Raw genomic sequence first — 57,671 nt, 5'->3', positions numbered from 1 at the left:
GAATCTGCCCTCTTTGTGAATCCGCTTCACAACCGTGGCCAATCCGTTTCATTTTGTGGCGCTGCAGCGCAAGGCTAGAATGGTTCGTTCGCCCTCGCGCTGCCGCTCGCCGTTTCCGATACAACAAGACTAGAGCGCCCCGGCATTCCCGCGCGATGCTGGCGGGCTCCCACAATAATTGCAGTGCACTCTCCAAGGACGGGAATCATGAAACTGGTCATCGGCAACAAGAACTATTCGTCGTGGTCGCTACGCCCGTGGCTGCTCGCCAAGCAGGCCGGCATTCCGTTCGAAGAGATTCGCGTGCGCCTGCTGAGCGAGACCTTTGCCGCCGACGTGGCGCGTCATTCGCCCGCCGGCCGCGTGCCGGTGCTGGTGGACGGCGACATGAACGTGTGGGATTCGCTCGCCATCTGCGAGACGCTGGCCGAGCGCTTTCCGCGCGCGCAACTGTGGCCACAAGATCCGAAGGCCCGCGCGCACGCCCGCTCGATCTGCGCGGAAATGCACAGCGGCTTCACCAACCTGCGCAACAACATGCCGATGAACGTGACGGCCGTGTTGCCCGGCATGGGCTGGAACGTGGCCGTGCAGCGCGACATCGACCGCATTGCCGCCATGTGGACCGAGCTGCGCCAGAAGTACGCGGCAGAAGGTCCGTTCCTGTTCGGCCACTTCACGGTGGCCGACGCGTTCTACGCGCCGGTGGTCAGCCGCTTCGCCACGTACGGCGTGCGTCTGCCGGAGGCCGCCAAGACCTACGCCGATTACATCCTCAATCTGCCCGCCATGCAGGAATGGATCGATGGCGCACGTGCTGAGCATGACTTCCTGGCCGACGACGAGCCGTACCGCACCGCGCCGGACGAAGACACGCTGGTCGCGGCCAATCAATGACGGAACGCGCAGCACAGACGGAAGCCATCGTCGATCCGGCCACGCACGGACTGGATGTATATGCCGTAGGCGGCGCCATTCGCGACGCGCTGCTTGGGCTGCCGGTGCAGGACCGGGATTACGTTGTGGTCGGGGCCACGCCGGAAGCCATGGAGGCACGTGGCTTTCGAGCGGTCGGCAAGGATTTCCCGGTGTTCCTGCATCCCGCGACGCATGCCGAATACGCACTCGCCCGCACCGAGCGCAAGACGGCTGCCGGCTACAAGGGTTTCTCGGTCTACTACGCGCCGGACGTCACGCTCGAAGACGACCTGATCCGCCGCGACCTGACCATCAACGCGATGGCGCAGCGCGTGGCGGAAGACGGCGCGCTGGTCGGCCCGGTGGTCGATCCGTACGGGGGACAGGCCGATTTGGCGTCGCGCACGTTTCGGCATGTGTCCGATGCGTTCATGGAAGACCCGGTGCGCATCCTGCGCCTGGCGCGGTTTGCTGCGCGGTTTGCCGATTTTCATGTCGCATCCGAAACCAACGCGCTGATGCAGCGCATGGTGCAGGCCGGCGAAGTCGATGCGCTGGTGCCCGAGCGTGTGTGGCAGGAGATTGCACGCGGCCTGATGGAAGCCCACCCGCAGCGCATGTTTGCCGTGCTGCGGGATTGCGGTGCGCTGGTGCGCCTGCTGCCGGAACTTGACCGGCTGTGGGGCGTGCCGCAACGCGCCGACTATCACCCCGAAGTCGATACCGGCGTGCACACCATGATGGTGATCGAAACGGCCGCAGCGATGGCGACGTCGCTGCCGGTACGCTTTGCTGCGCTGGTGCATGACCTCGGCAAGGGCACCACGCCCGACGACATCCTGCCGCGCCACATCGGCCACGAAGAGCGCAGCGTGCCGCTCATCGAAGCGGTGTGCCAGCGCCTGCGCGTGCCGACCGACTGCCGCGAACTGGCACTGGTGGTTGCGCGCGAGCACGGCAACATCCATCGCTGCGACGGCTTTGATGCGGCGGCGCTGGTGCGTCTGCTCGAGCGTTGCGATGCGCTGCGCAAGCCGGACCGTTTCCGTCAGGCGCTGCAGGCGTGCGAGGCCGACGCACGTGGCCGGCTCGGGTTTGAAGACCGCAGCTATCCGCAGACGGAACGCCTGCTGAGCGCGCTGGCGGCTGCATCGTCCATCGACGCGGGCGCTGTCGCCAAGCGTTATGCCGAGAACCCGGCGCACATCAAGCAAGCCGTGCATCAGGCCCGCATTGAGGCCGTCGCGCAGGCCGGCGTCTAGGTCCGACAACTAGGCTGGCACGGCCAGCCGCTGCGACATCGCAAACAACTTGAGGAAGAACGCCCGGAACGCCTCGGGGTCGGGGCGCGCCGTGGTCTGCTGCGTGCCGATGAAGCATAGATGCGCGATGCGGCCCCAGAACGCGGCGTCGTCGGGCACACCTCCGTGCAAGCCGCACAGTTGTGTGGCGAAGGCCAGCCGCTGCGAATCCACGCGTTCGAGGTATTCCGCCACCAGTGGCTCGCGCATGGCCCACGCGCGGATGGCAACTTCGCGCCCCGGATGCATCGATGCGGCCACGTCGAGGTAGCGCATGAGCAGTGTCTCTGCGGTGTCGTCGGGTTTGACGAGCGAAAGGATGCTGCCGGTATAAGCGCGTTCCCACTCGGCCAGGAGGCTGCGCACGTAGTCGTTGCGACTGCTGAAGTGGTGATAGAACGCGCCGCGCGTCACGTTCAGGCGGCGCGCCAGGCGCTCGGCCGAGACTCCATCCGCGCCATACATGTCGAGCAGTTCAAAACCGGCTTCGATCCAGCGCGTGCGGGTGGTTCTGGGCATGGCGGTGTCCTCGTGCAGAAACTGACAGGCTGTGTATGGTGCGCGGCCGGCCGGTATTGTAAGTGGCGTCACCATTCACCTTTTGGCCATGCGACATTTCATCGTAGTTGGTGCGGGCATTGCGGGGCTGAACGCCGCACGGCATCTGCAGCGTGCAGGTTGCGCCGTCACAGTATTCGAGGCGGCGCGCGCTCCTGGCGGCCGCATCCTCAGCGTGCCGTTTCACGGGCGCACCATTGAATGCGGCGCGCAATTTGTGTCGTCGCGATATCGCTACGTGCTGCCGTTGCTGCAGGAGGCAGGGTTGTCCTCACGGCTGCGCAAGACTTCGGCCGTGGCGGCGCTGCAGCGGGAGCAGGACTTCCATGCCGTGCATTCCAAGCGGCCATGGACGCTCGCCACCGCGGGCCAGCTAACCTGGAGCGAGACATGGCAGATGCTGCGAGGCGGGTTTGCCTCAGCGCGCGACGCTCGTGGCATTGACCCCAGTCACTACGCCAGTCTGGCGGCACTCGACGAGGCCGACGCGCAGGACTGGGCCGCACGCGTGTTCGGCGGCGCTGCCACGCGGTACGTCTTTGAACCCATGGTGCATGGCTTGTACTTCCATCGGCTGAAAGGCACTTCGCGGGCGTTGCTGGCTGCCCTCAGCGCATTCCGCGGTGCAGATACGCTGACCGTCGAAGGCGGCTGGCAGGCGCTGCCGCGCGCAATGGCCGCATCGCTCGATGTGCGTTACGGCGCCAACGTCGAACAGGTTGCTGAAACACTCGATGGCGTGCGCCTGTGCGTCAACGGAGAGTGGATCAGTGCCGACGGCGCGGTGCTCGCCACGCCTGCACATGCAACACGGGCGTGGTTGCCCCGTCCGACGCTGGGCGAGGCCGCGGTCCTCGACGCGACCTACGCGCCGAGCATCCACGTGGCCCTGGGCCTCTCCCCTTCATGGTCGGCACCGAAGGTATTCGCGCAGGCGTACGGCGCGCTGTTTTCGCCTGTGGAGGGCGGCCCTTTGGCGGCACTGACGTTTCAACCCGGTGCAGGGCGTGGCGATGGCCCCATCGTCTGTGCGATGTTCGGCGAGCAGGCCGCGATGCGCGCCATGCCGCAAAGCAATGACATGCTGATCCGCCTTGCCATTGAGGCAATGGCAGCGCATTTGCCGGGGGTGGAGCGCGCCGTGGTGTCGGCGCATGCGCAACGCTGGGCCGCGGCCGAGCCGCGATCGCCCGTCGGCCGCGCACGTGCCATTGCGGCATACCGTGCCACGCTTGGCCGTGATCGTCGGATCGTGCTGGCGGGCGATTATCTCGGCAGCCCGTGGACGGACGGCGCCGCCGAGTCCGGGCATTGGGCCGCCGGCCATCTGCTTGCTGTGCGCCTCCCACGGGCGGAGCGCGCCACGCTGGCCCGGACCGTGGCGTGACGCTGCCGCTGCGCTTACTCGAACGGCGTGTCGTTCGGATTGGCGTACAGCGCCTTCAACTGATCGTTCATCGGGAAGTTGAAGTTCAGGTTCTTGGGCGGCACGGGCTTTTCGAACCACTTGGCGTAAAGCGTTTTGATCTCGCCGCTCTTCATCACACCGACCATGGTGTCGTCCACGAGTTTCTTGAACTGCGGATCGTCCTTGCGCAGCATGAAGCCGTAGGCTTCGAACGATTGCGGCGTGCCGGTCACGACCCAGTCGTCGGGCTTTTGTGCCAGCGTGCGTGCGCCGGCCAGCAGCACGTCATCCATCATGAACGCCGCCACGCGGCCGCTTTGCAGCGTGAGGAACGATTCACCGTAATCCTTGCCGCTGATCACGTTCATGTTCATCTTCTTCTCGTCGTTCATCTTGCGCAGGATGCGTTCTGACGTCGTGCCCGCGTTGGTGATGACCGACTTGCCCGCCAGGTCGGGGAAGTCCTTCACACCCGATTTCACGTTGGTCAGCAGGCGCGTGCCGGCGATGAAAAAGGTGGTCGAAAACGCGGTCTGCTGCTCGCGCGATTTCAGGTGCGTGGTGACCCCGCACTCCAGATCCACCGAGCCGTTCTGCACCAGCGATGTCCGGTTCTGCGACGTCACCGGAATCTGCTTGATGTCCAGATTGGGCTTGCCAGTCTTTTTCTTGACGGCGTCGATCACGCGCGAGCAGAGGTCGGCCGAGAAACCGACGATCTCGTTCTTGCTGTCACGGTAAGAAAACGGAATGGACGATTCGCGCACGCCGATCAGGATCGTGTTGCTGTCCTGGATTTGCTTGAGCGTGCCGTCCAGTGCCTGGGCGTGCGCGCTGATCGCGAGCAGGCTGGCCAGCGCCAGCGGGATGAATCGGATACAGCGGGTGGTCAAACGCATACTTCCTCCAATGGTTGTGGTGCGCGGCCTGTTGTGTTGCGGCCGTCTGTGCTTTGGCTTCGTGGTGATGAGTGCGGAGAGTCTTAGCGGCCGAACCAGCTGCGCAGCGCTGCGGCACTGGCCACCGGCCGATGCAGCGCGTCGAGATGCCGTCGCAGGTTGGTGACGAGCGCCGCGTTGTCGGGCGCCGTGCTGCCGTCGGGCAGCGCCATGTTGTTTTCGAACCCCAGGCGCGCGTGGCCGCCAAGCAGCGCTGCGCTGAGCGCGCATTCGGCTTCGCGCGGTCCGAATGCGCACATCGCCCATGGCACGTCAGCGGTGATGTCACCGCCGTCAGCCCACGCCTGCAGGAAAGGCAACAGATCCGACGGATCGGAGCGCTGGCCTGCGCTGTAGCGGCCGAGTACGAACAGCACCCAATGCGGTGTGTCGGGCAGCACGCCCCGCGCACGCAGGTCGCGGTAGCGCACCACGTCGTCGGCGGAATAGAGGATGTACTGGATGGCCGTGCGCGCAGCGGCAAGCTCGCCAAAGAAACGCGCGGCTTGCGCTTCGTGCGCGGCCTCGGGCGCCAGCTCGCGCAGCGCGGCGGAAATCGCTTCTGGTTGCAGCGCACGCACCGATGCCATCTGCTGTTCGGGCGTGTAGATGCCAACGGCCTCGGTGGTGATCTGAATCACCAGCGCATCGCCCACGGCGCGTTGCACGGCGGCGATGGCCGGGCGGTAGTCCTCAGGCTCCAGGCTATGCGTGCCGTCTGGGCGGCGCACATGCAGATGCAGCATCGCCGCGCCGGCATCCACGCATTGGCGCGCGCAAGCGGCCAGTTCGTCGGGCGTGATCGGCAGCGCGGGGTGATCGGCGTGCGTCTTGCGCGCGCCGTTGGGTGCCACGGCGATGGCGATAGGCCGGGTCACCATGCGGCCTCCTGAGCCCTGGCAGTGGCGGCGTCCACCGCATCGCCCAGGCGTTCGACGATCGCGTCGATGTCCTGCGCGGTGGCGATGAACGGCGGCGCCAGCAGGATGTGGTCGCCGCGCCGGCCGTCAATCGTCCCACCCATCGGATACACCATCAGTCCGCGCTGCATGGCTTCGGCTTTCACGCGTGCGTGCGTCTTGCATGCAGGTGCCAGCGGCGCCTTGGTCGCGCGATCCGCCACCAGCTCCACGCCAACAAACAAGCCGCGCCCGCGTACATCGCCCACGTGTGGGTGGTCGGCAAAGCGCGCGCGCAGCGCCGCACGCAGTTGTTCGCCACGCGCCTGCACGTTGGCGAGCAGGTTGTCTTCCTCGATCACCTTCTGCACTTCCAACGCGGCCGCGCACGCCGTTGCGTGACCAATATAAGTGTGGCCATGCTGGAAGAAGCCGCTGCCGTTCGTGATGGCGTCGTAAATGCGGCGATTCACCAGCGTCGCGCCGATCGGCTGATATCCGCCGCCCAGGCCCTTGGCAATGGCGACCATGTCGGGCACCACGCCATCTTCCTCGCATGCGAACAGGTAGCCCGTGCGGCCCATGCCGGACATCACCTCATCGAGCAACAGCAGCACGCCGTGGCGGTCGCACACCGCGCGGATCTTGCGGAAGTAGTCGGCCACCGGCGGCACCGCGCCGGCCGTGGCGCCCACCACCGTTTCAGCGACGAAGGCCGCGACATTTTCCGTGCCGAGTTCGACGATCTTTGCGTCCAGCTCATCGGCCAGGCGCTGCACGTATTGCGCGTCGGTCTCGCCATCCAGACGCTCGCGATACGCATAGCACGGCGATACGTGGTGAGCCGGCACCAGCAGCGGCAGGAACGGCTCGCGGCGCCACGCGTTACCGCCAATCGCCAGCGCGCCCAGCGTGTTGCCGTGATAGCTCTGACGCCGCGCGATGAAGTACTGGCGCTGCGGCTGCCCAATCTCGACAAAGTACTGGCGTGCCAGCTTGAGCGCCGCCTCAATCGCTTCGGAACCGCCCGAGACGAAATACACGTGATCAAGATCGCCCGGCGCGGCAGCGGTCAGGCGCGCGGCGAGTTCTTCCGCCACGTCCGTCGTGAAGAACGACGTGTGCGCATAGGCCAGCGCGCGCACCTGCTTGCAGATCGCGTCCACCACGCGCGGGTGGCCGTGGCCGAGACATGAGACGGCGGCTCCGCCGCACGCGTCGAGGTAGCGTTTGCCGTCGGAGTCGATGAGGGTCATGCCCTCGCCGCCGACAGCGGTGGGCAGCGTCTTGCGCGGGTCGCGGTGGAAGACGGAGGTGGTAGACGGTGTCATGAGCGGTCGGGAGGTCAACGTGGGGTGGGCGGCACAGCGACAGCCGCTTCACTGCGGCGGGCGCTGCGTACGTAGGCGGCTTGTTGCTTGAGCTGGGCGTCGCTGTCGGCGAGGTGCGCGAGCGCGATTGGGCCGGCGTGGCGGAACCACGTCATCAGCAGCGCATCGAGCAGCGCCATGGGCGCGGCCAACGAATGGAAGAACGACGGGATGGTGACGGGCGCGACGAGCTGTTGCCACGCCAGCTCGGCGCCGGGGGCGATGGCGCTGTCGGTCACATACACGAGGCGCGCCCCGCGCGCATGCGCGTATTGCATCGCCTCGATGACCTCGCGCGTGTACGGATCAAAGGTGACGGCCACGACGATGTCGCCCTCGCCGCAAAAGCGCAGCGGGTCGGCCAGCGTGTTGCCGCTGCCGACACACAGCGTGACCTTGTCGTCGAAAAGCTGGGCGGCATAACCGAACGCATGTGTCAGCGCCAGGCAACTGCGTGCGCCCAGCAGATAGACCCGGCGCGCCTTGCAGAGCGCGGCGGCCACGGTATCCAGCGCCACCAGGTTGACTGGCGAAAATGCCGCCTGCACATGCGCACCGATGGCCATACCGATGCGCTCAGCCTCTGATGCGCCTGCCCCATCGTCGCCCTGCAGTGCAGTGGCGCGGCCGGCAAAGCCGTCGGCCTGCTGGCGCAGGTGGGCCACGCAGATATCACGCAGCGCGGCAAAGTCATCAAAGCCCAGCGCGCGCGCCAAGCGCGAGAACGTGGCAGGTGGGAGGTCGCAGCGGCGCGCCAAGTCCCGCATCGAAAGCAGGGCGATGTCGTGCTGGTGCGTCTCAAGCAACATGGCAGCACGCTGCAGTTGCGGAGAGAGATCGCTGGCGCGGTCGCGCAGCGTTTGCATGAGCCCATCGAACGTCATGAGGTGACCGTTTTGATTCAACTGTTTCGTAAACTACGTAACTGAAACAGTTGAGTCAATATCGGATTCACCCTGGGGCCGCGCACGAAAACAAAACGGCCGCACCTCAAGCGTGCGGCCGCAATGGGCAAACAAAAACGGAGGCCGAAGCCTCCGTTAGCTATGCGTGATGCGCGCGTTTCAGGTTGCCGGGGCGTCGAGCTGTTCCATGCGGAACTGGAAGAAGCCGGCGCCGATGAGGCCAAGCAGGCTCAGCGCCATGCACGTGCAGGCCAGAATCATCACCGCGCCCAGCGACGAAACCCCGCTCATGAGCGGCGTATGCATCAACGCCGACAAATTGCCGCCAACCCACATGGCCGCGACGAGGGCCATCAAGCACGTCAGCGCTGCGGCATTGCGCAACCACGTCAACCGCGTCTTGCGGCTGATGCCGTCGAAAGCGTGGAAATGGAAGTGGTGGTGACCGGTGCCAACGAGTGCCATGGAGAATCTCCTTGTGCTTGCCGTTTGATAGCGTTGAGTCACTATACCGAGACCTGCGACAGTTTGGCGCAGTTTGCGTCGCTAGGTATACCCTGAGCTGCGCTGCGTCAAGAGGCTTGGGTACATTTTTTGTGAGTGCGACACTGCGCCGCAGATCGTAGGCTGGCGCGGCAAATCGGGAGATTGCGGGTGCGGGCGATTGGCGCCGCAGAAATGAAAAAAGACCTCGCGAGGAGGTCTTTTTTGTTGCCCTGCAAAATCGATTGATCTTGAAGAGCGAGGAATTTTGGTGGCCTGGGGCGGAATCGAACCACCGACACGCGGATTTTCAATCCGCTGCTCTACCAACTGAGCTACCGGGCCAAGCAAAGAAAGGCAAGTATGACAGGGGTTGGGCCTTGCCGTCAAGCATCTCTGAGCACTTTGATGATTACGCGGCCGGTTCGCCCTTGTTGCGCGAGAGTTCGACGCCCAGTTGCTTGAGCTTGCGGTACAGGTGGGTCCGCTCCAGGCCGGTCTTTTCTGCCACGCGCGTCATGCTGCCGCCTTCGCGCTGCAGGTGGTATTCAAAGTAGGCGCGTTCAAAGAGATCGCGCGCTTCGCGCAGCGGCATGTCGAACGAGAACTGCATGCCGCCACCTTCGGCTGCGCGGGTCGGTACGCCATTGATATCGGTGCGATCGAGCGCGGCAGGCGTACCTGCTGCTGCGGCGTTGGGCATGGCACCTGCGAGGCCTGCCGCCGGTGTGGCAGCCGGCGTTGCCGAGCGCGGCCTTTCCTTGCTGCGCGACAAGCCCTGCTCCACCGCCGTCAGCAGCTTCTGCAGTGCGATGGGCTTCTCCAGGAAATTCAGCGCGCCGATCTTGGTCGCCTCAACGGCGGTGTCGATGGTGGCGTGGCCCGACATCATGATGACGGGCATGGTCAGCAGACCTTGCGATGCCCATTCCTTGAGCAGCGTTACGCCGTCGGTATCCGGCATCCAGATATCGAGCAGGACGAGGTCGGGCGTTGCGTTCGCGCGGTATTCGCGCGCGCGCTGCGCGTTCTCGGCGACTTCAACAACGTGCCCTTCGTCTCCGAGGATTTCGGAGAGCAACTCCCGGATACCCATTTCGTCGTCGACAACGAGGATGGTGGCCATGCTTTTCCTCTATGTGCGGCGGGATTGCCGTCCGCGCTACGCGAGTTTTACGAACAGTATGGAAACCTGGGCGCCGACGGTGTCGGTACCCGATGTGCCCGATGTTGTGTTGGATTGGCGGTTGCGCAATTCGATACGCGCCCCATGCTCGTCCATGATTTTCTTCACCATGGCCAAGCCCAATCCTGTGCCCTTGGCTTTGGTCGTGACGTACGGCTCGAAGGCGCGGTTGAGGATGCGGGAAGAGAACCCGCCGCCGTTGTCCGCGATCGCAAGCCGCACGGCCTGCCGCCGCGCGCCCGAGGCGTCGTCGTATTCTACCGTGTCAGTTTGCAACATGACATGCGGAGCGGGTCGCCCTGCCGCTTCATTCTCCGCTACGGCGTCCTGCGCATTCTGCAGCAGGTTGTGGATGACCTGGCGCAGTTGCGTCGGGTCACCCTTGATGAGCGGCAGATTGGCGCCCAGCTTGGCCTCGATGACGGGGTGATCGCGGCGGTCAGGGTGATCGATGCCGTACAGGTGCAGCACTTCCGCGGCAAGCGCGTTGAGGTCCAGCTCCTGCAGCATGGCCGGCGGCGTGCGGGCGTAGTCGCGGAAGTCATCGACCATGCGCTTCATCGCCGACACTTGGTTGACGATGGTGGTGGCGCCGCGTCGCAACACCTCGGCGTCGGCGTCCGACAGCTTGGGTGAAAGCTTCATCTCCAGGCGCTCGGCCGAGAGCTGGATGGGCGTGAGCGGATTCTTGATCTCGTGCGCGAGGCGCCGCGCAACCTCGCCCCACGCCACCGAGCGCTGCGCGGAGATCACGTCGGAAATATCGTCGAACACGACCACATAGCCGCGCTCGGTGCCGTGCGCGCCCACCGACGGGCCGGGCAGGCGCGTGCCGCGCACCAGCAGCGTGAGGGGTTCGTCTTCGTCTTCGAGCGGAATTTCGACCTGCTTCTGCCAGTGGGCCACTGCGCCGCCGGCGGCTGTACTTGCGTCTTGTTCAGCGAAGGCCTGTTCGACCACTGGCGCGAAGGCTGCCACCGGCGTGATGCTGGTCAGCGCCTGGCCGACCCACGCGCCGAAGGGCTGTTTGAAGATGCGCTCGGCACCCGGGTTGGCAGTCAGCAGTACGAAGCGATGGTCGAACACGAAGACGCCCGCGGTCAGGTTGGTCAGCACGCTCTCAAGATAGGCTTTCGATTGCTCGAGTGCCGCCCGATTCTGCTCAACGGCGCGGCGCGCGTCGGCGAGCTGGCGCGTCATCTGGTTGAACTGCTGGGTGAGCACACCGAGTTCGTCACGCGTATGCAGTTCCCGCTTGGGCGAGAGATCGCCTTCGGCCACTTCGCGCGTGCCCTGGAGCAGCATTAGCAGCGGCCGTGCCAGCTGTGCGCCGAGCAGCAGGGCGAGCATCACCGCGATAAACACCGCCAGGAACAGCGTGAGCGTGAGCGTGCCGATGTACATCTTGCGCAGACCCGTGCGGCCGAGCGCTTTCTCCTGGTATTCCTGGTAGGCGCGCTGGACAGCGTCGGCATTGCGGGCGAGCGCCTGCGGCACCGGTTGTACGAGCTGCAGGAAGCGTTCATCGCGGCCGCTTTCGCCGATCAGGCCGAAGCCGCGCGAGGTGCTGCTGCCATCTTCCGGCCGGCGATCTGCCAGCAAACCGGTGCCGGCCCATTTGCGTGCCGGCGTGTTCAGTCCGATGCTCGGCTCGTCACGGGAAGACGTGCCCAGCGCCACCACCACATGCAACTGGTACAAATCGTTGCGGCGGCCGTTGTTGCGCGGCGTGGGTGCGGAGGCGGCCGGCGCGGAGGCGCTATCGGTTTCGGTATCGCTGCCGCCTTCCAGGCTGGCGTAGCCGCCCGGTGCGCGGGCCTGCTCGAGCACAGCCTGGTCGGGCAGGTTTGGGACGAGCGTGTCGTAGGTGTTTGACGCGGTGGCAATTACGCGGCCGCTGGCCGTGAAGATCGTCGCCTCCTGTACGCCGAACTGCTCGCGCAATCGATTGAGCGTGATGGCCGTGGCCGAGGCGGACCCATCGCCCACTTGCTCGGCGATCAGGCGGCCCTTGTTCTGCAGGTCGGCCAGCGCCGTGTCCATGGTCGAGCGGCCGAGGTTCAGACCTGCCTCGAGCGCCGATTCTACCTTCACGTCGAACCATGACTCGATACTGCGCGACACGAACTGCAGCGACACCAGATAGATCAGCACCCCCGGCAGAACGCCCACCACGCCGAAGAACACCGCCAGCTTGGTCATCAGCCGCGTGCCGAACTTGCCGCGCCGCGCGCGCAGCGCCAGCGCCAGCATCAGCCCGCCGATGATGACCACCAGCAGCACCCCGATGACGAGGTTGACCTTGTAGAGCAGCGTGAAATACCGGTCAAAGAACTCGGTGTTGGCCGATGCGGCAGCCAGCAGGCCCACCAGCACGATCGCCAGAAAGACGATGGTGCCTGCCACCACCTGATAGAGCAGCCGCTTGTAGCTGCGATCGAAGATCATTTGGCGGGCGCCAGCAGCGGGCCTGCGCTGGACGGGCCAGCGCTCATGCCCCAGCCCGGATTGGGCGACAGGCCAGACGAACCGGAAGCCGGCGGGGACGATGCTGGTGCGCTGGCCGGTGGCGCAGCAGGCGCGGGCGCCGGGGCTGGCGGCGGCTCATTCGGCACCAGCAGGTTGAAGCGCTTCCATTCGGAGCTGAGATTCCAGTCGCGCGTGTTGACTGCGTTGATCTGGAACGGCTTGGGCAACTGCGTTACGTCGAGGCGCATGCGCACTTCCGCCTGCACGGTTTCGCCGGCCTTGACGGCGCGCTGTTCGAACACGCGCCAGCCGCGTACATGCTGCATGAAGTCGACGGCGTCTTTCAGCCGTGAGAACGGAACCTGCAGGCCGCCGGTCGACACGCGATACTGGCGCGTGAGCGGGTGGTACGAGAGCCGCACCACGCGCGTGGCGCTGATGGCGTGGTCATCGAACCAATACCAGCGCGGGCGGATCAGCTCGAATTCGACGAGGAAATAGAGCGCGATGCCCTTGTTCACCGCGTCTTCGAGGTTGCTGGGCAGATCGAAATCGAAATCGGCGGAGAGGTTCCAGCCGCCGTCGGCGTATTCGAGCTGGGCCCGGTTGATTTCGATGGATTGTGCGGATGCCGTGACCGGGCACCATAGGAGCAGCATGCCCAATGCGACCAGCGCGACCAGCCGTTGCAGAATCTGCAGGAACCGGGATTGCAGCGACCGGATCGATGGGCGAAGGATGACAGTCACAACGGTCGGTGCATCAGGGCCGTTTCTGGAAAACCGCGTAAAAGAAGCCGTCGTGATCGAGCGGCAAGGGCGACGCGCCGGGGGCGAACCCGCTGGCCTGCGCCGCATCGGGCGAGACTGGCAGCAACTGGCCGGGCGCGTGCAATCGTATCGCATCTTCCAGATGGCGTTCAAACCATCGGGCCTGGTCCTCGCCTTCCGTCGGAAAAATCGAACAGGTGACATAAACCAGCTTGCCACCGGGCTTCAGGCATGCCCAGAGGGCGCGCACGATGTCACGTTGCAGCCCCGCCAGGGCCTTGAGGTCGGCTGGGCGGCGCAGCCACCGGATGTCCGGATGGCGCCGCACGATGCCGGCGGCCGAGCACGGCACATCGGCCAGGATGCGGTCGAACGGCCGGCCGTCCCACCAGGTGGCCGGTTTGGCCGCATCGCCGACGCAAATGGTGGCGGTCTGGTGCAAGCGCGCAAGGTTCTCGCTAATGCGCACGGCGCGCGCGGCATCCGACTCGAGCGCCGTCACGTCCAGGCGGTCAGCCAGTTCAAGCAGATGGCCGGTCTTGCCCCCAGGTGCGGCGCACGCATCGAGCACGCGCTGGCCGGGCGCTGCGTCGAGCAGCGTTGCCGCCAGTTGCGCCCCGGCGTCCTGCACCGAGACATCGCCATCTGCAAAACCCGGCAATTCGGCAACGGGGACGGCGCGCGCAAGGCGAACGGCTTGCTCGCCGATGCGCTCGGCGTCGATGCCGGCTTCCGCCAGGCGTGCGAGATACGCGTCGACGGCAATCCGGCGTGGGTTTACGCGCAGCACCATTGGCGGGCGGCGGTTGCCTGCGGCCAGGATGCCTTGCCACGCGTCGGGATACGCGCTGCGTACGGCGTCGATCCACCACGTTGGGTAGTTCGTGGCGGCCGACGGATCCGCCTGCATATCCGCGACCAGCGCATCTTGCTCACGCAGGAAGCGGCGTAGCACGCCGTTGACCATGCCCTTGCCGTGCGAAAGCTTCGGATCAGCCGAGGCCGCCGTCACGGTCTGGTCGACCACCGTAAACGGTGCATACGGCTGAGGATCGTCCAGCAATTGGGCAAGCGCTACGCGCAGCAGATTGGCGGCGCCTTCGGCGGGCGGGCGCGGGATCAGCGTGCGGATCAGCCAGTCGGTGCTGCCGAGCCAGCGCGTAGCGCGGTAGGCGAGATCCTGGACGGCACCCCGCACCGGGGCGGGCTGGCCCTGGCAGACGGCATCGATGGCCTGCGGCAATGCCGTGCCCTGCCGCAGCTTGCCCAGGGCGGCGGCGGCAAGCGACAAGGCGTGGGCGAGGGAATCGGGCGGCAGGCGCATTGGGCGGCAGGAAATCAGGCGGACAAAATGCAACGAGCCCGCGATGGGCGGGCTCGTGCGGACTGCGGAAGTATAAAGGAAGCGCCCCGTCGGGCTGCCGCTTTTACGCCGGATATTGCCCCGTCTGCGCCATCTGCATCAGGCGCGCAATGCGCTCTTCCGTGGCAGGGTGCGTGCTGAACAGGTTGGCCAAGCCGCCGCCGTGCAGGGGGTTCATGATCATCATCTGCGCGGTGGCGGGGTGGGCTTCAGCAGCGGCAAACGGAATGCCGGCGGCATAGCGGTGGATCTTGTCCAGCGCCGAAGCCAATGCCTGCGGGTCGCCGCTGATGGTCGCGCCCCCACGGTCGGCTTCGAACTCACGCGCGCGGGAAATCGCCATCTGGATCATCGCTGCCGCCAGCGGCGCGAGGATCGCCACCGCAATCCCGGCGATCGGGTTGGCGGGACGGCCTTCGCTGTCGCGGCCGCCGAAGAACACGGCAAAGTTGGCCAGCGCCGAGATCGCACCGGCCATCGTGGCCGAGATGGTCGAGATCAGGATGTCGCGGTGCTGCACGTGCGCTAGCTCGTGCGCCATCACGCCGCGCAGCTCGCGTTCCGACAAGATATTGAGGATGCCTGTGGTCGCGGCCACGGCGGCGTGCTCCGGGTTGCGGCCGGTGGCGAAGGCGTTGGGCTGGGCCTCGTCGATGAAATAGACGCGCGGCATGGGCAGGCCAGCGCGGCCGGCAAGCTCCTGCACCATCCGGTAGAACTGCGGCGCGCTGGTTTCGTTGACTTCCTGCGCGTTGTACATGCGCAGGACCATCTTGTCGGAGAACCAGTACGAGAAGAAATTCATGCCCAGCGCGAACAGCAGCGCCAGCATCATCCCGCTGCGTCCGCCGATCATGCCGCCGATGACGATGAACAGCGCGGTAATCGCTGCCATCAACATGAAGGTCTTGATCCAGTTGAACATGGGGGCGTGGCTCCTGTGGGTCTAGGGTTCGACGAGTTCGTTAGATCGCGATAATCGCTGAAAATTCAAGGGTTTGCGCGGGACTTGCGCGATATTTCGCCGCAGATGTCGCTTGACTCATCAACGGGTGGTGAACGCCAGTCGCGCACCAAGCCCAATGAATGCCGTGCCGACCACGCGATCGAGCCAGCGCTTGATGCCCGGCTTGCCTGCCACGCGGCGCGTGACGCTGGCGGCCACCCACGCCACGAGGCTATTCCAGATCGTCGACATGACAATGAACACCGCGCCCAACGTCAGGAACGCCAGCGCCTTGTGGCTGGCGTGCGGATCGACAAATTGCGGGAAGAACGACAGGAAGAACAGCACGACCTTCGGATTCAGCACATTGGTGAGAAAACCCTGCATGAAGAGCGACTTGAGCGGACGCGGGCGCTTGGCGGTGGACGTTTCCGCTTCTTCGACCGGGGCGTCCTCGCGTTCGGGCGGCGCCAGCAGCATGCGGCCACCCAGGTAGATCAGATACGCCGCGCCCACCACCTTGATGACCGTGAAGGCCACGGTGGACGCCGCCAGCAGTGCCGTCAGCCCGAACGCGACTGCCAGCACATGCACGCAGCAGCCCGCCGATACGCCCAGCGCCGACAGCAGCCCCGCCGCCCGTCCTTGCGAAACGCTGCGCCCGACGATGTAGGCCGTGTCGGGCCCAGGGGTCACATTCAGCAGAAACACCGCCAGCATGAAGAGCGGCAGATTGACAATGCCCAGCGCGGTCATGGCGAAATCCTCTTCTCTCTATATATAGATGGGGCGATTAGTCGCGCGACGCGAAGCGCTGGCCGGGCTGGATTGCCAGGCCTTGCAGGAATTCGCGTGCGGGCAGGCGTTTGCCGCCTGGCTTCTGCAACTGGGTCACGCGTAGCGCGCCGGCGCCGCAGGCGATGGTGACGCCCTCCGCGTTGGCGGCCAGGACGGTGCCGGGTTCTGCATCCGCCGGACGGTCGGCCAACGCTTGCGCTTGCCAGAACTTGATCGTCACGCCATCCAGCGCGGCAGATGCACCGGGAAACGGATTGAACGCATGCACCTGGCGCAGCAGCGCGGCGGCTTGGAGCGACCAGTCCAGCGTGGCTTCTTCCTTGGCGATTTTTTCCGCGTAGGTAATGCCTTCGGCGGGCTGCGGCGTGGCGTCCAGCTTGCCGTCTTGCGCCAGCTTGGCGAGCGCCTCCACCACCATGCGCCCGCCGAGCGCGGCCAGCGTGTCGTGCAGCGTGGCGGTCGTGTCGGTCAGGCCGATGGGCACGCGTTCCATGGCGATCATGTCGCCCGTGTCCAGGCCCGCATCCATCTGCATGAGCGTGATGCCCGATTCGGCGTCGCCCGCTTCGATCGCACGGTGGATGGGCGCGGCACCACGCCAGCGCGGCAGCAGCGACGCGTGGATGTTGATGCAGCCAAAGCGCGGCAGATCGAGCACTTCCTGTGGCAGGATCAGGCCGTAAGCGGCAACGACCATCACGTCAGGACGCTGGGCAGCCAGGGCGTCGATGGCTTCGGCGGCTTCCTGTGGATACTTGCCCGTGCGACGCAGCGACGGCGGCTGGAGGATCGGTGCGAACCCATGCGTCACGGCGTATTGCTTGACGGGACTCGCCTGCAATTGCATGCCGCGCCCGGCCGGGCGATCCGGCTGGCTCAGTACGGCAACGACGGGGAAGCCGGCCTGATGGATCGCCGCCAGGGCAATCTGCGCAAATTCAGGCGTGCCGGCAAACGCTACGCGAAGGGTGGACGTCATGGATGGAGAACCGAAAACGAGGGGAGGCGCGCTACACGACAGCGTAGCGCATTGGGCTTAGCGACGGCCGCGATGCGGGGTGTCGGTTAGCGGCACGATGGGCTCGGGCGACGGCAGCGCCTCGGACACGCCATTGCTGCGCCGCTGGAACAGCGAGAAGGTTTCGTTGGTGTCGCCGGGGCGGCTGCCGCGCCACACCATTTCCCAGTTGTTGCCGTGGGGGCGGCGTCGGGCATGTTCCGGGCGTTTTTCGAGCACCAGGATCAGGTCGCACGTGCGCGCGGTCGGGTTCGGGTGGTGATCGTCGCCGGCACCGCTGTGACCTAGCAGCCATTTGACGGGGCGCACGCCAGTTTCGTAGTGCATCAGTGCGCGTTCGCTTTCGCCCATGCCGCGCGTGGCCACGCAGATCTGCGCAGATTCGAGCACCGGCTTGATCGCCTGGAACAGCGGGCGGTAGCTGCGGGCGTCATCCACCCAAGGCATCAGCAGGGTGCCGAGCAGGCCCCACACCATGCCCAGGCCTGCCGCCCATGCGACCACGCCGGAGCGCGCTGGCCGCAGCCACACGCAGGCAGCCCACAGCGCTGTGATGCCGCCGGCCGCCAATACGGCGACCGGATGGATCAGCATGTCATATGGCAGCGGCAGCACGCGGCCCAACATCTTGGCCAGCCAGCCCGGCAGCAACTGCCCGCCGCTGGTCACGAGCGCGCCCCACACGGCCCAGACCACCAAGCCCAGCGCGCCAAACACCGCCACCGCCGCGCCCCATGCACGCGCGCGCCACGCGGGCGCAATCAAGAGCAGCATCGGCGCACCTAACAAAGCCAACGCGGGTTGCAGCGGCATCAGGTACACATCGCGCAGCACGGCCGAGCGCAGCACCACAGCAATCGTGGCCAGCACGAACAACGCAACGACGAGGTGCCCCTGGTACGGGAGTAGCCACGCCGTGCGCGCGCCGTGCCCGCGTTGTCGCACGAGCTTGTACAGCGACACGCCCAACACTGCTACCGCGGGCCACACCGCGGGCGTGCCGGTCAGGAAGATCGATCGGATGGTCGTCGCTAGCGACCCTTTCTCGCCACCCAGATGCGAGAAGCCGAAGAAGCGGCCGAGGTTGTTGACCCAGAACCACTCGATGAACAGGTCCGGCGATTCGCGCCAGAAGATGGCCGGCCAGATCACTAGCCACGGCAACGCCACCAGCAGCGAGAGTCCATAGAAGCGCCATGCCTGGCGGTTGCGGAAATCCGGCAGCAGTGCGATCGCCGCCAGCAGGGTGATCGCGAACAGTCCTGGCACGAGTACGCCCTTGCCCAGGAACGCGACACCGATGCCCGTGCCGAACCACAATGCCGGACGCAGCACGTCGACGCCCTTTGCGCCCCCGGCTTCGCTCTCTTTGACGAACCGCACGAGGCCATACAGCGCTATCGCGGTGCCAGCCAGCTGCGGGACATCGGCAATGAACTTGTGGACGTGCTCAGCCAGTCCGATGCAGCCGGCAAACAGCAGCAGCGCGCCCAGCGCATAGTCGCGCAGCGCAGCGCCGCCAGCGTCGAGCCCGGCTTCCCGGCGTGCAGCCAGCGTCAGCCCGGGGCGTCCGCGAGCGAGGTCTGCGCCGACGCGCAAGCGCCAGTCGCGCGCTTCGCTGCGGAGCAGCCGTGCCGTTCGCCAGACTGCCCAGCACGTCAGCGCCATCCAGAACAGCACCGCCACGCGCACGGCTTCGTGCGGCGGCATGTCGGGCAGCGCCAGCGCGGCCAGCGCGCCCGTCCAGTACATCAGCGGGGGTTTTTCGACGAACGGCTCGAAGGCGACGTTGGGAACGACCCAGTCGCCGCGCTCGATGATGTTGATGACGATGCCGAAGGAATACGGCTCGTCGGCCTTCCAGGGCGCGCGCCAGAACGTGCCCGCAACAAAATACGCGCACAGCATCAGCACGACGACGGCGCGCCAATGCCGCACCAGCAGTGCCGACAGGCGGCGCGCGCTGGTGTTCGGGCCTGCGTCAGCGGGAGCGATCGGCATCAGCGGGATGGAGCGAGGGTGCGCGCCGACGTCGGCAGGCATGGGAACGCATTCAACGCTGCGGTACCGCGTCGCGTTGGTGCTTCTTGAGCTTGGAGCGGATGCGCGTCTGCTTGAGCGGCGAGAGGTATTCGACGAAGACCTTGCCCATCAGGTGATCCATCTCGTGCTGGATGCACACGGCCAGCAGATCGTCGGCCTCCAGCTCGAAGGTTTCACCCTTTTCGTTCAGTGCACGCACGCGCACGCGGGCCGGGCGGTCGACCTTGTCATAGATATCAGGCACCGACAGGCAGCCTTCGTCCCAGACCTTGTGCTCGTCACTTGTCCAGATGATTTCCGGGTTGATGAACACGCGAAGCTCGTCGCGCGACTCCGACACGTCGATGGTGATCACGCGCTCATGCACGTCGACCTGCGTGGCGGCCAGACCAACGCCGGGCGCCTCGTACATGGTCTCGGCCATGTCGGCCACCAGTTTGCGGATGCGGTCATCTACAACGGCAACCGGTTTGGCGACTTTGTGCAGCCGCGGATCAGGGTATTGCAGGATATTCAGTAGGGCCATGATGCTTGGCAACAACGGTTGCAGAAGGCCACGCTAACGAGGGGTTGCCTTCAATTGCGATCGCTTGGAATGTCATGCAGAATCGGGGGCGCTATCCGCCACATGGCTTAGGAAAAAGCCTGACGAATGTTGGATGCCATACCCCTCTTGCTGCGACGCAGAACTGCGTACAGCTGCGGCGGTGAGGCGTCGAACAGGCACGCGGACCACTCGCCGATTCTTCATAGAATAATGCGCCATCGTAACACACCGATGCACTCTCAGCCCGCCATGCAAACCGCCACGAAAGCGCGCCAGCCTTACGTTTGCGCCCTGTCGGCGGTTGCCGCGGCAGCGCTTTTCTGCATGGGCGCCGCCCACGCCGCCGAGCGCACTGTGACGCCGGCGCAACAGGCGCAGGCCGCGACGGCTGCCCAAGCGGGCATCCCCGAATCCGAACTGTCCGCCACCGCGCCCGCGCAGTACACCGTGCGCCGTGGCGACACGCTCTGGGCAATCTCGGGCAAGTACCTCAAGCGGCCCTACCGCTGGCCCGAACTCTGGGGTATGAACCGTGAGCAAATCCGCAACCCGCATCTGATCTATCCGGGCCAGATCCTGTATCTGCATCACGCCAATGGCCGAGCCTGGTTGTCGAGTTCGCCGGCATCGGCGGATGGCAGCACGGTCCGCCTGTCGCCGCATACCCGCGTGTCGGGGCAGGATGGTGATGCCATCTCGAGCATTCCTTCCGCCGCTATCGAGCCTTTCCTGACCCAGCCGATCGTGGTGGATGAAGACACGCTGGCCACGCCGGCGCGCATCTTCTCGCTGCCCGAGGGCCGGGTTTATCTGGGCAAGGGCGAAACCGCCTATGCCCGCGGTCTGCCTGCAGGTGACGGCGGCCAGGCCGGCACCGAATGGCAGGCGTATCGCCCGGTCCGGCCGCTCAAGGATCCGGTGACCGGCAACGTGCTCGGTTACGAAGCCGACTTCCTCGGCACGCTGCGCGTGGTGCGCGCAGCGACCGGGCCGCAGGCAGTGACCAAGGTGGAAGTGCTGTCGTCCAAGGAAGAGATGGGCGTCGGCTCGCAACTGATGCCACTGCCCCCGCGCGTGCCGGTGCGCTATGTGCCGCATGCGCCGGAAGGCGATGTGCACGGCGCGGTCGCCAAGGTCACCGGCGGCGTGCGCTTCGGCGGTACCGACCAGGTGGTCGTGCTGAACATCGGCAGCCAGCAGGGGCTCGAGCCGGGCCACGTGCTCTCGCTGGCGCGCGCTGGCGCCGTCGTGAAAGACGCGACGGCCGGCAATGAGGCCGTGCAACTGCCCGCTGAGCGCTACGGCCTGGCCTTCGTGTTCCGTGTGTTCCCGCACGTAGCCTATGCGCTGGTGACGGACGCATCGAACGCCGTGGAAGTGGGCGACAGCGTCAGCAACCCGATGTCGCCGCAACCTTGAACTACGCGCTAACGCAGTCCTTGATTTGACCGACGCATCTCAGGTCGCGGCGCCCGCCGCGGCCGATTCCACCGCTTCCCCCTCCTGTACACGCGATCCGGCTGAACTGGCCGCGTGGCTGCGTCTGACTGAAACCCCCGGCGTTGGTCCCGTTGCCGCGCGGCAGTTGCTGGCGGCCTTCGGGTTGCCGCAAGACATCTTCGCCCAGCCGTATGCCGCGCTTGCCAAGGTGTTGCCCGAGCGGCAAGCGCGCGCGTTGCTTGCCGAGCCCGACGACACGCTTGCGGCGCTGATCGAGCGCACCGTCGCCTGGGTGAACGAGCCGGGCAACGCCATCTTCACGCTGGCCGATCGCGGCTACCCGCCCCGCCTGCTCGAACTGCCGGACCCGCCGACCCTGCTGTACACCAAGGGCGACGCCTCCCTGCTGCGCGCTGCAGCGGTGGGCGTGGTGGGCGCGCGCAGCGCCACGGCCGCCGGCATCGACAACGCCCGGGCGTTTTCCCAGGCGCTGTCGGCGGCGAGCGTGACGATCGTGTCGGGCCTTGCGCTCGGCATCGATGCGGCGGCGCATGAAGGCGCGCTTGCAGGCCCGGGGAGCACCATCGCAGTCGTGGGTACCGGGCTCGATATTGTTTATCCAGCACGCAATCGGGCGCTGGCGCATCGCATTGCCGAGGCTGGCGTGATCATCTCCGAATACCCGTTGGGGATGGGCGCGCGCGCCGAGAATTTCCCACGCCGCAATCGCTTGATCTCGGGTTTGGCGCGTGGGCTGCTGGTGGTGGAAGCGGCGGCGCAGTCCGGCTCCCTCATCACCGCGCGTCTGGCGGCCGAGCAGGGGCGCGATGTGTTTGCGATTCCCGGGTCGATCCATTCGCCACTGGCCAAGGGTTGCCATCTGCTGATCAAGCAAGGCGCCAAGCTGGTGGAAACCGCTGCCGATATCCTGGATGAACTCGGCTGGGGGCGTGCTGCCGCGCCGGCTAAGCGTGCGACGCGCGCGGCCCCTGTCGAGGCGCCTGCTGACGCGCCGGTTCCTGCCGCGCGTCCGGCGGCAAGTGCTGCCGAAACCGCGTTGCTCGATGCGCTCGGTTTTGATCCCGTCGACCTGGATACCTTATGTGAACGCACCGGCCAAGCTGCTGCTGCCCTCTCTGCACAGCTTCTGGCGCTGGAGCTGGATGGCCGCGTGGAGCGTCAGCCCGGCGGGCGCTTCCTGCGGCTTCCGTGAAAGCGTGCCTACAATAAGCGCGACCCGTTCGTCACTCCGCTGGTCGCCTAGCGCCTTTTTTCATGCCACTGCTCTCGCCTGACACCGACGCCGCCACGTTGCACGCGCGCATTCGCTCGGAGCAACTGCTGGTGGCGTGCCTGTGCGCTGAGTGGTGCGGCACGTGCCGCAGCTATCGCAAGACCTTCACTGAACTCGCCGAGCGGCATCCGGAATGCTGCTTTGTCTGGGTGGATGTGGAAGATCACGCCGATGCGCTTGGCGATTACGACGTTGAAAACTTTCCGACCTTGCTGGTGCAGCGTGGGAGCGATGTGTTGTTTTTCGGCCCCGTCCTGCCTCACGCCCGTGTTGTTGAGGGATTGCTTTCGCGTGATCTGGGCGTTGCTCCCGTGGTGCCAGCGGCCCCGGATTTGCGAGGCTGGTTGCTGGAATCGGCGTGATCGCTGGCCTTGACAACACTAAGCGATGCATGCGCCACTCTATTGCGCCTGAAAAGGAACCGCGCTTATGATTGGCGGCCAAATTTGGGGCCGACTGCTGGTTAATGGCTCCCTGACGGGCACGCTGACAAGCGCCCGCGGCACTTGAAGTCGGCAGGCGTTGCCATAAGACTCTAAAAAAAATACGCGAACGGTCGCTATAGAAAAGCGACTTCTTCTTTACCCGATTACTTGCGATCGCCAGGATCCGCTCACATGTCCAAGGCTCTCATCATTGCCGAAAAACCGTCGGTCGCCGCTGATATCGCGCGCGCGCTGGGTGGCTTCACCAAGCACGACGAGTACTTTGAGAGCGACGACTACGTCCTCTCGTCGGCGGTCGGCCATCTGGTCGAGATTGCTGCGCCCGATGAATACGAAGTCAAGCGCGGCAAATGGAGCTTCGCGCATCTGCCCGTGATCCCGCCGCACTTTGACCTGCGCCCGATCGCCAAGTCGGAATCGCGCCTAAAGGTGCTGACGCGGCTGATCAAGCGCAAGGACGTGACCGGCCTGATCAACGCCTGTGACGCGGGGCGCGAAGGTGAACTGATCTTCCGCCTGATCGCGCAACACGCGAACACCAAGCTGCCGGTGAAGCGGCTGTGGCTGCAGTCGATGACGCCGCAATCCATCCGTGATGGCTTTGGCAAGCTGCGCAGCAACGAAGACATGATGCCGCTGGCCGATGCCGCCCGCTGCCGTTCCGAGGCCGACTGGCTGGTCGGTATCAACGGCACGCGCGCCATGACCGCGTTCAACAGCAAGGGCGGCGGCTTCTTCCTGACCACCGTGGGCCGCGTGCAAACGCCCACGCTGTCGATCGTGGTGGAGCGCGAAGAGAAGATCAAACGCTTCGTCCCGCGCGATTACTGGGAAGTGCGCGCTGAATTCATCGCCGCGGCCGGCCTGTACGAAGGCCGCTGGTTCGACCCGAAGTTCAAGAAGAACGAGTTCGACCCCGAGCAGCGCGATTCGCGTCTGTGGAGCGAGGCCGAGGCCAAGAGCATCGTGGCCGCGTGCCGCGACAAGCCGGGCTCGGTGACGGAAGAATCGAAGCCTTCGACGCAGATGTCGCCTGCGCTGTTCGACCTGACCAGCCTGCAGCGCGAGGCCAACGGCCGCTTCGGTTTCTCGGCGAAGAACACGCTGGGCCTGGCGCAGGCGCTGTATGAAAAGCACAAGGTGCTGACCTACCCGCGTACCGATTCGCGCGCGCTGCCCGAAGACTACCTGGGCACGGTCAAGCAGACGCTGGATATGCTGGGCGAAAGCTCACCCAACTATCTGACGCACGCCAAGAAGATCCTGGCCAATCAGTGGGTCAAGCCGAACAAGCGAATCTTCGACAACAGCAAGATCAGCGATCACTTCGCCATCATCCCGACGCTGCAGGCGCCGAAGAATCTGTCTGAGCCGGAGCAGAAGCTGTACGACCTGGTGGTGCGCCGCTTCCTGGCGGTGTTCTTCCCAGCGGCTGAATACCAGGTCACCACGCGCGTGACCGAGGTGGCCGGGCATCACTTCAAGACCGAAGGCAAGGTGCTGGTGAACCCGGGCTGGCTGGTCGTGTACGGCCGCGAGGCGCAGGGCGAAGATGCCAACCTCGTGCCGGTCGCCAAGGACGAGAAGGTCAAGACGGACAAGATCGAGCCGGTAGGCCTGACCACCAAGCCGCCCGCACGTTATAACGAAGCGACGCTGCTCTCCGCCATGGAAGGCGCCGGCAAGCTCGTCGACGACGATGCGTTGCGCGAAGCCATGGCGGGTAAGGGCCTGGGCACGCCAGCCACCCGCGCGGCCATCATCGAAGGGTTGCTGACGGAAAAGTATCTCGTGCGCGAAGGCCGCGAACTGATCCCGACCGCCAAGGCGTTTCAGCTGATGACGCTGCTGCGTGGCCTTGGTGTGGAAGAACTGACGCAGGCCGAGTTGACCGGCGGCTGGGAGCACAAGCTTTCCCTCATCGAGCGTGGTCAGCTGGAGCGCGACGAATTCATGCGCGAGATCGCGCAGATGACGCAGCAGATCGTCAAGCGCGCCAAGGAATACGACAGCGACACCATCCCCGGCGACTACGCAACGCTTTCCACGCCGTGCCCGCAATGCGGCCACGTGGTCAAGGAAAACTACCGCCGCTTCGCCTGCAGCCACTGTGACTTCTCGATCAGCAAGATTCCGGGTGGCCGCCAGTTCGAGCTGGACGAGGTGGAGGAGCTGCTGACCAACAAGACCATCGGCCCGCTGCAGGGCTTCCGCAGCAAGATGGGCCGGCCGTTTGCCGCCATCCTCAAGCTGGCGCAAGAAGACGGTCATTGGAAGATGGAGTTCGACTTCGGCCAGAACGACGAAGACGATGGCGAGCCGGTCGATTTCTCGGGACAGGAAAGCGTCGGCCACTGCCCGAAGTGCAACGGGAGCGTCTACGAGCACGGCCTGAAGTACGTCTGCGAAAACGCTGTGGCGCAGCCCAAGACCTGCGATTTCACCACCGGCAAGATCATCTTGCAGCAGGAGATCAGCCGCGAGCAGTTGGGCAAGCTGCTGACTGAGGGCAAGACCGATCTGCTGACCGGTTTCAAGTCGGCGCGCACGGGCCGCAACTTCAAGGCGTTCCTGGTCAAGCAGCCGGACGGCAAGATCGGCTTCGAATTCGAGCCACGCGGCGAAGGCAAGGGCAAGCCCGGCGCCAAGACCGCGGCGAAGAAGACGACCGCTGCGGCTAAAACGCCTGCCGCCAAGAAGGCGCCGGCCAAGACCGCAAGCAAGACGGCTGCCAAGAAGGCCCCGGCACGCAAGAAAGCCTCTGAAACCGAGGCTGACGAGGAAAGCACCAGCGAGACCTGAACGCGGTTTCGCCGGTACCAACGCAAACGGGAGGACACTGTCCTCCCGTTTTGCTTTGGTGATGGGGCGTAGCTTATGCGGCTTCGCTCAGGCCACGGCCGGCGCGCGCCTCGCTGTGCTTGACCTCCATCGCCTGGGCCAGCATGTAATCGATGAACGTGCGTACCTTCGTCGGCAGGAACTTGCGGCTCGGGTACACCAGCGACAGCGACCGGTGCGGCAGCTTGTATTGCGGCAGGACGCGCACGAGCCGTCCGGACTCCAGATCCGGTCGGGCCATGTACGACGACAGAATCGCGATGCCCATGTCGGCGAGCACCGCCCGGTGCATCAGTTCGGCATTGCTGGTGACGAGCGAGGGCTGCACCGGCACTGAAATCGACTGGCCGTCGGCTGTGCTCATCTCCCACTCGTGACGCAGTTGCGGGTGCCACATCGCAATGACGCGATGCTCGGCAATATCTTCGGCGCGCTGCGGCGTGGAATGCTGGCGTAGATAGGCGGGGGTGGCTGCCATGACCATCTCGGCGGAAATCATGCGGCGCGCCACCAGGTGCGAGCCCAGGCCGAGTTCCGACACCATGATGCCGACGTCGCGGCCATCCTCGACGATGTCGATCGGGCGGTCGGACAGCGCCACGTCAAACGTCACCTCGGGATAAAGCTGCTGGAAGCGAGCGAGCAGCATCGGCAGCACGTGCAGCCCGAACATGACGGGGGCGACGATGCGCAGGCCACCGACCAGCGCCTGGCTGCGGGAGGTGGCCAGCGATTCCGCCTCGTCAATGTCGAGCAGGATCTGCGCACAGCGCTGCAGGTAGGTCTCGCCCACGTCGGTCAGCGACAGGCTGCGCGTGGTGCGGTTGAGCAGGCGCGTGCCGAGATGCGCCTCCAAGTCGGCCACGTAACGCGTGACCACGGCATTGCTCATCGACAGATGCTGGGCCGCCCGGGCAAAGCTGCCAAGCTCCACCACCTTGGAAAACACCCGCATCGACTGCAAACGATCCATTCCAGCCTCTCACATAATTTGTTGTCAAAAATAGAACAAATCTGTCGTGACAGCAAATGTTTAATATTGGCACAAGCAATTCACTGCCTAGGGGCGATCCTTGAATGTGAGCGCACGCTCATGTGAGAGTGCCACCCCAGCTACGTTTGCGATATTTCATTGCCAGGGCTGCGTATCCGACTTCTCACCGATTGACGCAACAGCAGATTTGCGCCGAGACTCTATACCGAACGGTAGATTTTTGTGAGATTCGTCTTGCGCGAGGTCATGTTTGGCCCGAATCGTGGGTGGAACGCGGTCTTGCGCAAATCGGTGCGGCGGTGGCCAGATGGCTTCGCCATACTCGAACGATGGATGCCGCGAACCCTGACCCGCATGAGCGCCCCGCAACGAGGGCAGCCATCACGGCCGATGTGTCGCCCCGCGATGCCGGCGGCCGAGGAGACACCACATGACCATCCAGAACCGCGAACCGGTCAACTATCTGGCGGGCGAGATGCCGCTGCACCGGTATTGCGCCCATCATGCGCAGCAGACGCCCGAGCGCATCGCCCTGCTGTGGTACGGCCGTACGATCTGCTGGCGCGAGCTGGATCAGGCCTCGACGCGGCTGGCGGTGCAGTTGCAGCGGCTGGGCGTGACACGCGGCGATCGTGTTGCGCTGTTTCTGCACAACTGTCCGCAAGCCATCGTGGCCCATCTGGCCACGGCCAAGCTGGGTGGCATCGTCGTGCCCTGCGGGCCGCTGTCGCGCCAGCACGAATTGCGCGACCAACTGGCCGATTGCGGCGCCAAGATTCTGGTGGCGGCGGCCGACCTGATGCCGATTGTCGAGGCCGCCCGGCCCGGCACGGCGGTCACGACCGTCATCACCACGCGCTATGCCGATCTGCAGCCCGCGCAGCCGGCGTGCCGCAAGGCGCTGGCCGTGCCGCCCGAGTTGATTGCCGCCGATGCCTCGTCTGCACCGCCGCTCAAGAACAAGCCGGGCGCTGCGCAGCTCGACCTGATGCAGTTGATGGCCGAGCCCGTGGATGTGGCCGAGCGCAACGCCGTGGCCGCCATTCAGGTGAGCCTGGATGACGTTGCGCTGATGGTCTACACCTCTGGCACCACCGGCCGGCCGAAGGGCGCCATGCTCACGCACCGCAACGCGCTGTACAAGACCGCCGTTACGGTGCAGGTCAGCGGCATCCATGCCTCGGACGTGATGCTGGCGGTGGCGCCGCTGTCTCATATCGCCGGCATGCTGATGGGCATGAACGTGATGCTGTATTCCGGTGCCACGACCATCCTGCTTTATCGCTTCGATCCCCTGGCCGTGCTGCAGGCCATCGACCGCTACCGCGTGACACGCTGGTACAGCATGACGCCAATGAACCTGGCGGTCATGGCGCATCCGGACGCGGCGCAGTACCGCATGGAATCCTTGGTGGCCAACCCGTGCACCAGCTTCGGCGTCACGCTGACAGAAGCGATTGCCGAGCAGTGGCGTGCCTTTGCCGGCCCGCAGTGCCGCATCTACGAAGCCGCCTATGGCCTGTCGGAAACCCACACCTGCGACGCCATCACGCCCGCCGATGCCCCGCGCTGGGGTTGGCACGGCAAGATCGTCCCGCAGACTGAGGTGCGCCTCGTCGACCCGCATACCGGCGCTGAACTGCCGCCCGGCCAGGCTGGCGAAATCACCATCCGCAGCCCCGGCGTGTTCCGCGGCTACTGGCAGCGCGACGAGGCCACGCGCGCCGTCCTGCACAACGGCTTTCTGCGCACCGGCGATATCGGCCAGGTTTCGCCCGACGGCTACCTGCAATGGCAGGGCCGCATCAAGGAGATGATCAAGGTGTCGGGCTACAGCGTGTTTCCGGAAGAGGTCGAGGCGCTGCTGTCGCGCCACCCGGGCATCCGCCAGGTCGCTGTGACGCCCATCCCCGATCCCGAAAAGGGCGAAGTCGTCTGCGCGCACGTGGTGCCGATGAACGGCGTGACCCTATCGGAAGCCGAGCTGATTGCCTGGTCGCGCGACAACATGGCGCCGTACAAGGTGCCGCGGCGCGTGAAGTTCCATGATGCGCTGCCCGCCACCGCGACGGGCAAGGTGCTGCGAAGGTTGCTGCGCGAAGAAGCCATCGCCGCCTGAAAACGAAACGGCCGCCAAGTTCTGGCGGCCGTTTTGTCAGGTCTGCACGAAGCGTTTCTGTCGGGCGATGCTCATCAGGATGCCGATGCCCATGCCCAGCGTGACAAGCGCCGTCCCCCCGTAACTGATGAGCGGCAGCGGTACGCCCACCACAGGCAGGATGCCGCTCACCATGCCCATGTTGACGAAGGCGTAAGTGAAGAAGATCAGCGTGATCGACCCTGCGAGCAGGCGCCCGAACAGCGTCCCCGCGTTGGCTGCAATAAAGAGCCCACGCAAGATCAGCAGCAAATACAGGAACAGCAGCACGCCATTGCCCACCAACCCAAACTCCTCCGAATACACCGCGAAGATGAAGTCGGTGTGCTTCTCGGGGATGAACTCCAGGTGGGTTTGCGTGCCCTTCAGCCATCCCTTGCCCGTCACGCCGCCTGAGCCGATGGCAATGATCGACTGGATGGTGTGGAAGCCCTTGCCGAGCGGGTCGGTGGTCGGGTCGAGCAGCGTACACACGCGGTGTTGCTGGTAGTCGTGCAGGATCGGCCAGTTCACGCCCGGGGCGCAGATGCGCGACTCGAATGACACCACCAGCGTGATCGCCGTGACAGCAATCACCAGCACCGGCACGATCAGCCGCCAAGACAGGCCGGCAAAGTAGATCACGTAGATACCCGCTGCCAGCACCAGAAGCGCAGTGCCCAGGTCCGGCTGCTTGGCGATCAACCCCACGGGAATCAGCAGCAGCAACGCTGCCGCCAGATAGTCATACCAGTGGATCACGCCCTCGCGCTTCTGGAAGTACCACGCCAGCATGAGCGGCATGGCGATCTTCATGATCTCCGAGGGCTGTACCACCACGCCGATATTGAGCCACCGCCGTGCGCCCTTACGGATCAGCCCGAACGCCGCCACGCCGATCAACAGCGCCACGCCGACGGTGTAGAGCGGCACCGCAAAGCGCATTAGCGTTTGCTGCGGCAAGTTGGCGATGATCCACATCAGCACGAACGACAGCAGGATGTTGCGGACCTGGTCTTCCACCCGGCCAGGCATGTCGATGGCGGCCGAATACAGCGCGACCAATCCCGTGCCGAGCAGCAGGAAGACGATCAGCGCCAGCGGGCCATCGAAGCCGGTGAAGAGCGACTTGATGATGTTGAATATGCGGCGCTTGTCCAGTTTGTCCATGGCGAGATCCTCAAGCGCGAATATCAGGGCGCGGCCGGCTTGGAGGCCGGTTTCTGCGCGGGCTTCGGCGCCGGCTTGTTACCCGGCTTGGCATCCTTCGCACCCTTGGGCGAGGTGGCTGGAGCCGAAGCCGGCGCGGCAGCGTTGCCACGTCCGCGCGGTGGCAGTTCGGGGGCCGGTTGTGCATGCGACAACGCTTGCAGCACCTGGGCGTCCAGCGTGGCCGGGGCGACGGCTTCGGCGCCGGTGCCGGCCTCTCGCAGGGCCGGCACCACCAGGTCAGGCGACAGCGGCGGCGTGCTGCGCGTGGCCCCTGATGCCACCGACGATGCGGCCGGCGCAGAAGCGGCGGCCACAGCACTGGCGGTGGAGGTTCCTACGCCGGAAGCGGCAGCCACCCCGGACGCCGCCTCTGCAGCCACTTGCGGCGTAGCCGTTGCGCTGGCGATGGTGGCCGTCTTGCCGGTCGAGAACACGCTCGGCGTGTCCACCGGCGGTTGCGGCTGAGCTTTCGGCGCGGTGGCAGCCAGTTCGGTGGGCCACTTGCCGGCCAGGTAATAGTCCATGACCGCACGTGCGATTGGCGCGGCCGAGGTGGCACCGAAGCCGGCGTTCTCGACGATCAGCGCCACCGCAATCTTCGGATGATCCGCCGGCGCAAACGCTTCGAACAGTGCGTGATCGCGCTTGTATTCGGGAATTGCGTGGTGGCTGTATTTCTCGTTCTTGCCCAGCGAGAAGGTCTGCGCCGTGCCGGTCTTGCCTGCGGACACATATTGCGCGCCGGCAAACGCCTTGGCAGCCGTACCCGCCTGGTTCACACCCACCATGGCGCGCTTGATCACGTCGATGTTGGCCTGCTTGAGCGGGATGCGGTAGCTCTCGGTCGGCACCGTCAGATTGCGCGCCTTGGACAGCGAATCCTCCACGGCCTTCACCAAGTGGGGCTTCATCACCACGCCGTTGTTGGCCAGCGTCGACACCGCATGCGCCAACTGCAGGATGGTGAAGCTGTTATAGCCCTGGCCAATACCCAGCGAAATCGTTTCACCGTCGTACCACTTCTGCTGCTCGGGGCGCTTGTAGGCTTTGCGCTTCCAGTCGGTGGACGGGAGGATGCCGGTGCGTTCGCCCTCGATGTCGATGCCCGTGATCTGCCCGAAGCCCAGCGGCTTCATGAAATCGTGGATGGCGTTGACGCCCATGTCGTTGGCGAGGCGGTAGTAATACGTGTCGCACGACACCACGATCGAGCGGAACATGTCGACCCAGCCGTGCCCGCCCGGCGCATCGTCGCGGAAGGTGTGGTTGCCAAGCGTGAATGAACCCGGATCCGCCATGCCCCATTGCGGCGTACGCTTGCCCAGCTCCAGCGCAGCCAGCGCCATAAATGGCTTGTAGGTCGAACCCGGGGGATACGTGCCGCGCAGCGGCCGGTTCAGCAGCGGCTTGTCGGGCGAATTGTTCAGCTCGCTCCAAGAGGTGCTGTCGATGCCCTCAACGAACATGTTCGGATCGAACGTCGGCTTGGAGACGAAGGCCAGGATGTCGCCCGTCTCAGGCTCGATCGCCACCAGCGCGCCGCGGCGGTTGCCAAAGAGTTGCTCGGCCAGCCGCTGCAGGTTGATGTCGAGCGACAGGATCAGATTGTTGCCCGGCGTTGCCTGCGAGGTCGACAGCGTACGGATCGGCCGCCCGCCTGCGCTCACTTCCACCTCTTCGTAGCCGGTCAGGCCGTGCAGCTCGGTCTCGTAGCTCTGTTCAATGCCGACCTTGCCGATGTATTCCGTGCCGCTGTAATTGTTGGAGTCCTTGCGCGGGTCGTACGTCACGTTAGGCTGGCTGTTGGCATCGCTCATGTTGTCGATGCGGTCCAGATCGCGTTCAGAGATCCGGCCGATGTAGCCGATCACGTGCGACGCCGATTCGCCCAGCGGGTATTGGCGGAACAGCCGCGCATGCACGTCCACGCCCGGAAAGCGGAAGCGCTGCGCCGAGAAGCGCGCGACTTCCTGGTCCGTCAGTTGGCTGCGGATCGGCAGGCTTTCGAAGCTGCGCGCATCTTCCATCAGGCGCTTGAAGCGGCGGCGGTCGCGCGGCTGGATATCGACCACCTGGGCAAGCTGGTCGATCGTGTTGTCGAGCGTGTCCTGCAGCTTGGACGGCGTGATCTCCAGCGTGTACGCCGAATAGTTGCGCGCCAGCACAACGCCGTTGCGGTCCATGATGATGCCGCGATTGGGCTCGATCGGCGCCACCGAGATGCGGTTGTCTTCCGCTTTGGCCGAGTACTGCTCGTGCTTGATCTGCTGCAGCCAGAAAAAGCGCGCAAGCAGCAGCCCGAAGCAGACGAGTACGAACAGGGCGGCCGCCGCCAGCCGCAGGCGGAAGCGCGACAGCTCCTGTTCGACGTTGCGGATTTCGGTCATGCCAGGTGAGGGCGAATAGCGGAGCGCATCAAGTCGGCCGCCTTAGATGGGCCGAGTTTCGTCGACGCTCTCCGGGCGACGCTGCGGCGCCAGCAGGAACGCGTTTGCGAACGGCCACAGCGCGGCTTCGATCAGCGGCGGCAGGATGACCTGCCAGTCCGGCAGGTGCGCGCCCATCAGCAGGCGGATAGCGATCGGTACGGCATGCGCCAGCACCAGCAGCGGCAGCACGTGCAGCGCCTGCGACAGCACGGAGAACCACAGCACGCGCCGGTGAATCGTGATCGCAAAATACGACAGCATCGTATAGGCCATCGCGTGTTCGCCAAGCAGACGCGCTTCGTGCACGTCCATCAACAGACCCAGCAGGAAGGCCACCACCATGCCCACGCGGCGCGGCTGGTGGATGTTCCAGAACACCAGCACGAGTGCCACCAGATCGGGAATCCACTGCATGTGGCCCCATGGCATCAGGTTGAACAGGAAGGCCAGCACGAAGCTGAACGCGATGAAGCCCGGGTTGACTGGGCGCAGCAGGTATTGGGGCGAGTTCATGATCGATGGCCTCGCTTCAGCGTTTTTGCGCTGAATCGGTGTCCAGTGGATTGCCGTCGGCGTCGGTCGGGCGCGGCGGCGGGGTGTTTTCTTCAGCGGCAGGCGTGGGGCCCGGCACATTGGCTTCGGCGGCGGCGCGTGCAGCGCGGTCCTTCTCTGCGCGTGCGTCGCGGGCGGCGTTCTTGCCCTTGGGCACCGGCGCGGGCGACAGATCGGTCGGCGGTGGGAAGCCCGATTCGTACTTCACGATCAGCAGGTGCCGGTTGCTGCGGATGCCGGCCACCGGCTCGCAGACGACACGCGAGAACGCGGTGTCGGCCTTGCGCTCGATCTGCGAAATACGGGCCACCGGCAGGCCCGCCGGATAGACACCGTCCAACCCCGACGTTACCAGCAGATCGCCCTGCTGCAGATCGGCCGAGGCCGCCATGAAGCGCAGATCCAACGCACCCGGTCGGGCACCGCCAAACGCCACGCTGCGCAGGCCGTTGCGCACGACCTCTACGGGAATCGCCTGGTCCTTGTCGGTCAGCAGCGTGACTTGCGATTCGAACAGCGACACGCGCGTCACCTGCCCGACCACGCCGCGGTCATCGATGACCGGGTAGCCCGCGCGCACGCCGTCCTTGGAGCCGCGATCGATCACGATGCGCTGCGTATAAGGATCACGAGCCTCGTAGAGGACTTCCGCCGCCACCGTGGGCACCGCCGCGTGCTGTTTCAGATTGAGCAGCGTGCGCAGATTGCGGTTTTCCGCTTCGAGCTGCGAGGCGCGCAGCGATTGCTGCGCCTGGGCAACGGCCGATTCGCGCAAGCTGCGGTTATCAACCGCCAGCTTGGTGGACGATTGCGTGTATTCGAGTGCGGCGCGTGCCGTATCGCGAGGAATCAGCACCAGGCGCTCGACGGGGTACAGGATGACCGACACGACTTGCCGGACCACGCCCAGCACGGACATGCGGGCATCGATCACCAGCAACGCCAGCGCGAGGGCGAGCAGAGCGACCAGCCGCGCGGTGGCGGACGGGCCCTGCTTGAAGAGGGGCGGCGGGGAGTAATCCATGACCCGGACGCTTCAAATGGGCACGGCAGACGCGTGACGGTCAACGTCAAGGTCAACGGTCTGCCGGCAACAGATTGGGTGTGGCGCTGGTGCGGTGCCCAAGCCCTTGGCGGGCGGAGCACGGCGCACCGGCGCGAGACGCATCTCAGCGGTCCGCGAAGGCGGCTGGCGTGACCACAACGGCAGTCACGAAATCGGTCGCAACAGCGGAACGCGGATCGGCGCGGCGCATGGTCCCGTTATTCGTACGAGAAGATGCTGCCGAGCTTGTCCATGCGCTCCAGTGCCATGCCGGAGCCGCGCACCACGCAGGTCAGCGGGTCTTCGGCCACCAGCACGGGCAGGCCGGTTTCTTCGGCCAGCAGGCGGTCGAGGTCGCGCAGCAGCGCGCCGCCGCCGGTGAGCATCATGCCGCGTTCGGCAATGTCGGCGCCCAGTTCCGGCGGGGTTTGTTCCAGGGCGATCTTCACCGAGGAGACGATCTGGTTCAGCGGGTCTGTCAGCGCTTCCAGGATTTCGTTGGACGACACCGTGAAGGCGCGCGGAATGCCTTCCGACAGGTTGCGGCCCTTCACTTCCATTTCCCGCACTTCCGAACCCGGGAAGGCCGAGCCGATTTCCTTCTTGATGGCTTCGGCGGTCTGTTCGCCGATCAGCATGCCGTAGTTGCGGCGGATGTAGTTGACGATGGCCTCGTCGAACTTGTCGCCGCCCACGCGCACGCTGCCCTTGTAGACCATGCCGCCCAGCGAGATGATGCCCACCTCGGTGGTGCCGCCGCCAATGTCCACCACCATCGAACCCGACGGCTCCGACACCGGCAGGCCAGCGCCAATCGCGGCAGCCATCGGCTCTTCAATCAGGTACACCTGCGACGCCCCGGCGCCGAGCGCCGATTCACGGATGGCGCGGCGCTCGACCTGGGTCGAACCGCACGGCACGCAGATGATGATGCGCGGGCTCGGGCGCAGCAGCTTGGTGTCGTGCACCATCTTGATGAACTGCTTGAGCATCTGCTCGGTGACGGTGAAGTCGGCGATCACGCCGTCTTTCATCGGGCGGATCGCCTCGATATTGCCCGGCACCTTGCCCAGCATCTGCTTGGCTTCCTTACCGACAGCCTGGATGGTCTTCTTGGCGTTCGGGCCACCTTCCTGGCGAATGGCCACCACCGACGGCTCGTCAAGGACGATGCCCTTGTCGCGGACGTAGATCAGGGTGTTGGCGGTGCCGAGGTCGATCGCGAGATCGTTGGAGAAATAGCTGCGCAAAAAGCCGAACATCGAATGAATCCTGTTTTTCGAGTCATGGGCGGCCCAGCAGCAGGATTGCGGCGCAACGGCTGCACCAACGCGCGGACGTCGCAAGGGCATGCCATGCGGTCCGATCCTGCTACTGCGCTCCCGGGAATGTCGCGGGCTCCGTGGTGGTCGACGGTGGGGTGCCGTGGCACTGGCCATCCTGCCGAGGCTGAGCCGCCCGGAGAGGGGGCCCCCAAGGAACCTTTGATTAAGTGTCGCCTGATGCTGACGGTGCGACTGCCGGGAGGTTCCCGGAGTACTTAATCAGAGGGTCCGTGACTGCACGAAGTCGCCTGCTGACTTAGAAATTTAGTCGGCAATCATACCTTATAATTCGGGCACTCTGCGGGTATTCGGCGGGCGTTTGGCGCCAAAATTGCGGCAAATCGGCGCTGTCGGGGCCCAACCTGGGCGCCCCTCGCGCGCAGTAGCCGTCGCTTGTCGTACGTCGCCCGCCCGCCGCTGCACTCACTGACCCATTCCGATGGCACTCGAACTCTCCGACGTCAAACGCATCGCCCACCTCGCCCGTATCGAAATCTCCGAAGGCGAGGCTGCGCAGACCCTTACCCAGCTCAACCAGTTTTTCTCGCTGGTCGAGCAGATGCAGGCCGTGGACACCACCGGCATTGAGCCGATGGCCCACCCGATCGAGCAGGTTCAGGCGCAAGCACAGCGTCTGCGCGACGATGCCGTCACCGAGGCTGACCGCCGCGCGGACTACCAGCAATGCGCGCCGGCCACCGAAGCCGGCCTGTACCTCGTGCCCAAGGTGATCGAGTAATCCGCATAAACGGCGCTCCCGCGCCCGTCTTGAGCCCACTCCATTCGACGTCGCCGGCGCTTGCCGGCAGCCCATCCGAACGTATTCGATGACCGCATCCACGATCAAAGCCCTGTCCGCCCAACTCGCCGCCAAGGAGGTTTCGGCGGAGGAATTGGCGCGCCATTACCTGTCGCGCATCGAGGCCGGGGCGCACCTCAACGCCTTTACCCACGTCGACGCCGAGGCAACGCTTGCCCAGGCCCGGGCCGCCGACGCGCGCATCGCAGCCGGTAACGCGGCGCCGCTGACCGGCGTGCCGATCGCGCACAAGGACGTGTTCGTTACCCGCGGCTGGCGCGCTACGGCGGGCTCCAAGATGCTCGGCAATTACACCAGCCCGTTTGACGCCACCGTCGTCGAGCGCCTGGGCGGTGCCGGCATGGTGACGCTGGGCAAGACCAACATGGACGAATTTGCGATGGGTTCGTCCAATGAGAACTCGGCCTTCGGCGCGGTCAAGAACCCCTGGAACGTCGAGCACGTGCCGGGCGGCTCGTCGGGCGGCTCCGCGGCGGCGGTGGCGGCCGATCTGGCGCCCGCTGCTACGGGGACGGATACGGGCGGCTCGATCCGCCAGCCGGCGTCGTTCTCGGGTATTACGGGCATCAAGCCGACGTACGGCCGCGTGTCGCGCTACGGCATGATCGCCTTTGCCTCGTCGCTGGATCAGGGCGGCCCGATGGCGCGCACGGCGGAAGATTGCGCGCTGCTGCTGTCTGCCATGGCCGGCTTTGACCCGCGCGATTCCACGAGTCTGGAACCCGGCCGCGGGGGCGACGTGGAAGACTTCGGCCGCCTGCTCGGCCAGCCGCTGCAAGGCGCCGATGCTGCGCGCCCGCTGGCCGGCCTGCGCATCGGTCTGCCCAAGGAGTATTTTGGCGAGGGCCTGGCCGACGACGTGCGCACCACGGTGCGCGCTGCGCTGGCCGAGTTGGAAAAGCTCGGCGCCACGCTGGTCGACATCAGCCTGCCGAAGACCGAACTGTCGATCCCAACGTATTACGTGATCGCCCCGGCCGAGGCGTCGTCCAACCTGTCGCGCTTTGACGGCGTGCGTTACGGCCACCGCGCGGCGGAATACCGCGATCTGGCCGACATGTATCGCAAGTCCCGCGCCGAAGGTTTTGGCTGGGAGGTCAAGCGCCGCATCCTCGTGGGCGCCTATGTGCTGTCCCACGGGTATTACGACGCCTATTACCTGCAGGCGCAGAAGATCCGCCGCATCATCGCGCAGGATTTCCAGAACGCATTCGCGCAGTGCGACGTGATCATGGGCCCCGTCGCCCCGACAGTGGCCTGGAAGATCGGCGAGAAGAGCGATGATCCGGTGCAGATGTACCTTGAAGACATCTTCACCCTGTCGACCAGCCTGGCAGGCCTGCCGGGGATGAGCGTGCCGGCCGGTTTTGGCGCCAACGGTTTGCCGGTTGGCTTGCAGATCATCGGCAACTATTTTGAAGAGGCACGCATGCTGCAGATTGCGCATGCGTTCCAGCAGGCGACCGATTGGCACAACCGCCAGCCGGCGGCCTGAGGCCCCTTACGACGTACCCGCTCCATGCAGGAGGCACGCATGAACCACCGCATCCGCACTGCACTCGGGCTGGCGCTTGCCGCTGGCCTGCTGGCGGCGTGCGTGCCGATCCCGCTGCCGTCCATTCCCGGCATCAGCCGCCCGTCGAAACCGCCGCCGATTTCCGACCGCCGCATCGATATCAACGGCTACTGCAACCAGACCGAGGAAGACGGTTTCCGCGAGCAGGCGACGCTCACCGTGGCCGACAACAACGTCAGCGCAATGCAATGGCAGTTGTGGGTCGGACGGCGCGGTTCGTGCCAGTTCGACCTGTCGACATTCCAGCAAACCAAGCGCCGCCCCAGCATCGAGCTGCGCGAGCGCTACGGCAAGTGCACGCTGATGGTCTGGCAGGACCCGCGCCGTGTCACGCTGGCACACGCCAACTGCGAAGCGCATTGCACGCCCGGCATCTATGAAGAAGCCTGGCCGGTGATGTTCGACCCGCAAACGGGCCAATGCGCCCGGAATGCCCGGTGATGCGTACAACGCTTCGTGTGTTGGCGGCGCTGGCAAGCGCCTTGGCACTGCACGCTGCCGCGCAGCCAACGCCGGACGCCGAAGGTGCCTTGCCCGACATGCCGGCTGCGCGTGCGCCATCGTCTGCAGAACTTGGCGTGCAGACGGTGGAGATTCCGCGTGCGTCGATGAAAGACGCCGAGGATGCGCCGCAAACGCTGACCGCCTATTGGGTCGCATCGCCCGTCAAGGCACCTGCGACTGGCGCGCCGGTGGTGATCGCGCTGCACGGCTGCAGCGGCCTATATACGCAGGCCGGGGCCGATGCCAAGGCGCTGGGCTCGCGGTATCGCGGGTATGCGCAGTGGCTGGGCGCGCGAGGCTATGCGGTGGTGTTTCCGGATAGCTTCGGCCCGCGCGGTAAGCCGCATGGCATCTGCACCGAACGCACCGCCACGCGCGATATCAACGGTGCGGTGCGCCGCGCCGACGTGCTGGCGACGATCCGCTGGGTGGCGGGGCAGCCGGGCGTGGATGCCCGCCGCATCGTTCTGCTGGGTTGGTCCAACGGCGCGCAGGCCGTGTTGGAAGCCGTGGACGCCAGCCGCGCTTGGCCTGCCGATACGCCTGCGGTCAATCGCGCGGTGGCGTTTTATCCGGGGTGTGCGTCAGCGCAGAAACGGCCGGACTATCGGCTGAACGCGCCTTTGCTGCTGCTGGCCGGCGGCAACGACGACTGGACCCCGGCCGACCACTGCCAGGCGTTGCAGACGGCCGTTCTGGCGCGGCAGCCGCAGGCGCGTTTTGAGCTGGACATGTTTGGCGGCGCGTATCACGGCTTTGACGGCACGGCTGCAGTCAAGGAACGCAACGGCATCCCCAAAGGACGTCGCTATGGAACGGTCACCGTCGGTGGCGATCCTGCAGCGCGCGAAGCGGCGTTTGCGAAGCTCGCGGCGTGGCTCGATGCGCCGCACCCCTGATCGCAGCAACGCAAGAACACTGAATACCTGAGTACCTAGACATTCACACCACAACAATCGACAGGACACACGCAACATGCAATGGGAAGTGGTGATCGGCCTCGAGACGCACACGCAGCTCTCGACGGTCTCGAAGATTTTCTCTGGCGCCTCCACCGCCTTTGGCGCGGCGCCCAACACGCAAGCGGCACCCGTTGACTTGGCGCTGCCAGGCGTGCTGCCGGTGCTGAACAAAGGTGCCGTTGAGCGCGCCATCGTGTTCGGTCTGGCCATCGGCGCCAAGATCGCGCCCAAGAGCATCTTTGCACGCAAAAATTACTTCTACCCCGATCTGCCCAAGGGCTACCAGATCAGCCAGTACGAGATTCCGGTGGTGCAGGGCGGCACGCTGACCATCCAGGTGGAAGGCAAGAACGGCCAGCCCGGCTATGAGAAGACCGTGCAACTCACGCGTGCGCACCTGGAAGAAGATGCGGGCAAATCGCTGCACGAAGACTTTGCCGGCATGACCGGCATCGACCTGAACCGCGCCGGCACACCGCTGCTGGAAATCGTGACCGAGCCCGACATGCGCAGCGCGGCCGAAGCCGTGGCCTATGCCAAGGCGCTGCACGCGCTGGTGATGTGGCTGGGCATCTGCGACGGCAACATGCAGGAAGGCAGCTTCCGCTGCGACGCGAACGTGTCGGTGCGCCGGGGCCCGGATGCGCCGTTCGGCACGCGTTGCGAAATCAAGAACCTCAACTCGTTCCGCTTCCTGGAAGAGGCGATCAACTACGAGGTGCGCCGCCAGATCGAACTGATCGAAGACGGCGGCACCGTGGTGCAGGAAACCCGCCTGTACGATCCGGATCGCAAGGAAACGCGTTCGATGCGCAGCAAGGAAGACGCGCAGGATTACCGCTACTTCCCCGACCCCGACCTGCTGCCGCTGGTGATCGGCGACGACTGGGTCGAGCGCGTGCGCGCCACGCTGCCCGAACTGCCGGCTGCCATGGCTGTGCGCTTCGAGTCGGCTTACGGTCTGCCGAAGTATGACGCCAGCATCCTCACCGCCACCAAGGCGACGGCTGCGTACTTTGAAGCGGTTGTGGCCGATGCCGGTGCCGCGAACGCCAAGGCTGCCGCCAACTGGATCATGGGCGAGGTCGCCTCGAACCTGAACCGCGCCGATCTGGACATCGATGCTGCGCCGGTCAAGCCAGCTCAGCTCGCCAAGCTGCTCGCGCGCATTGCCGACGGCACGATCAGCAACAACACCGCCAAGAAGGACGTGTTCCCGGCCATGTGGGCCGGCGAGCACGGCGCCGATGCCGACGCGATCATCGCCGAGAAGGGCCTGAAGCAGATGTCGGATTCAGGCGAGCTGGAGAAGATCATCGACGACGTGCTGGCAGCCAATGCCAAGTCGGTCGAGGAATTCCGCGCCGGCAAGGAGAAGGCATTCAACGCGCTGGTGGGTCAGGCCATGAAGGCCACGCGCGGCAAGGCCAACCCCGCGCAGGTGAACGATTTGCTGAAGAAAAAACTGGGCGCAGCCTGATGAGCACCATGAACGCACAAGACGTCGCCAACTACCTGCAGGCGCATCCGGCCTTCTTTGAAGAGCATGCGGAGCTGCTGGCTGCCGTCCAGCTCACCAGCCCGCACAGCCACCGCGCCGTGTCGCTGCAGGAGCGCCAGATGGAAATCCTGCGCGACAAGAACAAGCACCTCGAGCTCAAGCTGTCGGACCTGATGCGCCACGGCAACGAGAACGACCGCACGCAGCAGCGCGTGCACGCCTGGACGACGCGCCTGCTGGGCGAGGCCGACACGCATGCGCTGCCGTATGCCGTGCAGGATGGCCTGCGAGAAATCTTCGACGTGCCGGCCGTGGCGCTGCGCGTGTGGCAGGTCGGCGAAGAATTTGCGCACCTGGAAGTCGCGCAGGGCGTAAGCGAAGAAGTGCGCCTGTTTGCGGCCGGCCTGCGCGCGCCGTATTGCGGCGCCAACGCTGGTTTTGAGGCAGCCGGCTGGCTCGATACGTCGGACAGCGGCGAGCCCATCGAATCGCTCGCCATCGTGACACTGCGCGTGCCCGTGCGGGGCGATGCCGATGTCAGCGCTGCGCCGGCATTCGGCCTGTTGGTGCTTGGCTCGCCGGACGCCCGTCGCTTCCATGACGGCATGGGCACGACTTACCTCGCGCAAATCGGCGAACTGGCCGCTGCCACGCTCAACCGCCTGCGAGACTGAGCGCAGCCCGCCGCATGCCGCAATCTGCATCCACCGATGACCATGGCGCTCAGGCGCCGCATCCGCAGATTGCGGCGTACCTTGACGCACTGAAGTTCGAGCGGCAGCTCTCCCCGCACACGCTCGAGAGCTACACCCGCGAGCTGGCCGTGCTGCAGCGCCTCGGCGCGCAGCACGCCGCCAACGTCGATCTCACGCAACTGCAGTCGCACCAAATTCGCCGCATGATGGCGCAACTGCATGGCGATGGCTTGTCGGGCCGCAGCATTGCGCGGGCGCTGTCGGCATGGCGCGGCTGGTTCAAATGGATGGCGCTGCGCGATGCCGCTGTCACCGCCAACCCGGTCGACGGCGTGCGTGCGCCGAAAAGCCCGAAGCGGCTGCCGAAAGCGTTGTCCGTTGAGCAAGCTGTCGCGCTGATGGAGCAACTGCCTGGCGACGATGCCGAGACGATTCGTGACCGTGCCGTCAACGAGCTGTTCTATTCGTGCGGGCTGCGGCTGTCCGAACTGGTCAGCCTGGATATGCGGCACGTGAAGGCCGGCGAGTATGAATCGGCGAGCTGGCTCGATCTGGAGGCGCGCGAGGTGCAGGTGCTCGGCAAGGGCAGCAAGCGGCGCACCGTGCCGGTGGGCACCAAGGCGGCGGAAGCGCTGGCTGCGTGGCTGGCGGTGCGCGCGCAGCTTGCCAAGCCGGACCCGGCACCTGAAGACGCGCACGCGCTGTTTCTCTCGCCGCGGGGCAAGCGCTTGGCGCAGCGGCAGATTCAATTGCGCATGAAGCGCAACGCCATCGCGGCAGGAGTGCCGGCGGATGTGCATCCGCACGTGCTGCGGCATTCGTTTGCCACGCACATGCTGCAGTCGTCGGGCGATTTGCGTGCGGTGCAGGAACTGCTCGGCCACGCCAGCATCGCCAGCACGCAGGTTTATACTTCGCTCGATTTTCAGCACCTGGCCAAGATCTACGATCAGGCGCATCCCCGCGCGAAGAAGAAGTAGCGCTGCCCGCTTTCCCGGGCGAACCATCCCAGTCGTATGCAAACCCTGATTCTCAAGCCCGGCAAGGAGCGCTCGTTGCTGCGCCGGCACCCGTGGATTTTCGCCAACGCCATCGATCGCGTGGAAGGCAAGCCCGCCTCCGGCACGACCGTCATCGTGCGCGCGCATAACGGCCAGTTTCTGGCGCGCGCCGCGTTCAGCCCCGTCTCGCAGATTCGCGCCCGCGTGTGGAGCTTTGATGAAGCCGAGCCCATCGATCACGCGTTCTTCAAACGCCGCATTGCCGCCGCCGTGGCGTACCGCCGCGCGTGGGTGCACGACACCGACGCCGTGCGCCTCGTCATGGGCGAAGCCGACGGCCTGCCTGGCTTGATCGTCGACCAATACGGCACGGGCGAGGATGGTAACGGGGGCCAGCTCGTCTGCCAGTTCAGCGCAGCGGGCGTGGAGCACTGGAAGCAAGCGATCGTTGCCGCGCTCATCAAAGAGACGGGCTGCCCGAACGTGTACGAACGTTCCGACGTGAGCGTGCGCGAGCGCGAAGGCCTGGAGCAGATGACCGGTGTGCTGGCTGGCGCCGAGCCGCCCGCCGATCTGTCCGCCACTGAGCACGGCGTCCGCTATTACGTGGACGTGCGCGAGGGCCATAAGACCGGCTTCTACGTGGACCAGCGTGACAACCGTGCGCTCGTCGGCGCGCTGGCCAAGGACCGCGATGTGCTCAACTGCTTCTGCTACACCGGTGGCTTTTCGCTGGCGGCGCTGAAGGGCGGGGCACGCTCGGTGGTGTCGATCGACTCGTCGGGTGAGGCGCTGGCGGTGGCCGAGCGCAACGTTGCGCTCAACGGCTTCGATCCGACGCGTGCCGAGTGGTTGGATGCGGATGTCTTCAAGTCGCTGCGCAATTTCCGCGCAGAAGGCCGTCAGTTCGACCTGATCGTGCTGGACCCGCCCAAGTTTGCGGCGTCGGCGCAGCAGGTCGATCGCGCGGCACGGGCGTACAAGGAGATCAACCTGGTCGGCATGCAGTTGCTGCGCCCGGGCGGTCTGCTGTTTACGTATTCGTGCTCGGGTGCGATCGATGCTGACCTGTTTCAAAAGATCGTCGCGGGCGCGGCCGCCGATGCCAAGGTGACGGCACGCATCCAGCGTCGGCTTGCTGGCGGCGTGGACCATCCGCTGCTGACGAGCTTCCCGGAAGGCGAATACCTCAAAGGGCTCCTGCTCCAGATCGGCTAGCAATTTGTCGCAATTTTTGGCTTGTCCCGGCAAGCCTCCATTGCGAAGATGCGGTCCTTCGTCTTCCGCATCACGTGCATGGCTTCCAATGCTGCCCACCATGCGACGGGCTGGGCGGCAGGTCTGATTGCCGCCGCCGCCGTCGCGCAGGCTTCCCATACGTCTCTCGAACATCTCGGCAGCATCCTGGCGTTTTGCGCGGCGGTTGCCGGCAGCACCGCGCCTGACTGGATGGAGGTCGCCTGGTGGACGCGTGCTCGCCGCCTCTGGATCACGCACCGCACCGCCACCCACTGGGGCATTGGCTGGGTGGCGGTGCTTGTTTTGTCATATCAGGCGCTGGGCCACGGCCATCTGTGGGCGCCGTTGCTGTTCGGTTTCGCTTGCGGCGGGCTGATGCACCTGTTCGCGGATTGGCCCAATCCGTTGGGCGTGCCCTGGATCTGGGGGCGCCATTCCCTGAACTTGTGGAAAAGCGGCCGCTGCGATCTGATCGTGGTGATCCTGGCCTGGGCCGCGGCATGCTGGCTGGTGCGGCCGTTGTGGGCCGCGACGGCAACCCGGGTGGTTGGATGGCTCGCCCACCATGCGCGATGAGCCCAGCGTCTCGGCATTGTCTGATGGAAGCCGGGTCCGCGAACGACTAAGTTGGAACCGCCGGACGCCACGCGTCCGTATCCAACTTCGTTTGCGCAACGCTTGCGCAAACGCCCTCACCGGGAGTCGTCGATGACACTGGATGTGACGCGCCAAGACCCTCGCTACAACACGCTCAAACACGGCTTCAACCTGCGCTGGCCCTCGACGGATGCGCAGGCCGCCAGCCGCATCGCTCTCATAGAAAAGCCCGACGATGTGGCCCCCGCCGTGCAACGCATCATCAACGCAGGCCAGCGCCCGACGGTGCGCAGCGGCGGGCATTGCTACGAAGATTTCGTCTCCAACAACCCGGACGGCACGATCGTCGACCTGAGCCTGCTCGCCACGCCCGAGGTGCGCGCCGACGGTTCGGTGCGCATTCCGGCCGGTACGCAGAACTGGAACGGCTACCTGGAGCTGTACAAGCGCCACAACGTGACGCTGCCCGGCGGCTCGTGCTACTCGGTGGGCGCAGGCGGGCATATTTGCGGCGGCGGTTATGGACTGCTTTCGCGGCTGCAAGGGCTGACGGTGGATTGGCTCTCGGCTGTGGATATCGTCACCGTGGACAAGACCGGCAAGGCGGCTGCCCGCACGGTGGATGCAGCGCACGATCCGGATCTGTTCCGTGCCTGCCGCGGCGCTGGTGGCGGCAACTTCGGCGTCATCACGGGCTACACGTTCGCCAAGCTGCCGGCGGCACCGCAGGAAGTGGCGCTCGCCACCATGGCCTTCGACTGGGCCACCATGACGCCGCAGCGCTTTGCTGAACTGCTGCGCATCTACGGCGAATACTGGGAGACGCGCGGCAAGGATCCCGACACGTGGGGCATGTTCTCCTTGCTCAAACTCACACACAAATCGTCGGGGCAGATCGTGCTGCTCACGCAGTTCTGCAACCCTGATGGCACGTGTCGCGATCTCTCCGTCCTCAATGATTTTCTGAGCCGCTTCCAGGCTTGCGCGCCGACGCCGGTCAAGGGACGCCCGCCCGGCTACGGCCCCGCGCACAAGCAGGGTGTGGGGCAGCTGCTCTGCTCCAAGCCGCACACCATCGTGCAGTACGACTGGCTGACGGCCACCCAGTACCTGAACGGCTCGGGTGCCAATCAGCGCGGCAAGTACAAGTCGGCCTATATGAAACGCGGCTTCACGGCGCGCGAGGCGCAACGCATTTACGCCCACCTCACGCGGACGATGCCGGGCGTCGATCTGAGCCAATCGCTGCTGCAAGTCGATTCGTACGGCGGCGCCGTCAACAAGGCCGAGCGCATTGGCGATACGGCTGTGCCACAGCGGGCGTCGATCATGAAGCTGCAATACCAGACGTACTGGACGTCTGCCGCCGACGATGCCGGCCACCTGCGCTGGATCGGCGATTTCTATCGCGACGTCTACGGCGCGCCAGACGTGCCCGCGCCGCACAGCGGCACGCCATACCCCGGCGACCGGTACGAGGGCTGCTACATCAACTACCCCGATGTCGACATGCTGGCCTACCCGTTTTGGCCTCAGCTGTACTACGGCAGCGGCGACCTGTACGCGTTTCTGCAGGATGTGAAGCACCGGTATGATCCGAACAACATCTTCCACCACGCGATGTCCGTGCGTGTTTGATGGAGCCATCCCATGACCAATCGTCTTCGTCGAACTTTCATGCAGTGGACTGGTAGCTTGCCTTTGCTGGGCGCTCTTCCCAAAACCGTCATGGCCCAGGCGGGCGAGCAAACCGCTGCGTCGGGTGTGCAGCCTGCGGGCAATGCGCGCCCTCCTCGTTTCGCCTATGTCGGTACCTACACGTTCAACGCACCGGGCGGCACTGCCGGCGGCCCGGCTGCTCGCGGCATCTACGTGCTGGCGCCGCGCGGCGATGCGTGGACGCACGTGCAGGTGGTCGAAAGTGCCAATCCGTCGTTCCTGGCCGTGCACCCGAATCAGCGATTCCTGTACGCCATCAATGAACTGGAGGTCTACGAGGGCCGCCCGAACGGCAGTGCCGAGGCGTATGCGATCGATCCGCGCGACGGCAAGCTGACGCTGCTCAACCGCCAGCCGCTGTCTTTGTCGGGCACGAACCCCGCGCATGTGGTCGTGTCGCCGGACGGCAAGCACCTGTGCGTATCGATCTACAGCGGCGGCGCCTACAACGTCCTGCCGATCGGCGAGGACGGCAAGCTCGGCACCGTCACCGGCATCTTCAAGGACACCGGCTCCGGCCCCCGCCCCGAACAGGAAGCGCCGCACGCGCACATGATGCTGTTCGATACCACCGGCCAGCACGTGATCGGCACCGACCTGGGCACCGATCGCATCAACGTGTTTGCGATCGAGGGCGGCAAGCTTGCCCCGCGGGATCGCGCGCAGCTCAAGCCCGGCAGCGGCCCTCGCCACCTGGCACTGCATCCGCAAGGCAAGCTGCTCTACGTCATCAATGAACTCGAGGGCTCAGTCGCCTGCCACGGTTACGACCCCGCCACCGGCCACGTGCAGGAAGAGCGCCAACGCATCTCTACCACCCCTGCCGACTACACCGGCCAGAAGAGCGGCGCCGAACTGCTGATGCATCCGTCGGGGCGGTTCCTCTACGCCAGCAACCGGAAGCTGAAGTCGGATCACGCGCTTGCCGACAGCGTGGCCGCATTCAGCATTGACGCCTCGGGCAAGCTCGCGCCGCTTCAGTACTGGAGCGAAGCTGTGCACTTCCCGCGCGCGATGACGATGGCGCCCGACGGCAACCACCTCTACGTGCTCAACCAGAAGGGCGACACCATCCTGAGGCTGCGCATCGACGGACAAACCGGCAAGCTGGATCAGCCCACGGTGGTGGCGAAGGTGTCGACGCCGGTGTGCCTGGTGTTCGCGGCATAAGCGGTATCGAAGCGCGAAAAGAAACCCCGGGCGGCGTAAGGCCGCCCAATTGCAACTCAATTGCAGCAACCCGCGCCCCGTGGGACAATCCCGCGCATGAACAGCCGGCCCACGCGCGACGATCTCGCCACTTCGCAATCCCATTCGCCTGAAGAGGCTGCCCGCGCACGCCTGCGTGGCCTGGGTAGCCGCGTGACCGAGCCCCGGGTACGCGTGCTTGCCGTGCTGATGCAGGGCGCCGATCCGCTCTCGCACCAAGCCGTGTGCGACGCGCTGCCCGACGATTCGGGCATCGACCGTGTGACGGTCTACCGCGTGCTCGACTGGCTCGTGGCAGGCGGCATCGTCCACAAGACGGCGGGGGCGGATCGTGTCTTCCGCTTCAGCCTTGCCGAGCACGACGCCGCGCGCGAAGCGGCGCACCGCTCGCACAGCCACTTCCACTGCACGCAATGCGGGCGCGACTTCTGCCTGGAAGGCGCCGAGCCGCCGGCCATGCCGAAGGCCGGCCTGCCCGCCGGCTTCGCGGCCGACCATGCTGAACTCACCATCAAGGGCGCCTGCGCGGATTGCGCGCATCTGGCGATCCATCACAAGACAGGAAACGCACCATGTCCAAAATGATCCCGGTCACCATCCTGACGGGCTTTCTCGGCAGCGGTAAGACCACGCTGCTCAAGCGCATCCTGACCGAACAGCACGGCATGAAGATCGCCGTGATCGAAAACGAGTTCGGCGAAGAGAACATCGACAACGACATCCTCGTGCAGGACGGCAACGAGCAGATCGTGCAGATGAGCAACGGTTGCATTTGTTGCACGATCCGCGGCGATCTGGTGAAGGGGTTGTCGGACCTGCTCACCCGCCGCGACAACGGCCAGCTCCAGTTTGACCGCGTGGTCATCGAGACCACCGGTGTGGCCAACCCCGGCCCCGTCGCGCAGACGTTCTTCATGGACGACGAGATCGCCAGCCGCTACCTGCTGGATGCCGTCATCACGCTGGTCGACGCCAAGCACGGCAACATGCAGCTCGACAAGCAGGAAGAAGCGCAGCGCCAAGTGGGCTTTGCCGATGCCATCTTCATCACCAAGAGCGATCTGGTTTCCGCCGACGATGTGGATGCACTGCGCCACCGCCTGCTACATATGAATCCGCGCGCGCCGATCCGCACCGCCAATTTTGGTGAGACGCCGATCGACACCATTTTTGACCTGCGCGGCTTCAATCTGAACGCCAAGCTGGAGATCGATCCCGACTTCCTGCGCGAAGACGATCATGACCATCACCACGAGCATGATCACGACCACGCTTGCTCGGCCGACTGCGACCACGATCACGATCATGGCCATCAACATGGCCACGGTCGCCACCATCACCACGGCCATGCGCACCACACGGACCGCATCGCCTCGTTCGTCTTCCGTAGCGAACGGCCGTTCAATTACACCAAGCTGGAGGAATTTCTCTCCGGCGTGCTGAATATCTACGGCGAGAAGCTGCTGCGCTACAAAGGCGTGCTGTATATGGAAGGCGTCGACCGCAAGGTCGTGTTTCAGGGCGTGCACCAGCTCATGGGCAGCGACGTGGGGGGCAAATGGGACGGCGAGACCCCTTCCAACCGCATGGTGTTCATCGGTGTGGACCTGCCGCGCGAAACGATTCTGAAAGGATTGGAGAACTGCCTGGCCTGATTCCGGCGCTTTTTCCCTCCTTTTGGGTGGCCCCGCCGCGCGGTTTCAGGCAGAATCCGGGCCGGATTTTGTGTCCGTGTTTCTCCGATAGTTCGGTTAATATCGTTCAGCTACAATAGGTCGATTTAGAAGCACGTCGTCCGAAGCACGTCCGATAGGAGAGCAGGCGATGGTGACTAAGACCAAGGAAGGACGCGGCGCCAACGGCGGTGCCGGGCGGTCCGAAACGGAGTCGGCAGCAGCCCAGGCTGCGCCAGCCACCCGAAAAAAAGCGGCAGGGGGCGCCGCTGCGGGAGAGGCAAAAGGAGGCGCGCGGGGCGGCAAGTCCGCCGCAAGCCAGAATGAGTCCGGCGCATCCCCGCGCAAGGACGACGCGACAGCCGAGACGGCGCGCGACTTACCAGGATCATCTGCAGCAACCATGAGCAGCAAGAAACTACTCACCGAAGCCGAAATCCTGAAGATGAGCGACAAGGATTACATGAACGAGGCGCAGCTCGCCTTCTTCAAGGACCGGCTTGTAAAAATGCGCGATGAAATTCTCGCGAACGCCAACCAGACCACCGAGCACCTGCGTGAGACGGTGATCGTGCCGGACCCGGCTGACCGTGCCACCATCGAAGAGGAGCACGCGCTGGAGCTGCGCACGCGCGATCGTGAGCGCAAGCTGCTCAAGAAGGTTGAACAGTCGATCGCCCGCATCGATGCCAACGACTACGGCTATTGCGACGAAACCGGCGAGCCGATTGGCATTCCGCGCTTGCTTGCTCGTCCGACGGCCACGCTGACGCTGGAGGCGCAAGAGCGCCGCGAAAAGCGCCAGAAGTTGATGGGTGACTGACGCGCGCGTCGCATTTGGTTAAATTTGCAGCCCGGTAACTCACCGGGCTGTTTGCTTTGTTTGGCCACAAACTGAGGCCACTGATCATGTCCCGTCCGCTTCCCGTTACCGTGCTGTCTGGCTTCCTGGGCGCCGGCAAGACCACGCTGCTCAATCACGTGCTCGCCAACCGCGAGGGCAAGCGCGTCGCCGTGATCGTCAACGACCTGTCGGACGTCAACATCGACGCGCAGCTCGTGGGCGATGGCACGGCCACCAGCGCGCAGCTTTCGCGCACCGACGAACGCATGGTGGAACTGTCCAACGGCTGCATTTGCTGCACGCTGCGCGAAGACCTGCTCGACGAGATCGCTCGCCTGGCCCGTGAAGACCGCTTCGACTATCTGCTGATCGAATCAACCGGCGTGGCCGAGCCGCTGCCGATTGCCGAGACCTTCACGTTTGAAGACGAGCACGGCGAGGTGCTGTCCGACCTCGCGCGCCTGGACACCATGGTCACCGTGGTCGATGCCCAGCACTTCCTGGTCGATTACGATGCCGCCGATTTTCTGGCCGACCGCGGCCAGGCGCGGGACGAAGATGACGACCGCACCGTCGTGGACTTGCTGATCGAACAGGTCGAGTTTTGCGACGTGATTGTGCTCAACAAGATCGACCTCGTGAGCGATGCCGAGCGCGCGCGCCTGGCCGGCATCCTGCACTCGCTGAACCCGCGCGCGCGCATCGTGCCGGCATCGTTCGGCAAGGTGCCGCTGGACGAGATCCTCAATACGCATCGTTTCGATTTCGATGCCGCATCCGCTGCGCCGGCGTGGCTGGCGGAGCTCCGCGGCGAACACGTTCCCGAGACCGAAGCGCTTGGCATCCGCAGCTTCGTCTATCGCCGCCGCGTGCCGTTTCACCCGCAGCGCCTGTGGGATCTGATGCATACCGAATGGCTGCGCGAACACGGTCGCGTGCTGCGCTCGAAAGGTTATTTCTGGCTGGCCTCGCGCATGGAGACAGCGGGCAGTTGGGGCCAGGCTGGCGGCGTGATGCGTCACGGCGGTGCCGTTGCATGGTGGGCAGCGGTGGATGAAGCCGAATGGCCCGACGAGGAAGAAGCCCGCGCAGACATTTCCGACAAGATGCACGACAACGGTGCGCCCGCGCGCTGGGGCGATCGCCGCCAGGAATTGGTCTTCATCGGTACCGATCTGGATGAAGCCGCGCTCACTGCGCAGCTCGATGCCTGCCTTCTGACCGACGCCGAGATGGCTGCCGGACCCGAAGCATGGGTCGCGCTGGCCGATCCCTTCCCCGCCTGGGCCTACGACGACCACGACGACACGGAGTGGGACGACGACCACGATCACCAACACGGTGACGACTGCGACTGCGGGCACCATCACTGAGCGCGCAGACCCCCTGCTTCATCGACGTTGACACCGGCGTCGTCCGGTCCCGACAATCCCCGAACGTTTTGCTTTCGTCATAAACCACGGGGAGTCGTCATGTCGGTCCTGCGTCTGCTGCGCGCCGCCAACCTGGTCGCTGCGCTGTCTTTTGCCACGACGCTCTCGGCGCTCACGCCGATTGCGGCGCATGCCCAGCCGGCATCCACGTTGGTGATTGGGCTATCGAGCGACATCACTTCGCTCGATCCGCACTTCCACAACGTCACGCCCAATTCGAACGTGGCCGAGCATATGTTCGAGGCGCTGATCGCCAAGGACGAGAAGATGCGTCTCAAGCCGGGCCTCGCCACGTCATGGAAGGCTCTGAGCGATACGGTATGGGAGATCAAGCTGCGCCCTGGCGTGCATTTCCATGACGGCAGCGAATTCACCTCGGCCGACGTCGTCTATTCGCTGGCGCGCCCGGCCACCATCAAGAACAGCCCATCGCCGTTCACGATCTACACGCGTGGTTTCAAGGACGTGACGGCGGTCGACAAGCTGACCGTGCGCATCACCACGAACGGACCATATCCGCTGGTGCCGAACGATTTGTCGACCGTCTACATGGTGTCGAAGAAGGCCGTCGAAAAAGCCGGCGCGGACGATTTCAACAATGGCCGCGCCATGATCGGAACGGGGCCGTACAAGTTCGTCTCCTTCAACCGCGGCGATCGGGTGGAGCTCACGCGCTTTGATGGCTACTGGGGCAAGAAGCCGCAATGGCAGCACGTGACGCTTCGCATCCTGACGGCCGACGCACCGCGCGTGGCAGCGCTCCTGGCGGGCGATGTGCAGGTCATCGAGAACGTGCCGAGCTCGGACATCAAGAAGCTGTCGACCAACCCTGCGGTGACGGTGTTCAAGATGCCGGTGTTCCGCATGATGTATCTGCACATGGATTCGAACCGCGACGTGTCGCCGTTCGTGACCGACAAGGCCGGGAAGCCGCTATCAAAGAACCCGCTCAAGGATCCACGCGTGCGCGAGGCGATCTCGCTGGCGATTTCACGCCAAGCCATCGTCGACCGCGTAATGGAAGGCGCTGCCGAGCCCACTGGCCAACTTGTCAACAGCGCGCTGTTCGGCCACGTCCCAGGCCTGAAGGCACCGGTGGCAGACCCGGCTGCAGCGAAGAAACTGCTTGCCCAGGCCGGCTACCCCGATGGCTTTGCCATCACGCTGCATGCCACCAACAACCGCTATCCGAACGATGACCGCGTCGCACAGGTGATCGCTTCGATGCTTTCGCGGGTGGGCATTGCCACCAGGGTCGAGACGCTGCCGTCAGCGTCGTTCTTCACGCGGGCGAACAAGCTGGACTTTTCGTTTCTGCAGGCTGGCTGGGGCGCGGATACCGGCGAAGCCAGTTCGAGCCTGAAGGCGCTGCTGGCCACCTATGATCCGGCGCGCGGTTGGGGCGCGTCCAATCGTGGGCGCTATTCGAATCCGGCGCTTGACGCCAAGCTGGCCGAAGCCCTGCAGACCTTGGATGACAGCAAGCGCGAGAGGCTGCTGCAGGAAGCCACGGAAATCGGCATGCGCGATTACGGCGTGATTCCGCTCTACTTCAATATCAACGTGTGGGCGGCCCGCAAGGGCTACACGGTGATACCGCGTCTGGATGAGCGCACCTACGCGTTCGATGTGACGCACTGAGGCGTAAGGATCCGCCAAAAAGCGATTTTCGGCGCACAAAAAGTGTGCGTTCTGACGGAAATCAGGCTTGAAATCCTCGGGGCTGGCGTCAAGTATGAAGTTCTTTGGCCGGCCCGCTGGGGGCCGCGCCAAGCCGGACCCCTAGGAACAAGCGCATGGAACAGTATCACGGCACCACCATCGTCAGCGTGCGGCGCGGCAACCAAGTCGCGCTCGGCGGCGACGGCCAGGTCACGCTGGGCAATATCGTGATGAAAGGCTCGGCCCGCAAAGTGCGCGCCATCCACGATGGCAAGGTGCTGGTTGGCTTTGCAGGCGCCACCGCTGACGCCTTCTCCCTGCTGGATCGTTTCGAGGCCAAGTTGCAGAAGCATCAGGGCAACCTGCTGCGCTCCGCTGTCGACCTGGCCAAGGACTGGCGCACCGATCGCGCCCTGCGCCACCTTGAGGCGATGCTGATCGTCGCAGACCGCGAAGCCACGCTTGTCATCACCGGCAACGGCGATGTGCTCGACCCGGAAGGCGGTATCGCTGCCATCGGCTCGGGCGGCTCGTATGCACAATCGGCTGCCAAGGCGCTCATGGAGAACACCGACCTCGCTCCGCGCGATGTGGTGGAGAAATCGCTGCGCATCGCTGGCGAACTCTGCATTTATACCAACACCAATTTCGTGATCGAGACGCTCGAATAATCGAACGCCTTCATCGACAGGATTCCCATGTCTGAAACCATGACGCCGTCAGAAATCGTCTCCGAACTCGATAAGCACATCATCGGCCAGCACAAGGCCAAGAAGGCTGTGGCCGTGGCGCTGCGCAACCGTTGGCGCCGCCAGCAGGTGGGAGACCCGCTGCGCCAGGAAATCACGCCCAAGAACATTTTGATGATCGGCCCGACCGGTGTTGGCAAAACCGAGATCGCCCGCCGCCTGGCCAAGCTGGCCGACGCACCGTTCATCAAGATCGAGGCGACCAAGTTCACCGAGGTGGGCTACGTCGGCCGCGATGTCGACACCATCGTGCGCGATCTGGCCGAGATGGCCGTCAAGCAGACGCGCGAATCCGAGATGAAGAAGGTGCGCGCCAAGGCCGAAGATGCGGCCGAAGATCGCATTCTCGACGTCCTGATCCCGCCGCCGCGCGACATCGGTTTTGCGCAGCCGGAAGAGAAGGACTCGACCGCGCGGCAGACCTTCCGCAAGAAGCTGCGCGAAGGCCAGCTCGACGACAAGGAAATCGAACTGGAAGTGTCGGCTGGCACGCCGAGCATGGACATCATGGGCCCGCCCGGCATGGAAGACATGACCGAGCAGATCCGCTCGATGTTCGCGGGCCTGGGTCAGGGCAAGAAGAACCGTCGCAAGATGAAGGTGAAGGAAGCCTTCAAGCTGTTGATCGACGAAGAGGCCGCAAAGCTCGTGAACGAAGACGAGCTGAAGCAGAAGGCGGTGGCCAACGTTGAGCAAAACGGCATCGTGTTCCTGGACGAGATCGACAAGATCGCCAGCCGCAGCGAATACGGCGGCGGCGAGGTATCGCGCCAGGGCGTGCAGCGCGACTTGCTGCCGTTGGTGGAAGGTACGACCGTCAACACCAAGTACGGGATGATCAAGACGGATCACATCCTGTTTATTGCGTCAGGCGCGTTCCATCTGTCCAAGCCGAGCGACCTGATTCCTGAATTGCAGGGCCGCTTCCCGATTCGCGTGGAGCTGGATTCGCTGTCGGTGGAAGATTTCCGCGCGATTCTCACGCAGACCGACGCGAGCCTCACCAAGCAATATCAGGCGCTCCTGAAGACGGAGGGTGTCGATCTTGTGTTTGCCGAAGACGGTATCCGTCGGTTGGCCGAGATCGCATGTTCGGTCAACGAAAAGGTCGAGAACATCGGCGCACGCCGTTTGTACACGGTGATGGAGCGGCTGCTTGAAGATCTGTCGTTCCACGCACACAAATCGTCCGGCGAGACCGTGACCATCGACGCTGCGTACGTCGACGAGCGCTTGAACGAGCTGTCTGGCAACGAAGATCTGTCGCGCTACGTGCTGTAAGCGTGTAAGCAACGCATTCCATATGTCCTGCGGGCCGCATCGGAGACGATGCGGCCCGTTTTGTTTGGGCACCCGCCAAGCCAAGCCTGGCAAGGATTTGCTCAGGATCGTGCGTGATCAGGTCCGTTATCTGCTGAAGAAGGTGGTGCCGCACAGACAATGCGCGCCGCGCACCTGGCGTGCGCGATTCCAACCACGACAAGGAGAGAAGCGTATGAAACCGATCCAACGCCTGGCCCTGTGTTGCGTGCTTGCCTGCGCCCCGTTGGGCATCGCCCACGCCCAGCTCACGCCCGCGCCAACCGGCCCCGCCGGTGCTTCGGCACCGAACGATGCCAAGCGTGCCGCTTACGACAGTGCCGTCAAGCAAGCCGATGCCAATTACAAAGCCGCCAAGGACAAGTGCGACGCGATGAAGGGCAATGACCACGACGTCTGCCGTGCGCAGGCCAAGGGCGATTACAACGTTGCCAAGGCCAATGCGATGGTGGAGCGCGATGGCACTGAGGCCGCCCGCAACCGCGCCGCCAAGGAAAAGGCCGAAGCCGACTACGACGTCGCTAAGACGAAGTGCGATGCCATGAAGGGCAACGAGAAGGACACCTGCGTAAAGGACGCCAAGGCCGCCTACACGCGTGCCAAGGGTGGCGACGAGGTGAGCCACGCCAAGGCCACTGGCAATGCCAAGGATGTCAGCGAAGCGCGCCGCGATGCCGTCAAGGACACCAATGACGCCAATTACAAGGCCGCCAAGGAGCGCTGCGACGCCATGTCCGGCGATGCCAAGACGAAGTGCCAGAACGACGTCGCCGCCAAGTTCAAGAAGTAAGCCGTACGGAAGTGCCTACACGGGCGGCCTGCGGGTCGCCCCTGCTTTGTCTCAATCTCACAATCGCAACGGAGGACGTATGAACTGGGATCAGATCGAAGGTAAATGGGATCAGGCCAAGGGCAAGGTCAAGGAGAAGTGGGGCCAGCTCACCGACGATGACCTGACCGTGATCCGCGGCAAGCGCGACCAGCTCGCCGGCAAGATCCAGGAGCGCTACGGCTATACGAAGGAACGCGCCGAAGACGAGCTCAAGGCATGGGAGCGCGACACCCGTTGGTGATGCAGCGCTGATGTAGCCTTACGCGCGGGCGTCTATTTGGCGACCGGCCGCTTGCCCAGCTTGCGTTGCAGTGTGCGCCGATGCATGTTCAGGGCCCGCGCGGTGGCGGAAATATTGCCGCCGTGCTCGGCCAGCACGCGCTGGATGTGTTCCCACTCCAGCCGCGCGACCGACAGCGGCGCGGGGTTTTCCATCGTCTGCTCCGCCACGGCTTCAGACACGCCCACTTGCAGCGCCAGCAGAATCGAATCGACATTGGCTGGCTTGGCCAGGTATTCGTCAGCCCCCAACTTGACCGCCTGCACGGCGGTGGCAATGCTTGCGTAGCCCGTGAGGATCAGCATGCGCGCGTCGGGCAGTGCCTGGCGCAGTGGGGCTATCCAATGCAGACCCGAATCCGTGCCGCCATGGGGCATCAGGCCCTTGTCGCTTGCGGCCAGATGCAGATCGACAGTGACATACGAAAAGCGCGTCTGGCGTGCGAGGGCCAACGCTTCCCCCCCCGTGTGCGCGATCTGCGGAGCAAAGCCGCGACGGGTGAGCGCGCGCGCCAGCGTCTGCGCAAAGACGTCGTCGTCATCAAGGATCAGAAAGGGGGCGGGCTGCTGCATGGTGTTCTCCGGGGCCGTACGTGCGCGGGGCTGCGTCAGGCCGTCTCGTTATGTGAAGAGGGTGGGCGCGCCAATGATGGGGGCGGCCGCGTGTTCCATCGGACCGCCAACCGGCAGTCGGAGTTCGGCAATGGCGCCTTGCGGCGGGTTTGGACGGAGCACCACGGTACCACCCAGGCGGCGCGCCGTGGTGGAGGCCAGATACAGCCCGATCCCGTGACCCCCGTGGCGGCTGGGCACCGGTGTGCGGCCGAGCGACGTCCGCAGGTCTTCCGGCAAACCCAACCCCGTATCGACGATGGACAGCACGATCTGCGGCGGCATATCGCGGAGGATGTCCGGGTTGGCGTCGATCTTGGCCGTCAGCAGCAGCGGTACCAGATCGCGCCCGGCGTGCTGCTGGCTGCGAGCTGCGTTGTCCAGCAGGATGGTAAGGATCTGGCCGACGCTCACTGCATCCAATTCGACCGCCTGTGCCGCCGGCGACGTCTCCGTGTGCAGGCGAATGTCCGGATGCCGCAGTTGCCACGTCTGCGTGAAATCCGGTAGCCATTGGCCGAGTGGCTCGGGCGCGCCGTCGTTGGGCTTGCGCTGCAGCCGCGCGAGGGCTGCGCGGCACAGTTCGAGTTGCTGTTCGATGGCGCGCAGGTCTTCGCGGTACGGGCCGAGCGGGGAATCGGGCTGCTTTGCGTCGTGCTGCAGCTCGCCGGCGATGACGGCCACGGTGGACAGCGGCGTACCCATCTCGTGCGCCACGCTCGCGCCTTGCGACATCAGGGCTTCGATGCGTTGCTCGCGCAGCAGCCGTTCGCGCGCTTCGGTCAGCTGCGCTTCGCTCTCGCGCAGCG

Annotated in this window: 51 protein-coding genes and 1 tRNA gene (1 of these 52 running past the window's edge); 28 read left to right on the top strand and 24 right to left on the bottom strand. The window is 65.0% G+C overall.

Annotated features, from left to right (window positions below):
• Positions 1 to 207 precede the first annotated feature (207 nt).
• Positions 208 to 897: a glutathione S-transferase family protein gene (locus tag NG898_RS09900; RefSeq protein WP_024977082.1), complete on the top strand. Its 690-nt coding sequence runs from the start codon at positions 208 to 210 to the stop codon at positions 895 to 897.
• A complete protein-coding gene (locus tag NG898_RS09895; protein WP_252692145.1) occupies positions 894 to 2,180 on the top strand; it encodes a multifunctional CCA addition/repair protein in 1,287 nt (428 codons plus the stop codon). The genes NG898_RS09900 and NG898_RS09895 overlap by 4 nt, the downstream gene beginning before the upstream one ends.
• 9 nt (positions 2,181 to 2,189) lie before the next feature.
• Here the strand turns inward: NG898_RS09895 and NG898_RS09890 are convergent, their stop codons facing one another.
• Positions 2,190 to 2,738: a TetR/AcrR family transcriptional regulator gene (locus NG898_RS09890; protein ID WP_102064141.1), complete on the bottom strand. Its 549-nt coding sequence runs from the start codon at positions 2,736 to 2,738 to the stop codon at positions 2,190 to 2,192.
• 88 nt (positions 2,739 to 2,826) lie between these two features.
• Here NG898_RS09890 and NG898_RS09885 point away from each other — a divergent pair, with 88 nt between their 5' ends.
• Positions 2,827 to 4,164: a protoporphyrinogen/coproporphyrinogen oxidase gene (locus NG898_RS09885; RefSeq protein WP_252692144.1), complete on the top strand. Its 1,338-nt coding sequence runs from the start codon at positions 2,827 to 2,829 to the stop codon at positions 4,162 to 4,164.
• A gap of 14 nt (positions 4,165 to 4,178) precedes the next feature.
• Here NG898_RS09885 and NG898_RS09880 read toward each other — a convergent pair whose 3' ends face one another.
• The 15 genes from NG898_RS09880 to def all read right to left on the bottom strand — a co-directional run bounded on the left by NG898_RS09880 (position 4,179) and on the right by def (position 19,899).
• Entirely contained in the window at positions 4,179 to 5,084 is a 906-nt protein-coding gene (locus tag NG898_RS09880; RefSeq protein WP_252692143.1) for a glutamate/aspartate ABC transporter substrate-binding protein, read from the bottom strand.
• A gap of 83 nt (positions 5,085 to 5,167) precedes the next feature.
• The gene (locus NG898_RS09875) at positions 5,168 to 6,004 is read right to left on the bottom strand and encodes a beta-keto acid cleavage family enzyme (RefSeq protein WP_252692142.1); all 837 of its coding nucleotides are present in this window, start codon (positions 6,002 to 6,004) and stop codon (positions 5,168 to 5,170) included.
• Positions 5,998 to 7,353, bottom strand: coding sequence for an aspartate aminotransferase family protein (locus NG898_RS09870; RefSeq protein WP_252692141.1), 1,356 nt, complete (start codon positions 7,351 to 7,353; stop codon positions 5,998 to 6,000). Before NG898_RS09870 ends, NG898_RS09875 begins: the two co-directional genes overlap by 7 nt.
• A gap of 14 nt (positions 7,354 to 7,367) precedes the next feature.
• Positions 7,368 to 8,276, bottom strand: coding sequence for a MurR/RpiR family transcriptional regulator (locus NG898_RS09865; protein WP_252692140.1), 909 nt, complete (start codon positions 8,274 to 8,276; stop codon positions 7,368 to 7,370).
• Between the two features lie 180 nt (positions 8,277 to 8,456).
• Positions 8,457 to 8,762, bottom strand: a complete 306-nt coding sequence (locus tag NG898_RS09860) for a hypothetical protein (protein ID WP_024977076.1) — start codon at positions 8,760 to 8,762, stop codon at positions 8,457 to 8,459.
• Between the two features lie 287 nt (positions 8,763 to 9,049).
• A tRNA-Phe gene (locus NG898_RS09855) sits at positions 9,050 to 9,125 on the bottom strand.
• A 67-nt stretch (positions 9,126 to 9,192) separates the two neighbouring features.
• Positions 9,193 to 9,906 (bottom strand): response regulator, encoded by a 714-nt coding sequence (locus tag NG898_RS09850; RefSeq protein WP_252692139.1) that lies wholly within the window; start codon positions 9,904 to 9,906, stop codon positions 9,193 to 9,195.
• A gap of 36 nt (positions 9,907 to 9,942) precedes the next feature.
• Positions 9,943 to 12,414 (bottom strand): sensor histidine kinase, encoded by a 2,472-nt coding sequence (locus NG898_RS09845; protein ID WP_252692138.1) that lies wholly within the window; start codon positions 12,412 to 12,414, stop codon positions 9,943 to 9,945.
• Complete coding sequence (locus NG898_RS09840; RefSeq protein WP_252692137.1) at positions 12,411 to 13,184, bottom strand: DUF4390 domain-containing protein; 774 nt, start codon at positions 13,182 to 13,184, stop codon at positions 12,411 to 12,413. The genes NG898_RS09845 and NG898_RS09840 overlap by 4 nt, the downstream gene beginning before the upstream one ends.
• A 13-nt stretch (positions 13,185 to 13,197) precedes the next feature.
• Positions 13,198 to 14,529 carry a 16S rRNA (cytosine(967)-C(5))-methyltransferase RsmB gene (rsmB, locus tag NG898_RS09835; RefSeq protein WP_252692136.1) on the bottom strand — a complete coding sequence of 444 codons (1,332 nt, stop codon included), beginning with the start codon at positions 14,527 to 14,529 and terminating at the stop codon, positions 13,198 to 13,200.
• Positions 14,530 to 14,632: 103 nt separating this feature from the next.
• Positions 14,633 to 15,493: a zinc metalloprotease HtpX gene (gene htpX / locus NG898_RS09830; protein ID WP_252692135.1), complete on the bottom strand. Its 861-nt coding sequence runs from the start codon at positions 15,491 to 15,493 to the stop codon at positions 14,633 to 14,635.
• Between the two features lie 120 nt (positions 15,494 to 15,613).
• Entirely contained in the window at positions 15,614 to 16,270 is a 657-nt protein-coding gene (locus NG898_RS09825) for a LysE family translocator (protein ID WP_252692134.1), read from the bottom strand.
• Between the two features lie 37 nt (positions 16,271 to 16,307).
• A complete protein-coding gene (gene fmt, locus NG898_RS09820; RefSeq protein ID WP_252692133.1) occupies positions 16,308 to 17,291 on the bottom strand; it encodes a methionyl-tRNA formyltransferase in 984 nt (327 codons plus the stop codon).
• 57 nt (positions 17,292 to 17,348) lie between these two features.
• Positions 17,349 to 19,373, bottom strand: coding sequence for an ArnT family glycosyltransferase (locus tag NG898_RS09815; protein ID WP_252692132.1), 2,025 nt, complete (start codon positions 19,371 to 19,373; stop codon positions 17,349 to 17,351).
• Between the two features lie 10 nt (positions 19,374 to 19,383).
• Complete coding sequence (gene def, locus NG898_RS09810) at positions 19,384 to 19,899, bottom strand: peptide deformylase (RefSeq protein WP_252692131.1); 516 nt, start codon at positions 19,897 to 19,899, stop codon at positions 19,384 to 19,386.
• Positions 19,900 to 20,151: 252 nt separating this feature from the next.
• Here def and NG898_RS09805 point away from each other — a divergent pair, with 252 nt between their 5' ends.
• The 4 genes from NG898_RS09805 (at position 20,152) to NG898_RS09790 (ending at position 25,902) form a co-directional block, all read left to right on the top strand.
• On the top strand, positions 20,152 to 21,339 hold the full coding sequence (locus NG898_RS09805) for a LysM peptidoglycan-binding domain-containing protein (protein ID WP_252692130.1): 1,188 nt from the start codon (positions 20,152 to 20,154) through the stop codon (positions 21,337 to 21,339).
• Between the two features lie 25 nt (positions 21,340 to 21,364).
• Positions 21,365 to 22,573 carry a DNA-processing protein DprA gene (dprA, locus tag NG898_RS09800; RefSeq protein ID WP_252692129.1) on the top strand — a complete coding sequence of 403 codons (1,209 nt, stop codon included), beginning with the start codon at positions 21,365 to 21,367 and terminating at the stop codon, positions 22,571 to 22,573.
• A 62-nt stretch (positions 22,574 to 22,635) separates the two neighbouring features.
• On the top strand, positions 22,636 to 23,016 hold the full coding sequence (locus tag NG898_RS09795) for a thioredoxin family protein (protein ID WP_252692128.1): 381 nt from the start codon (positions 22,636 to 22,638) through the stop codon (positions 23,014 to 23,016).
• 255 nt (positions 23,017 to 23,271) lie between these two features.
• Complete coding sequence (locus tag NG898_RS09790) at positions 23,272 to 25,902, top strand: DNA topoisomerase III (protein ID WP_252692127.1); 2,631 nt, start codon at positions 23,272 to 23,274, stop codon at positions 25,900 to 25,902.
• A gap of 73 nt (positions 25,903 to 25,975) precedes the next feature.
• On the opposite strand, the gene NG898_RS09785 is transcribed toward NG898_RS09790, so the two are convergent.
• Entirely contained in the window at positions 25,976 to 26,914 is a 939-nt protein-coding gene (locus tag NG898_RS09785) for a LysR family transcriptional regulator (protein WP_024977062.1), read from the bottom strand.
• Positions 26,915 to 27,365: 451 nt separating this feature from the next.
• On the opposite strand from NG898_RS09785, the gene NG898_RS09780 reads away from it, so the two are divergent.
• Positions 27,366 to 29,054 (top strand): AMP-binding protein, encoded by a 1,689-nt coding sequence (locus NG898_RS09780; RefSeq protein ID WP_252692126.1) that lies wholly within the window; start codon positions 27,366 to 27,368, stop codon positions 29,052 to 29,054.
• 36 nt (positions 29,055 to 29,090) lie between these two features.
• On the opposite strand, the gene rodA is transcribed toward NG898_RS09780, so the two are convergent.
• From rodA to NG898_RS09755, 5 genes are all read right to left on the bottom strand, one after another.
• Entirely contained in the window at positions 29,091 to 30,242 is a 1,152-nt protein-coding gene (rodA, locus tag NG898_RS09775) for a rod shape-determining protein RodA (RefSeq protein ID WP_037031841.1), read from the bottom strand.
• Between the two features lie 23 nt (positions 30,243 to 30,265).
• Complete coding sequence (gene mrdA, locus NG898_RS09770; protein ID WP_252692125.1) at positions 30,266 to 32,671, bottom strand: penicillin-binding protein 2; 2,406 nt, start codon at positions 32,669 to 32,671, stop codon at positions 30,266 to 30,268.
• Between the two features lie 42 nt (positions 32,672 to 32,713).
• Positions 32,714 to 33,226, bottom strand: coding sequence for a rod shape-determining protein MreD (mreD, locus tag NG898_RS09765; protein ID WP_252692124.1), 513 nt, complete (start codon positions 33,224 to 33,226; stop codon positions 32,714 to 32,716).
• A 16-nt stretch (positions 33,227 to 33,242) separates the two neighbouring features.
• Positions 33,243 to 34,289: a rod shape-determining protein MreC gene (mreC, locus tag NG898_RS09760; RefSeq protein WP_252692123.1), complete on the bottom strand. Its 1,047-nt coding sequence runs from the start codon at positions 34,287 to 34,289 to the stop codon at positions 33,243 to 33,245.
• Between the two features lie 239 nt (positions 34,290 to 34,528).
• Entirely contained in the window at positions 34,529 to 35,572 is a 1,044-nt protein-coding gene (locus NG898_RS09755) for a rod shape-determining protein (RefSeq protein ID WP_004628293.1), read from the bottom strand.
• 502 nt (positions 35,573 to 36,074) lie between these two features.
• Here NG898_RS09755 and gatC point away from each other — a divergent pair.
• The 20 genes from gatC (at position 36,075) to NG898_RS09655 (ending at position 56,212) form a co-directional block, all read left to right on the top strand.
• The gene (gatC, locus tag NG898_RS09750; protein WP_092974042.1) at positions 36,075 to 36,374 is read left to right on the top strand and encodes an Asp-tRNA(Asn)/Glu-tRNA(Gln) amidotransferase subunit GatC; all 300 of its coding nucleotides are present in this window, start codon (positions 36,075 to 36,077) and stop codon (positions 36,372 to 36,374) included.
• A gap of 88 nt (positions 36,375 to 36,462) precedes the next feature.
• Positions 36,463 to 37,950, top strand: a complete 1,488-nt coding sequence (gene gatA / locus NG898_RS09745; protein WP_252692122.1) for an Asp-tRNA(Asn)/Glu-tRNA(Gln) amidotransferase subunit GatA — start codon at positions 36,463 to 36,465, stop codon at positions 37,948 to 37,950.
• A gap of 39 nt (positions 37,951 to 37,989) precedes the next feature.
• Complete coding sequence (locus NG898_RS09740) at positions 37,990 to 38,472, top strand: hypothetical protein (RefSeq protein ID WP_045205144.1); 483 nt, start codon at positions 37,990 to 37,992, stop codon at positions 38,470 to 38,472.
• The gene (locus NG898_RS09735; RefSeq protein WP_252692121.1) at positions 38,472 to 39,434 is read left to right on the top strand and encodes a dienelactone hydrolase family protein; all 963 of its coding nucleotides are present in this window, start codon (positions 38,472 to 38,474) and stop codon (positions 39,432 to 39,434) included. The genes NG898_RS09740 and NG898_RS09735 overlap by 1 nt, the downstream gene beginning before the upstream one ends.
• Positions 39,435 to 39,510: 76 nt before the next feature.
• Positions 39,511 to 40,977 (top strand): Asp-tRNA(Asn)/Glu-tRNA(Gln) amidotransferase subunit GatB, encoded by a 1,467-nt coding sequence (gene gatB / locus NG898_RS09730; RefSeq protein ID WP_252692120.1) that lies wholly within the window; start codon positions 39,511 to 39,513, stop codon positions 40,975 to 40,977.
• Positions 40,978 to 40,985: 8 nt separating this feature from the next.
• Complete coding sequence (locus NG898_RS09725) at positions 40,986 to 41,672, top strand: DUF484 family protein (protein WP_252692507.1); 687 nt, start codon at positions 40,986 to 40,988, stop codon at positions 41,670 to 41,672.
• 14 nt (positions 41,673 to 41,686) lie between these two features.
• Complete coding sequence (gene xerC / locus NG898_RS09720) at positions 41,687 to 42,673, top strand: tyrosine recombinase XerC (RefSeq protein WP_252692119.1); 987 nt, start codon at positions 41,687 to 41,689, stop codon at positions 42,671 to 42,673.
• 36 nt (positions 42,674 to 42,709) lie between these two features.
• Entirely contained in the window at positions 42,710 to 43,912 is a 1,203-nt protein-coding gene (locus NG898_RS09715) for a class I SAM-dependent rRNA methyltransferase (protein ID WP_252692118.1), read from the top strand.
• 78 nt (positions 43,913 to 43,990) lie between these two features.
• Entirely contained in the window at positions 43,991 to 44,509 is a 519-nt protein-coding gene (locus NG898_RS09710; RefSeq protein ID WP_252692117.1) for a metal-dependent hydrolase, read from the top strand.
• Between the two features lie 132 nt (positions 44,510 to 44,641).
• Positions 44,642 to 46,168 carry an FAD-binding oxidoreductase gene (locus NG898_RS09705; RefSeq protein ID WP_252692116.1) on the top strand — a complete coding sequence of 509 codons (1,527 nt, stop codon included), beginning with the start codon at positions 44,642 to 44,644 and terminating at the stop codon, positions 46,166 to 46,168.
• Between the two features lie 12 nt (positions 46,169 to 46,180).
• Positions 46,181 to 47,419: a lactonase family protein gene (locus tag NG898_RS09700; protein ID WP_252692115.1), complete on the top strand. Its 1,239-nt coding sequence runs from the start codon at positions 46,181 to 46,183 to the stop codon at positions 47,417 to 47,419.
• Between the two features lie 96 nt (positions 47,420 to 47,515).
• Positions 47,516 to 48,043, top strand: a complete 528-nt coding sequence (locus tag NG898_RS09695) for a Fur family transcriptional regulator (protein ID WP_252692114.1) — start codon at positions 47,516 to 47,518, stop codon at positions 48,041 to 48,043.
• Positions 48,031 to 49,113, top strand: coding sequence for a CobW family GTP-binding protein (locus tag NG898_RS09690; protein WP_252692113.1), 1,083 nt, complete (start codon positions 48,031 to 48,033; stop codon positions 49,111 to 49,113). Before NG898_RS09695 ends, NG898_RS09690 begins: the two co-directional genes overlap by 13 nt.
• 421 nt (positions 49,114 to 49,534) lie before the next feature.
• Positions 49,535 to 49,954: an RNA polymerase-binding protein DksA gene (gene dksA / locus NG898_RS09685; protein WP_024977044.1), complete on the top strand. Its 420-nt coding sequence runs from the start codon at positions 49,535 to 49,537 to the stop codon at positions 49,952 to 49,954.
• A gap of 86 nt (positions 49,955 to 50,040) precedes the next feature.
• The gene (gene zigA, locus NG898_RS09680) at positions 50,041 to 51,348 is read left to right on the top strand and encodes a zinc metallochaperone GTPase ZigA (protein ID WP_252692112.1); all 1,308 of its coding nucleotides are present in this window, start codon (positions 50,041 to 50,043) and stop codon (positions 51,346 to 51,348) included.
• A gap of 99 nt (positions 51,349 to 51,447) precedes the next feature.
• Complete coding sequence (locus NG898_RS09675; protein WP_252692111.1) at positions 51,448 to 53,049, top strand: ABC transporter substrate-binding protein; 1,602 nt, start codon at positions 51,448 to 51,450, stop codon at positions 53,047 to 53,049.
• Between the two features lie 155 nt (positions 53,050 to 53,204).
• The gene (gene hslV, locus NG898_RS09670; protein WP_252692110.1) at positions 53,205 to 53,741 is read left to right on the top strand and encodes an ATP-dependent protease subunit HslV; all 537 of its coding nucleotides are present in this window, start codon (positions 53,205 to 53,207) and stop codon (positions 53,739 to 53,741) included.
• Positions 53,742 to 53,768: 27 nt separating this feature from the next.
• Positions 53,769 to 55,100, top strand: coding sequence for an ATP-dependent protease ATPase subunit HslU (gene hslU / locus NG898_RS09665; RefSeq protein ID WP_024977040.1), 1,332 nt, complete (start codon positions 53,769 to 53,771; stop codon positions 55,098 to 55,100).
• 214 nt (positions 55,101 to 55,314) lie between these two features.
• Positions 55,315 to 55,929, top strand: a complete 615-nt coding sequence (locus NG898_RS09660) for a hypothetical protein (protein ID WP_252692109.1) — start codon at positions 55,315 to 55,317, stop codon at positions 55,927 to 55,929.
• 79 nt (positions 55,930 to 56,008) lie between these two features.
• The gene (locus NG898_RS09655; protein ID WP_024977038.1) at positions 56,009 to 56,212 is read left to right on the top strand and encodes a CsbD family protein; all 204 of its coding nucleotides are present in this window, start codon (positions 56,009 to 56,011) and stop codon (positions 56,210 to 56,212) included.
• Between the two features lie 32 nt (positions 56,213 to 56,244).
• Here NG898_RS09655 and NG898_RS09650 read toward each other — a convergent pair whose 3' ends face one another.
• Positions 56,245 to 56,823, bottom strand: a complete 579-nt coding sequence (locus NG898_RS09650; protein ID WP_024977037.1) for a response regulator transcription factor — start codon at positions 56,821 to 56,823, stop codon at positions 56,245 to 56,247.
• Between the two features lie 48 nt (positions 56,824 to 56,871).
• Positions 56,872 to 57,671: the 3' portion of an ATP-binding protein gene (locus NG898_RS09645; protein WP_252692108.1), read on the bottom strand. The gene runs 547 nt beyond the window's last position; the window shows 800 of its 1,347 coding nt (coding positions 548-1,347); its start codon lies off the right edge, out of view; the stop codon is at positions 56,872 to 56,874.

Source organism: Ralstonia mojiangensis (genome assembly GCF_023955645.1).
In the GTDB taxonomy this organism is placed as follows: domain Bacteria; phylum Pseudomonadota; class Gammaproteobacteria; order Burkholderiales; family Burkholderiaceae; genus Ralstonia; species Ralstonia mojiangensis.
This window is presented reverse-complemented; position numbering and strand designations above follow the sequence as displayed.

Coding starts and splice junctions, on each gene's coding strand:
- NG898_RS09900 (WP_024977082.1), top strand. CDS start 208: ATGAAACTGGTCATCGGCAACAAGAACTATTCGTCGTGGTCGCTACGC.
- NG898_RS09895 (WP_252692145.1), top strand. CDS start 894: ATGACGGAACGCGCAGCACAGACGGAAGCCATCGTCGATCCGGCCACG.
- NG898_RS09890 (WP_102064141.1), bottom strand. CDS start 2,738: ATGCCCAGAACCACCCGCACGCGCTGGATCGAAGCCGGTTTTGAACTG.
- NG898_RS09885 (WP_252692144.1), top strand. CDS start 2,827: ATGCGACATTTCATCGTAGTTGGTGCGGGCATTGCGGGGCTGAACGCC.
- NG898_RS09880 (WP_252692143.1), bottom strand. CDS start 5,084: ATGCGTTTGACCACCCGCTGTATCCGATTCATCCCGCTGGCGCTGGCC.
- NG898_RS09875 (WP_252692142.1), bottom strand. CDS start 6,004: ATGGTGACCCGGCCTATCGCCATCGCCGTGGCACCCAACGGCGCGCGC.
- NG898_RS09870 (WP_252692141.1), bottom strand. CDS start 7,353: ATGACACCGTCTACCACCTCCGTCTTCCACCGCGACCCGCGCAAGACG.
- NG898_RS09865 (WP_252692140.1), bottom strand. CDS start 8,276: ATGACGTTCGATGGGCTCATGCAAACGCTGCGCGACCGCGCCAGCGAT.
- NG898_RS09860 (WP_024977076.1), bottom strand. CDS start 8,762: ATGGCACTCGTTGGCACCGGTCACCACCACTTCCATTTCCACGCTTTC.
- NG898_RS09850 (WP_252692139.1), bottom strand. CDS start 9,906: ATGGCCACCATCCTCGTTGTCGACGACGAAATGGGTATCCGGGAGTTG.
- NG898_RS09845 (WP_252692138.1), bottom strand. CDS start 12,414: ATGATCTTCGATCGCAGCTACAAGCGGCTGCTCTATCAGGTGGTGGCA.
- rsmB (WP_252692136.1), bottom strand. CDS start 14,529: ATGCGCCTGCCGCCCGATTCCCTCGCCCACGCCTTGTCGCTTGCCGCC.
- htpX (WP_252692135.1), bottom strand. CDS start 15,493: ATGTTCAACTGGATCAAGACCTTCATGTTGATGGCAGCGATTACCGCG.
- NG898_RS09825 (WP_252692134.1), bottom strand. CDS start 16,270: ATGACCGCGCTGGGCATTGTCAATCTGCCGCTCTTCATGCTGGCGGTG.
- fmt (WP_252692133.1), bottom strand. CDS start 17,291: ATGACGTCCACCCTTCGCGTAGCGTTTGCCGGCACGCCTGAATTTGCG.
- NG898_RS09815 (WP_252692132.1), bottom strand. CDS start 19,373: ATGCCTGCCGACGTCGGCGCGCACCCTCGCTCCATCCCGCTGATGCCG.
- def (WP_252692131.1), bottom strand. CDS start 19,899: ATGGCCCTACTGAATATCCTGCAATACCCTGATCCGCGGCTGCACAAA.
- NG898_RS09805 (WP_252692130.1), top strand. CDS start 20,152: ATGCACTCTCAGCCCGCCATGCAAACCGCCACGAAAGCGCGCCAGCCT.
- NG898_RS09795 (WP_252692128.1), top strand. CDS start 22,636: ATGCCACTGCTCTCGCCTGACACCGACGCCGCCACGTTGCACGCGCGC.
- NG898_RS09790 (WP_252692127.1), top strand. CDS start 23,272: ATGTCCAAGGCTCTCATCATTGCCGAAAAACCGTCGGTCGCCGCTGAT.
- NG898_RS09785 (WP_024977062.1), bottom strand. CDS start 26,914: ATGGATCGTTTGCAGTCGATGCGGGTGTTTTCCAAGGTGGTGGAGCTT.
- NG898_RS09780 (WP_252692126.1), top strand. CDS start 27,366: ATGACCATCCAGAACCGCGAACCGGTCAACTATCTGGCGGGCGAGATG.
- rodA (WP_037031841.1), bottom strand. CDS start 30,242: ATGGACAAACTGGACAAGCGCCGCATATTCAACATCATCAAGTCGCTC.
- mrdA (WP_252692125.1), bottom strand. CDS start 32,671: ATGACCGAAATCCGCAACGTCGAACAGGAGCTGTCGCGCTTCCGCCTG.
- mreD (WP_252692124.1), bottom strand. CDS start 33,226: ATGAACTCGCCCCAATACCTGCTGCGCCCAGTCAACCCGGGCTTCATC.
- mreC (WP_252692123.1), bottom strand. CDS start 34,289: ATGGATTACTCCCCGCCGCCCCTCTTCAAGCAGGGCCCGTCCGCCACC.
- NG898_RS09755 (WP_004628293.1), bottom strand. CDS start 35,572: ATGTTCGGCTTTTTGCGCAGCTATTTCTCCAACGATCTCGCGATCGAC.
- gatC (WP_092974042.1), top strand. CDS start 36,075: ATGGCACTCGAACTCTCCGACGTCAAACGCATCGCCCACCTCGCCCGT.
- gatA (WP_252692122.1), top strand. CDS start 36,463: ATGACCGCATCCACGATCAAAGCCCTGTCCGCCCAACTCGCCGCCAAG.
- NG898_RS09740 (WP_045205144.1), top strand. CDS start 37,990: ATGAACCACCGCATCCGCACTGCACTCGGGCTGGCGCTTGCCGCTGGC.
- NG898_RS09735 (WP_252692121.1), top strand. CDS start 38,472: ATGCGTACAACGCTTCGTGTGTTGGCGGCGCTGGCAAGCGCCTTGGCA.
- gatB (WP_252692120.1), top strand. CDS start 39,511: ATGCAATGGGAAGTGGTGATCGGCCTCGAGACGCACACGCAGCTCTCG.
- NG898_RS09725 (WP_252692507.1), top strand. CDS start 40,986: ATGAACGCACAAGACGTCGCCAACTACCTGCAGGCGCATCCGGCCTTC.
- xerC (WP_252692119.1), top strand. CDS start 41,687: ATGCCGCAATCTGCATCCACCGATGACCATGGCGCTCAGGCGCCGCAT.
- NG898_RS09715 (WP_252692118.1), top strand. CDS start 42,710: ATGCAAACCCTGATTCTCAAGCCCGGCAAGGAGCGCTCGTTGCTGCGC.
- NG898_RS09710 (WP_252692117.1), top strand. CDS start 43,991: ATGGCTTCCAATGCTGCCCACCATGCGACGGGCTGGGCGGCAGGTCTG.
- NG898_RS09705 (WP_252692116.1), top strand. CDS start 44,642: ATGACACTGGATGTGACGCGCCAAGACCCTCGCTACAACACGCTCAAA.
- NG898_RS09700 (WP_252692115.1), top strand. CDS start 46,181: ATGACCAATCGTCTTCGTCGAACTTTCATGCAGTGGACTGGTAGCTTG.
- NG898_RS09695 (WP_252692114.1), top strand. CDS start 47,516: ATGAACAGCCGGCCCACGCGCGACGATCTCGCCACTTCGCAATCCCAT.
- NG898_RS09690 (WP_252692113.1), top strand. CDS start 48,031: ATGTCCAAAATGATCCCGGTCACCATCCTGACGGGCTTTCTCGGCAGC.
- dksA (WP_024977044.1), top strand. CDS start 49,535: ATGAGCAGCAAGAAACTACTCACCGAAGCCGAAATCCTGAAGATGAGC.
- zigA (WP_252692112.1), top strand. CDS start 50,041: ATGTCCCGTCCGCTTCCCGTTACCGTGCTGTCTGGCTTCCTGGGCGCC.
- NG898_RS09675 (WP_252692111.1), top strand. CDS start 51,448: ATGTCGGTCCTGCGTCTGCTGCGCGCCGCCAACCTGGTCGCTGCGCTG.
- hslV (WP_252692110.1), top strand. CDS start 53,205: ATGGAACAGTATCACGGCACCACCATCGTCAGCGTGCGGCGCGGCAAC.
- hslU (WP_024977040.1), top strand. CDS start 53,769: ATGTCTGAAACCATGACGCCGTCAGAAATCGTCTCCGAACTCGATAAG.
- NG898_RS09660 (WP_252692109.1), top strand. CDS start 55,315: ATGAAACCGATCCAACGCCTGGCCCTGTGTTGCGTGCTTGCCTGCGCC.
- NG898_RS09655 (WP_024977038.1), top strand. CDS start 56,009: ATGAACTGGGATCAGATCGAAGGTAAATGGGATCAGGCCAAGGGCAAG.
- NG898_RS09650 (WP_024977037.1), bottom strand. CDS start 56,823: ATGCAGCAGCCCGCCCCCTTTCTGATCCTTGATGACGACGACGTCTTT.